Genomic DNA, 57,671 nt, shown 5'->3' with positions numbered 1-57,671 from the left:
CCGCGCACCGATCAGCGGCACCATCGGCCAGCGCAATGCGCGCAATGGGCAGGTGGTGCAGGCCGGCGCCTACCTGCTGTCGATCGTGCCAGACGAAGACATCTGGGTGCAGGCCAACTTCAAGGAAACGCAGATTGGCCACATGCAGCCCGGCCAGCGCGCTGAACTGCTGTTCGACAGCTACCCCGACACGCCCATCGAAGGCCGGGTCGACAGCGTGTTCGCCGCGTCGGGCGCGCAATTCAGCCTGCTGCCGCCCGACAACGCCACCGGCAACTTCACCAAGGTGGTGCAGCGCATCCCGGTAAAACTCACCTTCCGCGCCGACAACCCACTGCACGGGCGCATCCGCCCCGGCATGTCGGTAACCGCCACCGTCGACCTGCGCAGCGAAAACGAAGGCCACGATGGCCGGTGATCAACTGCTCAGGCCTACAGCCGAGCCCACCCGACGCGACTGGATCGCAGTGATGAGCGTGATGCTCGGCGCCTTCATGGCGGTGCTCGACATCCAGATCACCAACTCGTCGCTCAAAGACATCCAGGGGGCACTGTCGGCCACGCTGGAAGAAGGGTCATGGATTTCCACCTCCTACCTGGTGGCGGAAATCATCATGATCCCGCTGACCGCCTGGCTGGTGCAGCTATTGTCCGCCCGTCGCCTGGCGGTGTGGGTATCCGCAGGCTTCCTGCTGTCGTCACTGCTGTGCTCGATGGCCTGGAACCTGGAGAGCATGATCCTGTTCCGGGCCCTGCAAGGCTTTACTGGCGGCGCGCTGATCCCACTGGCCTTCACCCTGACCCTGATCAAACTGCCTGAGCACCACCGCGCCAAAGGCATGGCCATGTTTGCCATGACGGCCACCTTCGCCCCCTCCATCGGCCCCACGCTGGGTGGTTGGCTGACTGAAAACTGGGGCTGGGAGTACATCTTCTACATCAACATCCCACCGGGGCTGGTGATGATCGCCGGCCTGCTGTACGGGCTGGAAAAGAAGGAAGCGCACTGGGAACTGCTGAAAAGCACCGATTACGCCGGCATCGTCACCCTGGGCCTGGGGCTGGGTTGCCTACAGGTGTTTCTGGAGGAAGGCCACCGCAAGGACTGGCTGGAATCGCACCTTATCGTGGGCCTGGGCAGCATCGCCCTGGTCAGCCTGATCACCTTCGTCATCCTGCAGTTTTCCAAGCCACACCCGCTGATCAACCTGCGCATCCTGGGCAACCGCAATTTCGGCCTGTCGAGCATTGCCAGCCTGGGCATGGGCGTGGGGCTGTACGGGTCGATCTACCTGTTGCCGCTGTACCTGGCGCAGGTGCAGGGCTACAACGCCTTGCAGATTGGTGAAGTGATCATGTGGATGGGCGTACCGCAGCTGTTCCTGATTCCGCTAGTGCCGCAATTGATGAAGGTGGTGTCACCCAAGGTGCTGTGCGCGCTGGGGTTCTGCCTGTTCGGTGCGGCCAGTTTCGGCTCGGGGGTGCTCAACCCGGATTTTGCCGGGCCGCAGTTCAACCATATCCAGATCATCCGCGCCTTGGGCCAACCGATGATCATGGTGACCATTTCGCTGATTGCCACGGCCTACATCCAGCCGCAGGATGCCGGGTCGGCTTCGAGCCTGTTCAATATCCTACGCAATCTGGGCGGAGCGATTGGTATCGCCTTGCTGGCCACCCTGCTGGATGCGCGGACCAAGGTGTACTTCGATTACCTGCGGGAGGCGGTAGTGCCGAGCAACCCGCAGGTGGCAGAGCGGCTGGCGCAACTGGCCGAAAGGCTGGGGAATGACAATGCGGCGCTGGGGAAGCTGAGCGAGATTACCCACCAGCAGGCGTTGATCATGGCATACAACGATGCGTTCCACTTTGTCGGGATCGGGTTGGCGGTGAGCATGGTGGCGGTGTTGCTGACCCGGAAGTTGCCGGCGGGGTTGAAGGCTGGGGAGGCCCATTGATTTAGTTGTTGCCTGTACTGGCCTCTTCGCGGGTAAACCCGCGAAGAGGCCAGTACAGTTGATAGAAAATCAGCTGGTAATCAACCGCTCGCGCAGCTGAGCAATTTCATCGCGCAACTGCGCCGCCGCCTCGAACTCCAGATCGCGGGCAAACTGCATCATCTTCTCTTCCAGTTGCTTGATACGCTTGGTGATCTCGCCCGGTGTGCGCAGTTCGGCTTCATAACGGGCGCTCTCCTCAGCCGCCTTGGCCATGCCCTTGCGTTTCTTGCTGCGTGCGCCCGGGACGGTGGCACCTTCCATGATGTCGGTAATGTCTTTGACCACGCCCTTGGGCACAATGCCGTTGGCTTCGTTGAACGCGATTTGCTTCTCGCGGCGGCGCTCGGTTTCGTCTATCGCTCGCTGCATCGAGCCCGTGACGTTATCAGCGTAAAGGATTGCCCGGCCATTCAGGTTTCGCGCAGCACGCCCAATGGTCTGGATCAGTGAGCGCTCGGAACGCAGGAACCCTTCCTTGTCGGCATCGAGGATCGCCACCAGCGACACCTCCGGCATGTCCAGGCCCTCACGCAGCAGGTTGATACCGACCAGCACATCGAAAGTACCCAGCCGCAGGTCGCGGATGATTTCCACCCGCTCCACGGTGTCGATGTCCGAGTGCAGGTAGCGCACCCGCACGTCATGGTCGGCCAGGTAGTCGGTCAGGTCTTCGGCCATGCGCTTGGTCAGCGTGGTGGCCAGCACCCGCTCGCTCAGGGCCACACGCTTGCGGATTTCCGACAACAGGTCATCCACCTGGGTCAGTGCCGGGCGCACCTCGACCTGCGGGTCGACGAGGCCGGTCGGGCGCACCACCTGCTCCACCACGCGTCCGGCGTGCTCAGCCTCGTAGGGGCCAGGGGTAGCGGACACAAAGATGGTTTGCGGGCTGACGTCCTCCCATTCATCGAAACGCATGGGGCGGTTGTCCAGCGCCGAGGGCATACGGAAGCCATATTCGACCAGGGTTTCCTTGCGCGAGCGGTCGCCTTTGTACATGGCGCCGACCTGCGGCACACTCACGTGGGATTCGTCGATCACCAGCAGCGCATCCGGCGGCAGATAGTCGTACAAGGTGGGCGGCGGCGCGCCGGCCGGGCGGCCAGACAGGTAGCGCGAGTAGTTCTCGATGCCGTTGCAGTAGCCCAGCTCCAGGATCATCTCCAGGTCGAAGCGGGTGCGCTGCTCCAGACGCTGCGCCTCCACCAGCTTGTTGGCCTTGTGCAGGTACTCCAGGCGTTCTTTCAACTCTTCCTTGATACCCTCCACCGCCTCCAGCAGGGTTTCCCGCGGCGTGACGTAGTGGCTCTTGGGGTAGAAGGTAAAACGCGGCAGCTTGCGGAAGACCTCGCCGGTGAGCGGGTCAAAGGCGGCGATATTTTCTACCTCGTCATCGAACAGCTCGATACGGATGGCTTCAAGGTCCGATTCCGCCGGGAAAATGTCGATCACATCACCGCGCACGCGGAACGTGGCGCGGGCAAAGTCCATTTCGTTGCGGGTGTATTGCAGGTCCGCCAGACGGCGCAGCAATGCGCGCTGGTCGAGCTTGTCACCACGGTCTACGTGCAGGACCATTTTCAGGTAGGACTCGGGGCTACCCAAACCATAAATGCACGAAACAGTGGTCACGATGATCGCATCGCGCCGCTCCAGCAGCGCCTTGGTCGCCGACAGGCGCATCTGCTCGATATGGTCGTTGATCGAGGCGTCCTTCTCGATGAAGGTGTCCGAAGACGGCACATAGGCTTCCGGCTGGTAGTAGTCGTAGTAGGAAACGAAATACTCCACCGCATTGTTGGGGAAAAACGCCTTGAATTCGCCGTACAGCTGCGCGGCCAGGGTCTTGTTCGGCGCCAGCACCAAGGTCGGGCGCTGCACCTGCTGGATGACATTGGCAATGCTGAAGGTCTTGCCCGACCCGGTCACCCCGAGCAACGTCTGGTGCGACAGCCCCGCCTCGATGCCTTCGACCATCTGGCGAATGGCCTCGGGCTGGTCGCCGGCCGGCTGGAAACGGGTGACGAGCTGGAACTCGGACATGACGGACCTCGCGGTGCTGCAGCAACTGTAAATTTAGCCAGTAGTCTATACCCAAATGCGCCCGCCCGGGGGCGCTTTCAAGGCGTAGCTGTGAGCGCGTGTAACGGTGGACCCGGTAATTCGACCAATGGTCGAAAAATATTTGCGCAAATAGCCGGAAAAGCTGTGCCAGAGTGTCGCAGTGACCGGTCGGTATCACTATACTGACTCCCCGTTTGTGCACCGCTTCAGTGCATTCGGCTGGAGGGTGTACGTCCTATCACTCTCCAATCAGAGCCAAGGTAACAATGAGCCTGTTTTCCGCTGTCGAGCTGGCACCCCGCGACCCTATTCTGGGCCTCAACGAAGCATTCAACGCCGACCCACGTACCGACAAGGTCAACCTGGGCGTAGGCGTGTACTGCAATGAGGAAGGCCGCATTCCGCTGCTGCGCGCCGTGATCGAAGCCGAGACCCAGCGTGCCGCCCAGCACGCCTCGCGCGGCTACCTGCCGATCGACGGTATCGCCACCTACGACCAGGCTGTGCAAAAACTGATCTTCGGCGCCGAGTCGCCACTGCTGGCCGCTGGCCGCGTGGTTACCGTGCAGGCCGTCGGCGGTACCGGCGCACTGAAGATTGGCGCCGATTTCCTCAAGCGTATCTCGCCGAACGCCGTGGTTGCCATCAGCGACCCAAGCTGGGAAAACCACCGCGCCCTGTTCGAATCGGCCGGCTTCCCGGTGCAGAACTACCGCTATTACGACGCGCCGACCCACGACGTCAACCGCGCCGGCATGCTCGAAGACCTGAACAACCTGCCATCCGGCTCGATCGTGGTGCTGCACGCCTGCTGCCACAACCCGACCGGCGTCGACCTGAGCCTGGATGACTGGAAAAACGTCCTGGAAGTGGTCAAGGCCAAAGGCCACGTACCGTTCCTCGACATGGCCTACCAGGGCTTTGGTGACGGCATCGCCGAAGACGCCTTTGCCGTGCGCCTGTTCGCCGAGTCGGGCCTGGAGTTCTTCGTTTCCAGCTCGTTCTCCAAATCGTTCTCGCTTTACGGCGAGCGCGTGGGTGCACTGTCGATCGTCACCGCGTCCAAGGACGAGAGCACCCGCGTGCTGTCGCAGGTCAAGCGCGTGATCCGCACCACCTACTCCAACCCGCCAACCCACGGCGCCACCATCGTGGCCACCGTGCTGAACAGCGCCGAACTGCGCCAGATGTGGGAAACCGAACTGGCCGAAATGCGCGAGCGTATCCACGGCATGCGCAAGCAGATGGTTTCGCTGCTGGCCGAGTATGGCGCCAACCGCGATTTCAGCTTCGTTGGCCGTCAGGTTGGCATGTTCTCCTACTCGGGCCTGACCGTTGAACAGGTTGCCCGCCTGAAGAACGACTTTGGCATCTACGCCTTGGACACCGGCCGCATCGCAGTGGCCGCGCTGAACCAGAGCAACATCCACGTGGTCACCAAGGCTATCGTGGAAGTGCTGTAACTCATTGTTTTGCCAAGGGGTAGCTTGACATCCTGTTGGCAATCAGTAAGATACGCGCAGATTCCGCGATAGCTCAGTCGGTAGAGCAAATGACTGTTAATCATTGGGTCCCTGGTTCGAGTCCAGGTCGCGGAGCCAAACACTGAAAAGCCCCCGGTTGCGCAAGCAACCGGGGGCTTTTTTGTTGTTCGGCGGAAGTATGTCTCCGCCTGGTGGATCGAGCGCCGCCCGTGCGGCGCTCGATCTGCTGGGCGGCACAAAGCTCAAGACATGCGCCTTCCAGCCCCAGAGATCTCAGCTACTACGGCCAATCGGGTAGAACTCGCACTGGCTCCAGACACCCAACCACTCCTCGCCCTCGATCACACGCGGCACCGCCAGCTCCACCAGCTGGTAGAACACGTTGCGATGAATCAACGCTTCAAGGTTGCTGCGCATCAGCACATAGGGCGACGGTTCCTGCGTCACCGGGTCGATCACCACACGCAGCGGGCTGTCCGGCCCAGCATCCACCTGGTCCTCGACATTGCTGGTAAAGCGCAGCACCTGCTGTTCGCCCTCCCCCAGCACCTCCAGCGCCACCGCCACGAACGGCGCGTCATCCACGCGGATGCCAACCTTCTCTACCGGGGTAACCAAGAAGTAGTCATCGCCATCGCGGCGGATGATGGTGGAGAACAGCCGCACCATCGGTTTGCGCCCGATCGGCGTACCCAGGTAGTACCAGGTGCCATCGCGAGCGATCCGCATGTCGATGTCGCCGCAGAAGTCCGGGTTCCACAGATGCACCGGCGGCAATCCCTTGGCCTTGGGGATCTGCGCCAGAAGATCATTGGCCTTGCCGGAATCGCTCATCACGCCTGCCTCATTCGCTCATGCCCAGAAGGCTACGAGCGTACTCGCGCATCGGGGCGCCAAGCAAATCCTCGGGAGTATTGTCGTGGAACGTCAACAAACCGCCACGGCTCTTGATGCGTGCGGTATCGATCAGGTAGCGGGTATTGGTTTCGATCAGCATCATCTGCACCACGCCACTGTCCCAACCCAAGCGGTCGACCGCCTGTTCGTCATACCATTCGTCGCCATTGCCGATACGGTCGTCGGTACGGGCGAAGCGGGTGTACAACACGTAGTCCGCACCTACCGAACGCGCCTGGGCAACGGCTTCTTCCAGGCCCAGCGGGCCTTGGGCGCGGCGCACCAGCGGGAAATATTCGACGAAGCTCTTGAAGGCCTGCTCGGCCACCACGTTCTGCCGTGGCACCGGCCCCTTGCCTGGTGGCACGAACGCGCCTTGACCGATAAAGATGAACGAATCGGGCTGCAGACGGATCGACAGGGTGCGACGGGTATCACTGTGGTCCAGCAGGCCGGCATCGCTCATGTGATAACGAACGCCCTCGCCCATATCGCTGACATTCATGCAACCGCCCAGCGCCATCAGCGCCAGCAGCAAGACCAGGCTACGCATCTTTCCTCCAGTGGCCGGTGACGAAAAACCGGCGAATAGCCGGCGGATGCAGCTTTTGCGCCAGCTTCAGCCGCCGATCACTTTCATCACCATCACATCCCCGGAAAACGCTTGCTCTTGCTTGTCAGCCAAGGCCTTGACCAGCAAGCGCTGCAGGGCCGGCAATGCCTGATGGCGTGGCTTATCCAGCAGATCGCCGACGAAGTGGCGATTGCTGGACGAAAGGCAGCCATGCAACCAGCCTGTCGAGGACAAGCGCAAACGCGAGCAGGTGCGGCAGAACGGCAGGCTTTCGTTGGCAATGACGCCGAAGTGCCCACGTCCTGGTATTTCATAACGCAAAGCCGTGGCATCCAATGGCGCATCGACCTGGGTATAGGTGTGCCTGCTGCCAATCAGCGAGAGCAGTAGGTCAAGGCCGACGAACTGTTGCAGGAAGGTATTACGGTCACGCGCCAGGTGGCCCATGCGCATGAGCTCTATGAAGCGAAGCTCAAAGCCGCGTTCAAGGCAGTAATCCAGTAGCGGCACTACCTGGTCGAGGTTCTGCCCGTGCATCGGCACCATGTTCACCTTGATGCGCATCCCCATCGCACTGGCCTGTTCCATGCCTGCCAGCACATTGGCCAGGTCACCACCCCGCGCAATGCGGCGGAAGGCTTGAGGGTCAAGGGTGTCGAGTGAAACATTCAGGCGGCGGATGCCAGCTGCCTGCAACTGAGGCAACTTGCGCGCCAACAGCTGGCCATTGGTGGTCAACGAAATATCATCGAGGCTTAGTTTGGCCACAGCGGCCAGAAAGGCATCCAGGCGTGGGCTGACCAGCGGCTCACCGCCCGTGATGCGCAGCCGCTCGATACCGGCCGCTTCGATCAAGTAGGCCACGCCACGGGCCAGGGCATCCGCCGACAATTCGTCCTGCGCCGCCACCAGACGCTTGCCGTCTGGTACGCAGTAGGTGCAGGCGTAATTGCAGGCAGCCGTCAGGCTGACGCGCAGGTTGCGGAAACGCCTGCCTTGACGATCGACAATCATGAATGACTCCGGCATGGATGATGAGGGCTGGCAAAACCTGACTCATAAATCAGGTTTTTGCAAGCCCCCGCTTCATACCGGGTACCAGCAGCGAACGAAGCTGCGCTTCAGTTCGAGGGTTCCGGGTCGCGCTTGCGCTTGTTACCCATGCGCACGCCAATGTCCATCAGGAACTGGAAGAAGCCTTCCTGATCCTCAAGCACATTGCTCCAGAACGGCGAGTGGTACAGCGCCACGGCGCCATGCACCAGTGCCCAGGCGGCGCAGTAGTGGAAATAGGGCGGTACGTCTTCAAGCTTGCCTTCGCTGATGCGGCCTTTGATCAACTGGGTCAGGCGGTCGAAGTTGGAGGCCCGAATGCTGTGCAGTTGCTCGACCATTTCCGGCACCTGATTGCCCTTGACCACCTTTTCTTCCAGGCGGTCGAACAGCCGGTAACGTTGCGGGTCGCGCATGCGGAACTCGAAGTAGGCACGCGACAGGGCTTCCTTGTCGCGGTCGACGTCGGCCGAGTGCAACAGCGCGTTCAGGTCACGCTCATAGTCGAGCATCAGGCGCAGGTAGATCTCCGCCTTGGACTTGAAGTGCTTGTAGATCGTGCCTTTGCCGATGCCCACGGCGTCGGCGATCATCTCGACGGTGACGCTGTCTTCACCCTGTTCGAGAAACAGCTTGAGCGCGGTGTCGAGGATTTCCTGTTCGCGACGGCGAAACTCACGGACCTTACGAGGTTCTTTCTGCATGGGAAGGACTGGATGACAATCGAAGCGGTTTATTATGCCTAACTTGCGGGAAATTGCACGGATCATCCAAGCATGTCTGTGTTTCACGATGCATATGGCCATGCGCTGCGGGAGGAATGGAACCTCGGCGTATTCCAAATCTGTTTAAAAAACGACCAATATGCACTGGCACTGCGCCAAACCTGACCAATACTTGAAGTGTTGGCGCGGCGCATCCCCCCCAAGTGGCGCGCCGATAAAGGTGCTCAGGGACCGCGTACCTTTGTTTTACTCCTAATGGTCTTAACCCGGATTCCCCCCCCAGAACCCGGGTTTTTTTTGCGCACCCCGCAGGGTGGACTGGCCAGGGGATAAAGTTCGAGCGATCAGCGCACTCGCGCCAACGGGAACAACCGCTTGAAGTTCGCCGTGGTTTGCTCCGCCAGTTGCTCATAACTGGCCCCCCGCAACGAGGCCACATACTCCGCCACCTCGCGCACATACTGCGGCAAATTCGGCTTGCCCCGGTGCGGAATCGGCGCCAGGTACGGCGAATCGGTTTCCACCAGCAGCCGATCGACCGGCACCTGCCGCGCCACTTCGCGCAGGGCGTCGGCATTGCGGAACGTCACGATGCCAGACAGGGAAATGTAATACCCCAAATCCAGCGCCGCCCTGGCCATGTCCCAGTCTTCGGTAAAGCAATGCAGCACGCCGGCCTGTGGCAGGTTGGCCTCGCGTAACAACGCCAGGGTATCGGCGCGTGCCGCCCGGGTGTGTACGATCACCGGCTTGCCAGTCTGCCGCGAGGCTTCCAGGTGCAGGCGGAACGAGGCCTGCTGCAGTTCGGCAGCTTCGGGCTCATAGTGATAATCCAGCCCGGTTTCGCCAATCGCCACCACATGCGGGTGAGCCAGTTCGCGCAGCAGCCACTCCAGCGCAGGGGTTTCACCCGGCGCCAGGTCCAGCGGGTGCACACCTACCGAGCAATCAACATCGGCATATTGCTCGCTCAGGGCTTTCACCGCGCCGGCGTTCTCGGCACTGACACCGATACAGAGGAAGTGCCCCACCCCACGTTCACGTGCCGCCTGCAAGGCAGCATCGAGGGAGCCCTGATGGGCGCTCAGGTCAAGACGGTCGAGGTGGCAATGGGAATCTACGAGCATGGGATAACAGCACACATGAAAAATGGGAAGTCAGCGGGCGCCCGGCAATTGCAGCCAGTGAGCCAGCAGCGACTCTAGCAACAGGGCACGGTTGAGGTTGGCCTTGCCCAGCACCTTCTGGCGCTGCTCCAGGATCCACGCCTGCACCTCCAGCACCTTGGCCTGGCGGCTCTTCTGCGCCAGGTATTGCACCACCTTGCGCATATCGGCCAAGCCTAAACCTTCCTCGTCCTGGGTCAACTGGTAGCGCAGGATCAGGTGCGACCAATCGCAAAACCAGTCGAACAGCAACAACAATGGTACACCGTTCCAGGCATCGGCCAACTGACTGGGCGATTGCTGCTGTTTGAGCAGCTTCTTCACCCCGTCGGTAACCAGCGCACGCTGCTCTCGCACGCCTTGGGCCTGCAGGCTGACTGCCATCAATGGCGAACCGGCCGCCAACGTCAGCAGCTCGTCACGTTCGGCCTGGTCACTGTCGGGCAACGCTTCGGCCAGCCACGCCTGGCTCTGGGCCACGCCGGGCTGCGGGCAGGCGACCTGCTGACAGCGGCTCTTGATGGTGGGCAGCAGGCGGCTAGGCTGGTGCGTGACCAACAGCAACACGGTATCGCCAGAGGGCTCTTCAAGGCTTTTGAGCAGTGCGTTGGAGGCATTTACGTTCATCGCCTCCACCGGTTCGATCAAGACGACCTTGCGCCCGCCCAGCTGGGCCGTCTGCACCACGAAGGCTACCAGCTCGCGCACCTGGTCGACCTTGATCGGCTTATCGGCCTCTTCAGGTTCAAGGACGAAGTTGTCCGGGTGGCTACCCGCTTTGAGCAGCAGGCAAGACTTGCACCCACCGCAGGCGTTCAGCCCTTGAGGCTGCTGACACAGCAGACGGGCCATCAGCCGCTCTGCCAAAGCCCGTTTGCCGATACCCTGTGGCCCATGCAACAGATAGGCATGGGCGTGTTGGCTTCGGCCGGCCAGTTGCTGCCAGAGGGCCTGCTGCCAAGGGTAGGCCTCAGCCACGGCAACGCTCCACGATGCGGGGCAGCAGCACGTCAATGGCCCGCTGCACAGCCTCAAGGGATTGCGCGGCGTCCAGCAGGCTGTAACGCTGCGGCTCGCGCTGGGCGCGCTGCAGATACGCCTGGCGCACGGCTTCGAAGAAGGCCTGGCCTTCCTGCTCGAAACGGTCCAGGCGACCGCGGGCGGCGGCGCGGGCAAGGCCTACTTCGACCGGCAGGTCGAACACCAGGGTAAGGTCCGGGCGCAGGTCGCCCTGAACAAATTGCTCCAGGGCAGCGATACGCTCGACAGACAAGCCACGGCCACCCCCTTGATAGGCATAGGTGGCGTCCGTGAAGCGGTCACACAACACGACGGCCCCGCGGGCCAATGCCGGACGAATGACCTGTGCCAGGTGCTGGGCGCGCGCAGCAAATACCAGCAGCAGCTCGGTGTCAGCTGCCATGGTTTCATCGCTGGGAGCCAGCAACAGTTCGCGCACTTTTTCGGCCAGGGGCGTACCGCCAGGCTCCCGGGTCAATACCACATCCAGGCCCTGCTCGCGCAGGCGCGCGGCCAGGTAGTCACGATTGGTGCTCTTGCCCGCGCCTTCGGGGCCTTCCAGCGTAATAAACAAGCCGCTCACAGGCAGTCCTTAATGTTGTTCGTCAGGCGTCGGCCGTTCGGCCGCTTGCGCGCCACCGGCAGGGGCGTCCTGCACAGGGGGCTCATCGGGTGCCGGCTGCGCTGCCGGCTCATCCGGCGCAGGCACCTCGGGCTGGGCGTCTTCAGCAGCCGGTTGTGCCTCTTGCTGCGGGGCAGGGCTGGAGCGGTAGTCTGCACGGCGCTTGAGCTGGAACTCGCGCACCGCCGAGTTGTGGTCATCGAGGTCGTCGGAGAACACGTGGCTACCGTCGCCACGGGCGACGAAGTACAGGCTGGTACCGTTCGACGGGTTGAGCGCCGCATGAATCGCTTCGCGACCGACCATGGCAATCGGGGTCGGCGGCAACCCGGTGATGGTATAGGTGTTGTAGGGCGTCGGTTCGCGCAGGTCGGCGCGGGTAATCTTGCCGTTGTAGCGCTCACCCATGCCGTAGATCACCGTCGGGTCGGTCTGCAGCATCATGCCCAGGCGCAGGCGCCGCACGAACACGCCGGCTATCTGCCCACGTTCCTGGGGGATACCGGTTTCCTTTTCCACCAGCGAAGCCATGATCAGCGCCTGGTACGGGTCGCGGTATGGCAGGTCGGTGGTGCGCTCGGCCCATTCCTTGGCCAGCACTTCGTCCAGACGCATGTAGGCCTGCTGCAGCAACTCGACATCGCTCATGCCGCGCACAAAGCGGTAGGTGTCCGGGAAGAAGCGCCCTTCCGGGAACACGCCGGTATGGCCGAGCTTCTCCATTACCTCGGAGTCCGACAGGCCGTCCAGGGTGTGCTTGATCTTTTCATGCTTGGCCACGGCCGAGCGCACCTGGCGGAAGGTCCAGCCTTCGACCAGCGTGAGGTTGTACTGCACCACATCAGCCCGTCGCCAGGCATCGAACAGCTGCTCGACGGTCATGCCCGGGGTAAGGCGGTACTCGCCAGTGTGCAGGGGGGTGCCAGCCATGTTGAAGCGCCAGTACAAGCGCAGCCACACGGCGTCGTCGAGCAACCCTTCGCTCTCCATGCGATAGAACATGCGGTTGGGGGTGGTGCCATTGGGCACATCGAGCAGGCGCTCCTGCGTGACGTGCAGGGGCTGCTCCAGGACGGCGTTGACCTTCCAGGCCGACCAGCCAAGCGCCAGGCCGGCGAGGATCAAGCCCATTTCCAGCAGCAGCAGGAATTTACGTCTCACGAATTCAGGTTTCCAGTAACGTACGGGCAACGGCCTGCAGTTTACGGGTGAGCGGGCCAGGCGACCAGTTTAGCGCGGCTACGCCACGCACGGGCCAAATGCCGTAAACGCTATTGCAAACAAATACTTCATCTGCGTGCTCCAGCGCCTCGAACGGCAAGTCACAGACCTGCGCCGGGATGCCCAGCAGTACGGCCTGCTCCAGCAACGCCGCACGCATCACACCGGCCACACCACAACGGCTGAGGTCGGCGGTAAGCAGCACGCCGTCGCGCACCAGGAACAGATTGCTGTATACCCCTTCGATTACCCTGCCCTCCCCGTCACGCATCAGGCCTTCGGCGTGTTCGCTGTCCTGCCATTCAGCACGGGCCAGCACCTGCTCCAGGCGGTTGAGGTGTTTGAGCCCGGCCAGCAGCGGTTGTTCCCCAAGCCGGGTCTGGCAAGCGAACAACCGCACGCCTTGCTCGGCATGCTCAAGGGGATAGCCCGGCAACGGACTGCCCTGCAGGATGCGCCGTGGCGCGGCACCGGCTACCGGGGCATAGCCACGCTGGCTGTCGCCACGGGTGAGGATAAGTTTGGCTACGCCTTCACCGAGCTGGCTGGCATAGCGCAGCAGTTCGTCGCGCACCAGCGCCAGGTCGGCGTTGATCGCCAAGCGCTGGCAACCCAGCGCCAGGCGTGCGAGGTGGCCGTCCAGCAAGCTGGGGCGACCGCCGCGCACAGCAATGGTCTCGAACAGGCCATCGCCGTAGGCCAGGCCACGGTTCTGCAAGTTGAGTGCAGCCGCCGGCTGGCCATCGATCCAGCTGTGCATCAACCGGCGAACCGGCGGAACACCAGCGAGCCGTTGGTGCCGCCAAAGCCGAACGAGTTGGACAACACCACGTCGATCGGCATGCTGCGCGCCAGGTGCGGCACAAAGTCAAGGTCGCAACCTTCGTCTGGCTCGTCCAGGTTGATGGTGGGCGGCGCCATCTGGCTGTTGATGGCCAGCACGCTGAAGATCGCCTCCACCGCGCCGGCAGCACCCAGCAGGTGACCGGTCATCGACTTGGTCGAGCTGACCGCCAGTTTGTAGGCATGCTCACCGAACACGCGCTTGATCGCAGCCACTTCGGCCACGTCGCCCGCAGGGGTCGAAGTGCCGTGGGCGTTGATGTAGCTGACTTCTTCCGGCTTGATGCCGGCATCGCGCAGGGCGTTGGCCATGCAACGGGCAGCGCCTTCGCCCGTGTCGGGCGGCGAGGTCATGTGGTAGGCGTCGCCACTCATGCCAAAGCCAACCAGCTCGGCATAGATGGTCGCACCACGCGCCTGGGCGTGCTCCAGCTCTTCGAGCACCAAGGCACCGGCACCGTCGGACAACACGAAGCCGTCACGGCCCTTGTCCCACGGGCGGCTGGCCCGGCTTGGCTCGTCGTTGCGGGTGGACAGCGCGCGCGAAGCACCGAAACCGCCCATGCCCAGGCCGCAAGCGGCCATTTCGGCGCCACCGGCGATCATCACGTCGGCCTCACCGTAGGCGATATTGCGTGCGGCCATGCCGATGCAATGGGTGCCGGTGGTGCAGGCGGTGGCAATGGCGTAGTTCGGCCCTTGCAGACCCAGGTGGATCGACAGGAACCCGGAGATCATGTTGATGATCGAGCCCGGCACGAAGAACGGCGAAATGCGGCGCGGCCCCGAGTCGTGCAGGGTGCGGCTGGTTTCTTCGATGTTGGTCAGGCCACCGATACCCGAGCCCATGGCCACGCCAATACGCTCGCGATTGGCGTCGGTGACCTCCAGGCCGGCATTACGCACCGCCTGGAAACCGGCCGCCAGGCCGTACTGGATGAACAGGTCGAGCTTGCGGGCCTCTTTGGCCGACAGGTATTGCTCGACTTCGAAGCCTTTCACCGAGCCGCCAAAACGGGTGGAGTAGGCAGACAGGTCCGTGTGTTCGATCGGACCAATGCCACTGCGGCCAGCCAGAATGCCCTGCCAGGTGCTCGGTACATCGGTACCCAGTGGCGACAGCATACCCATACCGGTGACCACGACGCGTCTACGCGACACAGTACTCTCCTTTTCTAATAACAGAGTCTCTTGCCATTGCATTCAAGCGCAGGAATGGAATGGCAACAGGCTCTTGGTGCGCGGTGAACGAAGCAGCCTTGAAAATGCGGGGCGCTCGCAAAGAAAAAACCGCACGCCAGCGAAGGCAGTGCGGTTTTCCCCGACAAGAAGCGTCGACTAAAGCGTCTTAGGCCTGGTGGGCTTTGACGTAGTCTACAGCAGCTTGAACGGTAGTGATCTTCTCGGCTTCTTCGTCAGGGATTTCGGTCTCGAATTCCTCTTCCAGAGCCATCACCAGCTCAACGGTGTCAAGCGAATCGGCACCCAGGTCATCAACGAAGGACTTCTCGAGAGTCACTTCTTCTTCCTTGACGCCCAGTTGCTCGGCGACGATTTTCTTGACGCGTTCTTCGATGTTGCTCATACCTAGGTTTACTCCTAATGGATATATGTCAGGCAGCTGGCCGGTGGCTAATTTTATAGAAAGACGTTCGCTTTTCAAGCGAAACGCACCTTCAAGCTAGCCACCCCACCCGCTGCCTGGAATCTGGTTGCAGCTTTATAACGGATTTTAGGCTCGCAGTATGACTCTTTTTTTACGAAATCCGTCACATTGAGTTGCAGTGTTACATGTACATCCCGCCGTTGACCGGCACGGTAGCGCCGGTCACGTAGCCAGCGCCGTCGGATGCCAGGAACGAAACCACCTTGGCGATTTCGTCGGCCTGGCCCAGGCGGCCCAGCGGAATCTGGGTCTGCAGGGCTTCGCGCTGCGCTTCTGGCAGCTCGCGGGTCATGTCGGTGTCGATGAAGCCCGGGGTCACCGAGTTGACGGTGATGCCACGCGAGCCCACTTCACGCGCCAGGGCGCGGCTGAAGCCTTCCAGGCCAGCCTTGGCGGCCGCATAGTTGGCCTGACCGGCGTTACCCATGGCACCCACAACCGAGCCGATGCTGATGATACGGCCCCAACGTGCCTTGGTCATGCCACGCAGCACGCCCTTGGACAGACGGTAGAGGCTGTTCAGGTTGGTGTCGATCACGTCGAACCACTCGTCGTCTTTCATGCGCAGCATCAGGTTGTCGCGGGTGATGCCGGCGTTGTTGACCAAAATGGCCGGTGCGCCGAACTGCTCACCGATGGCGGCCAGTACCGCTTCAACGGACTCGGCGCTGGTCACGTTCAGCTCCATGCCGGTACCGGTGATGCCGTGCTCTTTCAGGGTGGCAGCGATGCGCTCGGCGCCGGACGCCGAAGTGGCGGTGCCGATCACGGTCGCGCCCTGGCGGCCCAGCTCGAGGGCGATGGCCTGGCCAATGCCACGGCTGGCGCCGGTGACCAGTGCAACTTTACCTTGCAGGCTCATGCAAGCTTCTCCAAATCAGGCCAGTGCCGCGCGGGTGGCGGCAACGGCATCAGGGGTGTTGAGGTTGTAAGTGGTCACGCCATCGGCGCAACGCTTGTTCAGGCCAGCCAGGACCTTGCCCGGGCCACACTCGACCAGGTTGACCGCACCGTTGGCGGCCAGGGTCTGCACACACTCCACCCAACGCACAGGCTGGTAAAGCTGCGCCAGCAGGTCGTGCTTGAGTGCATCGAGGTCGGCAGCAACAGCAGCCGTGACGTTCTGCACCACTGGAATTTGCGGGGCCTTCCACTCGATGGCGTTGACCGCCTCGGCAAAGCGCTCGGCCGCCGGCTTCATCAGGGCACAGTGCGACGGCACGCTGACCGCCAACGGCAGGGCACGCTTGGCGCCCTTGGCCTTGCACAGCTCCATGGCGCGATCCACGGCAGCTTTATTGCCAGCGATGACCACCTGGCCCGGCGAGTTGAAGTTGACGGCGCTGACCACTTGGTCTTCAGCGGCTTCGCCGCAGATTTCAACGACTACAGCGTCGTCCAGGCCGAGGATGGCAGCCATGGCACCATGCCCCGCCGGTACGGCCTCCTGCATCAGCTGACCGCGGCGCTCGACCAGGCGAACAGCGTCTTTCAGGGTGATACTGCCCGCAGCGACCAGGGCGCTGTATTCGCCCAGGCTGTGGCCGGAAACGAAGGCTGGCTGCGCGCCGCCCTCTTCCAGCCACAGGCGCCACAGCGCGATGGACGCGGTGAGGATGGCCGGCTGGGTCTTGTCGGTCTGGTTGAGTTGCTCTTCAGGGCCTTCCTGGACCAGCTTCCACAGGTCGTAACCCAGTGCTTCGGACGCTTCTTTGAAGGTTTCGATGATCACTGGCTTCTCGGCGCCGAGCTCGGCGAGCATGCCCAGCGACTGGGAACCTTGACCGGGAAAGACGAATGCGAGAGATGCAGACATTGAACAAGCCCTTATGATCTTGTCGTCGGATAGGGTGCGCCAGGCCCTGGGCCAGGCGCGGAATCTGAAAACTTGGATGGATACACAGACCAAGCGGTCACATTTAAGCACTTCATGGGCAAAATGCCTAAGGCAACAGGTCTTCGAGGCGCCCATGCAAGCGCTGCGGCAGGTTTTCCTGTATCTCGATCAACGCCCGCTGGATGGCACTCTGGAAGCCCTGCACGCCCGCCGAGCCATGGCTCTTGATGACAATGCCCTGCAACCCCAGAAAACTGGCACCATTGTGCCGCGCCGGCGCCAGGTCGGCCTGCAGACGCTTGAGCAGCGGCATGGCCACCGCCCCGGCCGCCCGCGACAACACGCCGCCCTTGAACAACTGCTCGATGCGCGCTGCAATCATCGTCGCCAACCCCTCGCTGGACTTGAGCAGGATATTGCCGACAAACCCATCGCACACCACCACATCGGCCTCACCACGATACAGCCCGTCACCTTCGACAAAGCCCACGTAGTTAAGCCCACGGGCATTCTGCAACAGGCTGGCAGCCAGCTTGACCTGCTGATTGCCCTTGATGTCCTCGGTGCCGATGTTCAGCAGCGCCACCCGTGGGCGATGCACACCCAGGGCCTGAGCAGCCACCGAGCCCATCACGGCAAACTGGTAGAGGTTTTCGGCACTGCAATCGACATTGGCACCCAGGTCGAGCAACTGGCAGTAACCCGCCTGAGTCGGAATCGCCGCCACCATGGCGGGCCGGTCGATACCTGGCAAGGTCTTGAGCACGAAACGGGACAGCGCCATCAGCGCGCCGGTATTGCCGGCACTGACGCAGGCCTGGGCCTTGCCGTCACGCACCAGTTCGAGGGCGATACGCATCGACGAATCCGGCTTGCCCCGCAATGCCTGGGAGGGCCGCTCATCCATGCCGACCACCTCACTGGCGGCGACAATCTGCAGGCGCGCGCGATCCGCAGCCGCAAGGCCGCTGACAAGATCTTCCAGAAGGGAGGGTTGACCGACGAGGGTCAGGTGCAGCGAGGGGGTAGCAGAAAGGCAGGCAATGCTAGCCTGGACAATGCTGCGGGGACCGAAGTCCCCGCCCATTGCGTCGATCGCGATGATCTGAGCGGACAAGGATTACTCGTCAGCGCCCTTGTCGACCACTTTGCGACCACGGTATACGCCTTCTGGCGAAACGTGGTGGCGCAGGTGAACTTCACCGGTGGTTTTCTCTACCGACAGCGCGTTTTCCGACAGGGCGTCGTGCGAACGGCGCATGTCACGGGCAGAGCGGGATTTTTTGTTCTGCTGAACAGCCATAATTGATTAACTCCTAAACGTTTGGGTCACGCTTTAACTGCGCCAAAACACTGAACGGGTTGGACCGCGATACCTCGTCCTTGCTCGATTCGGGCTCGTCTGCGCCCGCCGGCTGCTGGCATTCTTCCGGATGATGAGCAGGCACGATTGGCAAGGCGAGCAGAAGCTCCTCCTCGATCAATGCCTGCAGATCCAAAGGATCTTCGCCCAGTTCCAGCACGTCATAGCCTTTCGGCAACGACTGGGTATTCGCACCCTCCTTCACCACGGCGTAAGTACATTCGCTGTGGATCGGCAGGGTGACCAGCTCAAGACAACGCTGGCAAACCATCTTGACCTCGACGTCCAGCTCGCTGTGGATAACCACCACGTGCTGTTCATCTCGTTCAAAATCGAACTTCGCCTGCACCGTACCGACATTGTCGGAAAGCGGGTCGCAGAGTCTTTCCAAATCAGCGAGTTGCAGCGAACCGTTAAGGGTTACGCCACGATCGGCTAATTTGCGCGGGTCAACGTGAGGTGGAATCGGGTCATTCAACATAGGCGCAGCATAATAGGGATGCCCCCCGCCCCTGTCAAAGGAAATTAGGCGGCATCGTGCGTGATAGAATTTGTTCAACTGATTCAGGAGTCTACCATGCTTCCTTTGCTACTGGCTTCCAGCTCTGCCTATCGCCGCGAACTGCTCGCACGCCTGCGCCTGCCCTTCACCTGGGCAAGCCCCGATATAGACGAGCAGCGCCTGACTGATGAGCCGGCGGTAGAACTGGTTCGCCGCCTGGCCAGGCAAAAGGCCGAGGCCCTGGCGGGCAGCCACCCGGGGCACCTGATTATCGGCTCGGACCAGGTGGCCGTGCTGGGCGAACAAGTGCTGGGCAAGCCACACACCTTCGAGCGGGCCTGCGAGCAATTGCTGGAATGCAGCGGGCAGCAGGTGAGCTTTTTGACCGGACTGGCACTACTGAACAGCGCCACCGGGCAATGCCAGGTGGATTGCGTGCCGTTTACCGTAACGATGCGCGAATTGAGCCGTGAGCGCGTGGAGCGCTATGTTGCGGCGGAACAGCCGCTGGATTGCGCAGGGAGCTTCAAAGCAGAAGGATTGGGGGTGAGCCTGTTCCAGAGCACCCACGGGTGCGATGCAACGAGCCTGATCGGGCTGCCACTGATTCGGCTGGTGGATATGCTGACCAAAGAAGGGGTAGTTATCCCTTGAGATTTTAGGGCCGCTCTGCGGCCCATCGCAGCCAAGCCAGCTCCCACAGGTACCGCACAACCCCTGAAAGCAACACGATCGAGGTGGGAGCTGGCTTGCCGCGATGGCGATAGGGCCGGAACAGGCACTCAGCGCAACTGCGGCCCCTGGAACCCCATCCACATCGCCAGGTGCTCAGCCACGCTAGCCCCTACGCGCTTGGAGAAGCGGTCGAACGGCGACTCCTGAACAGTGAAGTCCACCAACTCTTTCTCACCAACGACCTCACGCGCCACATAGCTGGCACTGCCCAGCCCGTCCACCAACCCCAGCGCCTTGGCCTGCTCACCCGACCAGATCAGGCCGCTGAACAGCTCCGGATGCTCTTTGTCCTTCAGACGCTCGCCACGGCCCTGCCTGACCATAGCAATGAACTGGTTGTGCGTGGTGTCCAGCACGCCCTGCCAGAACCGGGTTTCATCAGGCTTTTCCGGTGAGAACGGGTCAAGAAACGCCTTATGCTCACCCGACGTGTAAGAACGCCGCTCCACGCCCAGCTTCTCCATGGTACCGACAAACCCATAGCCGGCCGCCGTCACACCAATGGAACCGACTAGGCTGGCTTTATCGGCATAGATTTCATCCGCCGCACTGGCGATGTAATAGGCACCGGAAGCACCAAGATCCGCAATGACCGCATACAGCTTGATAGCCGGGTATTCAGCACGCAAGCGGCGGATTTCGTCATACACGTAACCAGCCTGCACCGGGCTGCCACCCGGGCTGTTGATGCGCATTACCACAGCCTTGGTCTTGCTGTCCTTGAACGCCTCGCGCAGGCTCTTGACGATATTATCGGCACTGGCGGCTTCCTGGTCGGCAATCACCCCGCGCACCTCGACCAGCGCGGTATGACTGACACTGCGAGACGCGGCCTTGTCCATGTCCATAAGCGGTGTGAACAACGCCAGGATGCCGAACAGGTAGACGAAGGTCAGCAGCTTGAAGAAGATACCCCAGCGCCGCGACCGACGCTGCTCCTGCACGCTGGCCAGCAGGGTCTTCTCCAGCAGCTTCCAGCTTTTGCGCTCTTCACGCGCCTCGGGCTCGGCCTCGGGGGCTTTCCATTCGTCTGCCATGTTTACCTACCTTGGAAGTGGAATTACGGAACCAGCCAGCCACTCGCGCAGCTGGGAAAAGTGGTCGATGCACACCTGCGGGCCGAATTCGGCCAGCGCCTGCAGCGACATGGCACCATAGCCCACAGCCACCGAATGCATACCGGCATTGCTGGCCATCTGCAGGTCGAACGCCGAATCTCCGACCATCAGCGCACGCTCGGGTTCGACGCCGCAATGACCGAGGATTTCCTCAAGCATCAAAGGATGCGGCTTGCCACGGGTTTCGTCGGCGGCGCGAGTGATATCGAAGAACGCCTCCCAACCGTTGGCCTTGAGCACCCGGTCCAGGCCGCGACGCGCCTTGCCGGTAGCCACCGCCAGGCGGTAACCCTCGGCACGGAAGGCGTCCAGCGACTCGACAACGCCGTCGAACAACGGCGAAGGCTGCTGGTCCAGCGCCATGTAGATATCGGCATAGTGCTGACGGAAGGTTTCGACCTGCTCAGGTGCCAGGTGCGGGTACAGGGTATGAATCGCCTCGCCCAAGGCCAGGCCGATGATCCCCTTGACCGCCTCGTCACTGCTTTGCGCCTCGCCGGCACGATCGGCAGCGGCGTTCATGGCCTCAACGATGCGCCCGATGGAATCGGCCAACGTGCCGTCCCAGTCGAAGATCAGTAGCTCATAGCCTTTTTTCATAGATCAGGACGCACTCAGACGCTCAACGGTTTTCGCCCACACTTCATCCACGGGCGCTTCAAGCTTGAGCTCACCACCGTCCGGCAGGGGCACGGTCAGCGCGTAGGCGTGCAGGAACAGGCGCTTGCCACCCAGCTCGCGGATTTCGCGACTGAAGTCTTCGTCACCGTACTTGCTGTCGCCGGCAATCATGTGCCCGGCATGCAAGGTGTGCACGCGGATCTGGTGGGTGCGGCCGGTGATCGGGCGCGCCTCGACAATGGTGGCGAACTCGCCAAAGCGGCGCAGCACGCGGAACAGGGTCAGCGCCTCCTTGCCCTCTTCGTTCACTTCGACCATGCGCTCGCCGGAGCGCAGGTTGCTCTTGAGCAAGGGCGCATTGACCTGTTTCTTCGAGGTGGGCCAGTGGCCGCGCACCAGCGCCATGTAGCGTTTGTCGACACCGTCACCGCGCAGTGCGGCATGCAGGTGGCGCAGCATGCTGCGTTTTTTGGCGATCATCAGCAGGCCGGAGGTGTCGCGGTCCAGGCGATGCACCAGCTCCAGCTCCTTGGCGTCCGGGCGCAGTTGGCGCAGCGCCTCGATCACGCCAAAGCTCAGGCCGCTGCCGCCGTGCACGGCAATGCCAGCCGGTTTGTTCATCACGATCAGCGCCTTGTCTTCGTAGACAATGGCGGCCTCCAGGCGCTGCAGCAGGCCCTGGGCCACCGGCGCCGGCTCGTCGCGCTCCGGCAGGCGGACGGGCGGCACCCGCACGATGTCGCCAGCCTGGATCTTGTACTCCGGCTTGACACGCCCCTTGTTCACCCGCACTTCACCCTTGCGCAGGATGCGGTAGACCAAGGTTTTGGGCACGCCCTTAAGGGCCGTGATGAGGAAGTTGTCGATGCGTTGGCCGGCAAGCTCCGGCGCGACTTCGATCAGCTGAACGCCGGAAGTCGGAGGGGTATTGGTCGTCATGGCGGGATCATAACAATTTTTTATGGAATTGAAGCACTTAATCATTGCTGCTATAGTCGCGAACGCCGCCAAAAGCGGCAGGCCAGCGGCACCAGGCTCTTTGCCGGCCCTGACCAACGCAATTCTCCAGGACGCGAGGCCGTCCTACGGGGTTTTCGCCAGTTTACCGAATTGCCTGGAATCGCCACCAGCGCTGTGTAGAGAAGACCGAAAAAAAACGACAAGTGCGGTGTTTCACCTGCTTACCCGATTCTTTTCGCTGCACCTCTGCCCGCCCCGTCGCTTCCACGCAACGCACGGCGAATGCTTCGGAAATACCTGCCTTGGACATGAATGGCGCCAGTGCAGTACCTGCAGTGGCGAAAAATGCAACCCGTTGCGGATTCAGCGCGCGGCAGCACCCGAATTATCAGGGATACGTGCAGGGTGGAGATGCACAGCCCTCGGACCGTGTAGCACCGCGTCCGGCCACCAGCCCACTGACGGCTGGCGAGCGGATAAGGTCCTGAACAGATGCCCCCGGGCGTCCACGGCTGACGGTTGATTCCTCCTCCTGACTGAGTGCACAAGGCCCGCTTGGTTGATTCGGATTCCTATTCGAAGCCACCGGGGCCTTGTTGGCACCGCAGCAAACAGGACGCGTCGTCGCGACAACGGCAGGCTGGGTAACCGGCTGGTGCCGAACGTCGCTCGACACGGGGGTGGCCCGGCCACCCTTTGCGCACCTTGGCACCGACCATGAGACGTCGTGTGTGCCGAACGCCGTTTCCGGCAGCCCGGAAACCGACGGTACAACATGAAAAGAATGCTGATTAACGCGACTCAACCCGAAGAGTTGCGTGTAGCCCTGGTGGACGGCCAACGTCTCTACGACCTGGACATCGAGTCCGGTGCGCGCGAGCAGAAAAAGGCCAACATCTACAAAGGCAAGATCACCCGCATCGAACCCAGCCTCGAAGCCGCCTTCGTCGACTTCGGCTCCGAACGTCACGGCTTCCTGCCGCTGAAAGAAATCTCCCGCGAATACTTCAAGAAGGCCCCCGAAGGCCGCGTCAACATCAAGGAAGTGCTCAGCGAAGGCCAGGAAGTCATCGTCCAGGTCGAGAAGGAAGAGCGCGGCAACAAAGGCGCCGCCCTCACCACCTTCATCAGCCTGGCCGGCCGCTATCTGGTACTGATGCCCAACAACCCGCGTGCCGGAGGCATCTCCCGCCGCATCGAAGGCGAAGAGCGCAACGAACTGCGCGAAGCCCTGAACGGCCTGACCGTGCCGGGCGACATGGGCCTGATCGTGCGCACTGCCGGCCTCGGCCGCAGCAGCGAAGAGATGCAGTGGGACCTCGACTACCTGCTGCAACTGTGGACCGCCATCAAGGAAGCGTCCCTGGACCGCGCCGCGCCGTTCCTGATCTACCAGGAAAGCAACGTCATCATCCGCGCCATCCGCGACTACCTGCGCCAGGACATCGGTGAAGTGCTGATCGACAGCATCGACGCCCAGGAAGAAGCCCTGACCTTCATCCGCCAGGTGATGCCGCAGTACGCCAGCAAAGTGAAGCTGTACGAAGACAGCGTGCCGCTGTTCAACCGCTTCCAGATCGAAAGCCAGATCGAAACCGCGTTCCAGCGCGTGGTTGACCTGCCGTCCGGTGGTTCGATCGTGATCGACCCGACCGAAGCCCTAGTGTCCATCGACATCAACTCGGCGCGCGCCACCAAAGGCAGCGACATCGAAGAAACCGCCCTGCAGACCAACCTGGAAGCGGCCGAAGAAATCGCCCGCCAGCTGCGCCTGCGTGACATCGGCGGCCTGATCGTCATCGACTTCATCGACATGACCCCGGCGAAGAACCAGCGCGCCGTGGAAGAGCGCGTTCGCGAATGCCTGGAAGCCGACCGCGCCCGCGTGCAGGTTGGCCGCATTTCGCGCTTCGGCCTGCTGGAAATGTCCCGTCAGCGCCTGCGCCCGTCGCTGGGCGAAAGCAGCGGCATCGTCTGCCCGCGCTGCTCCGGCACCGGCATCATCCGTGACGTCGAGTCACTGTCGCTGGCGATCCTGCGCCTGATCGAAGAAGAAGCCCTGAAGGACCGCACCGCCGAAGTCCGCGCCCAGGTCCCGATCCCGGTAGCCGCGTTCCTGCTCAACGAGAAGCGCAACTCGATCACCAAGATCGAACTGCGCACCCGTGCACGCATCATCATCCTGCCGAACGACCACCTGGAAACCCCGCACTTCGAAGTCCAGCGCCTGCGCGACGACAACCCGGAAGTGCTGAACAACCAGTCCAGCTACGAAATCGCCGCCTCCGAAGCCGAAGAAGCGCCGCAGCCGACCGCCACCCGCACCCTGGTACGCCAGGAAGCTGCAGTGAAGACCGCCCCGGCCCGCGCCAATGCGCCAGTACCCGCCGCCGCTGAAGAGCAGCAGCCTGCCGCACCGGTCGCCCCTGCCCCGAGCGCTCCGGAGCCAAGCCTGTTCAAGGGCCTGGTGAAGTCGCTGGTCAGCCTGTTCGCCGGCAAAGACGAGCCTGCTGCCGCACCGGTCGTGACTACCGCCGCCGAAAAACCGGCTGCCGAACGCAGCCCGCGCAACGAAGAGCGCCGCAACGGCCGCCAGCAAAGCCGCAACCGCAACGGCCGTCGCGACGAAGAGCGCAAGCCGCGCGAAGAGCGTGCAGAGCGCGCGCCACGCGAAGAACGCCAGCCACGCGAGGAACGCGCTCCGCGCGAAGAGCGTGCGCCACGTGAAGAACGCACCCCACGCGAAGAGCGTGCACCGCGTGAAGAACGCGCCCCACGCCAGCCGCGCGAAGACCGCCGCAGCAACCGTGGCGAAGAGCGCGTGCGCGAACTGCGCGAGCCGCTGGATGCCACTCCGCCAGCCGAACGTGAAGAGCGTCAGCCACGCGAAGAACGTGTAGCCCGTGAAGAGCGCGCGCCACGTGAAGAACGTGCACCGCGTGAAGAACGTGCGCCGCGTGATGAGCGCGCCCCACGCGAAGAACGTGCACCGCGTGAAGAACGTGCGCCGCGTGATGAGCGCGCCCCACGCGAAGAACGTGCACCGCGTGAAGAGCGTGCCCCACGCGAAGAACGTGCACCGCGTGAAGAGCGTGCCCCACGCGAGGAGCGTGCTCCACGCCCACCACGCGAAGAGCGTCAGCCACGGGCAGCCGAAGAAGCAGCTGAGCAGGCTGCCGAACTGGCCGAAGAGCAACTGCCAAACGAAGAACTGCTGCAAGACGAGCAGGAAGGCACCGATGGCGAGCGCCCGCGCCGCCGCTCCCGTGGCCAGCGTCGTCGCAGCAACCGTCGCGAGCGTCAGCGCAACGCCAATGGCGAGCTGATCGACGGCGAAGAAGAAGGCAGCGAAGAGCAGCCACAACAGCACCAAGCCACCGAGCTGGGTGCCGAACTGGCCGCTGGCCTGGCGGTAACTGCCGCTGTCGCCAGCAGCAACATCAGCGCCGACGCCGAGGCCCAGGCCAACCAGCAGGCCGAGCGTGCTACCGCTGAAGTTGCCGTCGCTGCAGAGACCGACAACAGCGAAGCCGCCCAGCCGGCTGAACAGGCTGAACAAGTGGAACAGGCCGAAGCGGTCGCCAAGGCCGAGGAAGTTGCCGTGGCCCCAGTGGTCGAGCAGCCTGTCAGCGAGCCGGTGGTCGTGGCCGAAGTCACTGCCGCGCCAGTGGTCGAAGTCGCCCCGCAGCCAGCCGTTGAGGCAGCCCCTGTCGCCGAGCCGGTCGTGGTTGCCGAGGCGCCAGTGGAGGCCCCGGCCGTGGTCGAAGCCGTTCCGGTTGTCGAGCAGCCCGCAGCGGTTGTTGAGGCCCAGCCGGAAGTTGTGGTCGAGCCGGCACCGGTCGAAGCCCCGGTAGTGGTAGAGCCTGCCACTGTCATGCTGGCCAACGGCCGTGCGCCGAACGACCCGCGTGAAGTGCGCCGCCGCAAGCGTGAGGCCGAGGCTGCCGCCAAAGCTGCACAGGAAGCGGCTGCCGCAAGCGAAGAGCCAGCCCTGGAAGCCGCCGATGAGCACAAGCCTCATCACGGTTGATAGCCAAGGCTGAATAAGAAGCCCCGCCAGTGCGAACTGGCGGGGCTTTTTCTTGGCCTTGTGTTTTGCCTGTACCGGCCTTTCGCGGCTTTAGCCGCGAAAGGCCCAGCACTGGCAATGCGTCAATACAGGTTAGGCTCCATCTCCAGCTTAACCCCGAACCGCTCCAGGATGTCGGCCTGGATGCGTTGAGCCAGCGCATGCATCTGCGCCCCGCTCGCCTGGCCGTAGTTGACCAACACCAGCGACTGCAAGCGATGAACACCGGCATCACCCTCGCGATGCCCCTTCCAGCCCGCCTGCTCGATCAACCAGCCCGCCGCCAGCTTCACCTGGCCTTCGGCCTGAGGATAAGCCACCACGCCAGGGTAATGCGCACGAATACGCTCGACCTGCGCGGCCGACACCACCGGGTTCTTGAAGAAGCTCCCGGCATTACCCAACTCCGCAGGGTCTGGCAGCTTCTCGCGGCGAATGCTGCAAATGGCATCACTGATCGCCTGGGCAGTCGGCTCGGTCGCGCCCTGCTCCGTCAGCCGCTGGCGCACCGGGCCGTAATCGAGATGGGCCTGCAGGCGATGGCTCAAGGCGAAGCGCACACGCAAGATCAACCAGCGGCCAGGGTTGCGCTTGAATACGCTGTCGCGATAACCGAAAGCACAGTCCGCCAAACCAAACTCACGCAGCTCACCTGTCTCGCGGTCCAGCGCCGTCAGGCCGGCAAACACGTCCTTGATCTCTACCCCATAGGCGCCCACGTTCTGCATCGGCGCGGCGCCCACGGTGCCAGGGATCAGGCTGAGGTTTTCAAGCCCGCAATAGCCCTGCGCCAGCGTCCACTGCACGAACGGGTGCCAAGGCTCACCCGCCTCGGCCTCGACCACGATACGTTCGCCATCGTCGCTGAGCACACGACGGCCACGGCTGGCCATGTGCAGCACCAGTGCATCGATGTCACGGGTCAGCAGCAGGTTGCTGCCGCCGCCGATCACCAGCACCGGCAGGCCCTGCTGATGCGCCTGGCTCAGCGCCTGACGTACCTGCTGGTCATCCTGCGCCTGGCTGAAATAGCGGGCCTTCACATCGATGCCGAAGGTGTTGTACGGCTTGAGCGATACCTGCTCCTGCCACAGCACTGTCATAGCCGCCCCTTGATTTCCAGCACCAGCGCCTGGCACGCCGCCTCGACCAGGTCCAGCACCTGTTCGAAGCCGTCTGCGCCGCCGTAATACGGGTCTGGCACTTCATCCAGCGCAGCACCATAGCGGCGCAGGAACAAGTCAAGCTCGCCCACTGCGTTGTGCGGGCGCAGGGCGCGCAGGTCGCGCAGGTTGCTCTCATCCATCGCCAAGACCAGGTCATATTCGGCAAAGTGCGCCGCCTTGACCTGCTGGGCACGCTGCTGCGAAAGGTCGTAACCACGCGCCAGCGCCGCCTTGCAGGTACGGCTGTCAGGCGCCTTGCCCACATGCCAGTCCCCCGTGCCGGCTGACGCCACCCGCACCTTGTCGGCCAGCCCGGCGGCCTGCAATTGATGGCGCAGCACGCCTTCGGCAGTGGGCGAACGGCAGATGTTGCCCAGGCACACGAACAGAACGCGCATCAGGCCTCCAGCAAGCGCCGTACGCGCTCCAGGTCTTCAGGGGTATCCACACCCACGGCGGGCGCCTCGATGGCGTCCTCGACATGAATGCGCACGCCATGCCACAGGGCACGCAGCTGCTCCAGCGCTTCGGTCTGTTCGAGCCAGCATGGCCCCCAGCCGACGAAGTCCTGCAGGAAGCCAACGCGGTAGGCGTACATGCCGATGTGGCGGCGATACGGCACGCTCTCCGGCAGCACAGTGCGGTCCTTGGAAAAGGCATCGCGAGCCCAGGGCAGCGGTGCACGACTGAAGGTCAGAGCCAGGCCGTTCTTGTCACTGACCACCTTGACCGCGTTGGGGTTGAACACGGTTTCCGGCTCATGGATCGGCTCGGCCAGTGTGGCGATGCCAGCCTCTGGATGCGCCGCCAGGTTGGCGGCCACCTGGTCGATGATGACCGGCGGAATCAGCGGCTCGTCGCCCTGCACGTTGACCACGATGGCGTCAGCCGCCAGGCCCAGCTGTGCGGCCACTTCGGCCAGGCGGTCAGTGCCCGACTCGTGGTCGGCGCGGGTCATCAGCACTTCAGCACCAAAGCCTTGGCACGCTTCGAGGATGCTGGCGTCGTCGGTGGCGATGACCACACGGCTGGCGGCGCTTTTACGCGCCTGCTCCCACACATGCTGCACCATCGGCTTGCCGGCGATCGCCAGCAGCGGCTTGCCCGGCAGGCGCGTGGAGCGCAGCCGGGCGGGAATCACTACCGTGAAGTCCAGGCTCATTTGTCCAGACGCTCGTCGTCGGTCAGGGTGCGCGCCTCGCTTTCCAGCATGACCGGGATGCCGTCGCGGATCGGGTAGGCCAGACCGGCGCCCTTGCTGATCAGCTCGGTCTTGTCGGCGCTGAGCTTGAGCGGGCCCTTGGTGATCGGGCAGGCCAGGATATCGAGCAGTTTGGTGTCCATTGGAGGCTTCCTTTAGGCCAGTCGGCCGGAAATTGAAAACGGGCTCAGGGCTTGCGCAGCAGGCGCTGCAGCTGGCTGTCGAACCAGGCGCTGAACGCCGAGGTGGGCTGCGCTTCGACGGCCAGGTACCACCAGTCGTCAGCGGCGAAGGCCCGGCATTTCACCGCATCCTTCTCGGTCATGACCAACGGCAGCGGCGGGCTGAACGCCAGGCTCTGGGCGCTGAACTGCGCATGGTCGGCGAAGGGGTGCGGCACCGGCTGCCAGTTTAGCCCCAGCAGGGTATTGAAGAAACGTTGCGGGTTACCGATACCGGCTACAGCGTGCAGACGCTGGCCGGCGGGGAAGTGATCAAGCGCCCGGCGTTCGCCACTGCGCAGGTTGACCAGCGCGGACGGTTGCAGGCAAAAGCCAAAACCTTCGGCGCGGTCTGTGCTGGCACCATTGAACAGCACTGCGTCGGCGTCGTTCAGGCGTTCTGCGGGCTCGCGCAAGGGGCCGGCCGGCAGGCAACGGCGATTGCCCAGGCCCCGTGCGGCATCGATCAGTACCAGTTCCAGATCACGGGCAAGGCGGTAGTGCTGCATGCCATCGTCGCACAGGATCAGGTCGAGCGGTTCGCTGGCCAACAACGCCTGCACGGCGCGGGAACGGTCGGGGTCGATCATCAGTGGCACGCCAGTGCGCTGCACGATCAGCAGCGGCTCATCACCGGCCTGCTCGGCAGCTTGATCGGCCTGCACGCGCCAAGGCAACTGCGGCGGCTTGGCGCCATAGCCACGGCTGACCACACCCACCTTCAGCCCCTGCTGGCGGCAGTGTTCGATCAGCCAGAGAATCATCGGCGTCTTGCCGGTGCCACCGACGGTGATGTTGCCCACCACGATAACCGGCACCGGCGCCCGGTAGCTGGCACTTTCACCGCTGAGAAAACGCGCCCGTTTACGTGTGACCACGCGGCGATACAGCGCCTCTAGCGGGCGCAGCAACGCCAGGGCCGGATGCCCTGCGTACCAGGCAGTAAGCAAACGGTCGGCGAAAGCCATCAGGGCGTACCCTGGGCCGCCTCGACAGTGGTCATGCGCAACTGGCTGAAACCGAGCTTGCCGGCGGCATCCATTGCAGTGACCACAGCCTGGTGCGGGGTCCTGCCGTCGGCGCTGATGGCCAGCGGCAGCTTGTTGTCACCGCCCGATTCACGCTCGATGGCTTCGCTCAAGGTGGCCAGGTCGCTCTTAGGCAGCAGATGATTGTTCACTGAATACACGCCCTCGGCGCTGATGGTGATTTCCACCAACTTGCCCTGATCGGCCGGCGCCTGCTCGGCGCTGGCAGCCTCGGGCAGCTCGACACGCAGCTGGGTCTCGCGGGTAAAGGTGGTAGTAACCACGAAGAACAGCAGCAGGACGAACACCACGTCGATCAGCGACGCCAGGTTGATGTCGACGTTCTCCCGCTGGCGATTGCGCCGGAACTTCACGCCTTGCCTCCGGCCACTTCCACTTCACGGTCGCCCTGGATCACTTCCACCAGTTTGATCGCTTCCTGCTCCATGCCGACCACCAGTTCATCGATGCGGCGCAGCAGGAAACGGTGGAAGAACACGGCCGGGATACCGACCATCAGGCCTGCAGCGGTGGTCACCAGGGCCTTGGAGATCCCCCCGGCCAGTACGGCCGCGTTGGCGGTCATCTGCGAGCCCATGAAGGCACTGAAGATGTCGATCATGCCCAGCACGGTGCCCAGCAGGCCCAACAGCGGGGCCATGGCGGCAATGGTGCCGAGGGTGCTGATGTAGCGCTCCAGTTCGTGGATGACGCGCGAGGCGGCTTCCTCGATGCACTCTTTCATGATTTCGCGGCCATGGCGCGAGTTGGCCAGGCCAGCGGCGAGGATTTCGCCCAGCGGCGAATCGGCGCGCAGGGCCTTGAGCTTGTCACTGGTCAGTTGCTTGTCCTTGATCCACATCCACACCTGGCCCAGCAGGTGCGGCGGGGTGACGCGACTGGCCCGCAGGGTCCACAGGCGCTCGACGACGATAGCCATGGCAGCGATGGAACTCAGAATGATCGGCAGCATCATCCAACCACCGGACTTGACCAATTCCCACACAGTAAACGCCCCTTCGGAAAAAGGCCGCCACTCTACCATAGGCGCGGCGAGGGCTCATCTGCCGGAGGTCAGGGAATTGGGGTTGGGGCTGACAGGTGCTTGCCATTGCATGTTCAGCGCCTATGAGATCGAGCGCCGCCCGCGCGGCGCATCGCGAGCTGCGCTCGCTCCTACGCTTGTTTAGGGCCAATTATTCCTGTGCCATTTGCGCGCGAACCCTTTGCGCATGGCGCGATTTCATGTCGTACAAACAAGGCCGTCGCGCGCGGCTGCCACAGGCATTACTGGCCCGAGACAAACGTAGGAGCGAGCGCAGCTCGCGATGCGCCGCGCGGGCGGCGCTCGATCTCGTGGACGCTAAACATGTATCGGCGTAGACCTGCCCCCCCCTAGTCCAGTTGAGCCCGCCAAAACCGCCGCTGCCCCCGAACACCTTCAACCTCCCCCTGCCGCCCCAGCACCAACCGCAACGCCCCCTCCACCGCCGTATCATGTATCGTCACCCCATACCGCCGATAGCGCTCGACCACCTGTACATGCGGGTGCCCGAAGCTATTGTTGCGCCCCCGCGAAATCAGCACCCCGCGCGGCGCCGTGGCACGGATGAAGGCCTCGCTGGACGAGCTGCGGCTGCCATGGTGTGGCGACTGCAACCAGTCGACCCTCGGCGTCTCGGCTGCCGCCAGCCAGGCCCGTTCGGCACCGGCCTCCATATCCCCTGCCAGCAGCAAGCGCTCGCCCTGCGCCTCGACCATCAGCACGCACGAGCGGTCATTGCTGCTCTGTCCGTCGGCCCAACGCCATAGCGAAAATCGCACGCCATCCCAGTCCCATCGCTCGCCGCTGACACAAGGTTGCAACGGAACATCGTTCAGCGCTTCCCCACCGATTGTCCGCCGCACCGGCAGACCTCGCTGGATGGCGGCAGCGCCGCCCGCATGATCAGCATGGGCGTGGCTGACCAGCATCACGTCAAGGCCCGCCACCCCCAGCTTGCGCAGGGTCGGCAGCACCACCCGCTCGCCCAGGTCACTGTCACCCTTGGCCGGACCGGCATCGTAAAGCAGGTTGTGGTGGCGCGTGCGCAACAGCACTGCCAGCCCTTGACCGACGTCCAGTTGCCAGACTTCGACCTGCCCAAGCGGCACCGGCTCCCTCGGCACCCACAGGGCCAACAGCATCACGCCCCCCAACCCACGCAACGGCACGCCCCGAGGCAGCAGCACCAACAGCGCCCCCACGCAAACCAGTAACCAGGCCCACACTGGCAATACCGCCGGCATCCACGCCGGGCGCTGTTGCGCCACCAACGCCAACCCTCGGAACAACAGGTCCAGCAGCCCGCCCGCCAGCCATAACAACGCCTCCCCTACCACGGGCAATGGCAGCAGCACCGTGCCCAGCAGCGCCAACGGCAACACCACCAGGCTGATCCACGGCACCGCTACCAGATTGGCCAACGGCGCACTCAAGCTCACCGGCAGGCCAGTGGCCAACAACACTGGCAGCAAACCGATAGCGATTACCCATTGCGCCCGCGTCCAGGCTTGCCAGGGCCGCCAGCCCCCTAGCCGGGCACTGAAGCAATAGAGAAGCGTGGCGACTGCGGTAAACGACAGCCAGAACCCCGGCAACAATGCCGCCAGCGGTTCGACTAGCAACACCACGACCAGCGCCAACAACAGCGGCAACAATGCACCGAGGTGACGAAAACGCAGACGCCAGAGCAGCACCACGGCCAGCATCAGGCAGGCACGCTGCACCGGCACGCCCCCACCGGCCAGCCAAGCGTAGGCCAGTGCTGCGGTCATGGCCAAGCCACACGCCCAGGGCAACCAGGGCAGCCGTGCAGGCCACCAACCCCAACGTGCCAGCCCGGCAACCAGGCCATACAGCAAACCGGCGACCAAGCCGATGTGCTGGCCAGAAATCACCAGCAGGTGCACCGTGCCGGTGGCCTGCAACGTCTGCCAGTCCTCCCGGGCCAGGCCCGCCCCATCACCTAGCACCAGCGCCACCAACGCCGCCGTTCGGCCATTGGCCTCGACTGCGAGCAAGCGCTGACGCAGCGCATCGCGCCAACCACCGGTTACTGGCGCCAGCAGCTGCCCCGCCTTGACTGTGCCCGTGGCACCCACCCGCCGTGCCAGCAGTTGCGCCTCGCGGTCTGGCCCATGCGGGTTCGACAGCCCGGCCGGGCGCTGCAGGGTCACGGCCAGCCGCCACTGCTCGCCCGCCCGCAGGGGCGGCCCACCGAACCAGCTCAGTTGCAGGCGCTGCGGCAGTTCGGCCCGCCGCGAGCGTGCCGCGTCCAGCTCGAAACGCACGCCTTGTGCCGTTCGGACCGGCAAGCCAACCACCCGCCCTTCCAGCCACACGGTGCGGCCATCCAGGCCGGCAGCCAGGCGATCATCAAGGGCCAGCTGAGCAGACCCGCAAGCCCAGCACAGGCCCAGCAGAAAGCAGCCCAACGGCCACACGCGGGTGAACAGACTGGCGACAGCGCAGGCCGCCAGCGCGATCAACCATCCGACCGATGGCAATGCGGGGAGAAAGCCCAGGCACAACAGCCCGAGCGCGAGCGCAAACATCCCTGTGCGCATGAGGTAGAGCTCCAGAAGGCAAATCACCCTCTGAGGCATAGCCCAATTGCCGGCAACCCTTGCTCAACAATTGTCACAAACTCTAAACGAGGCTGAATCAGAATCAGGGCATACTGCCTGGATAAACGCTCCGGGAGCCTACATGCCGCGCCGACTTTTCAAACGCTACATGCCGGACCCGACCAGCATTCGGGAACACAAGTCCTTACGTTTTTTCGGCAAGCTGCTGCACGACCCGAACCTTTGGCACCTGAACCGCCATTCGGTGGCACGGGCCATGGGTGTGGGCCTGTTTGCGGCGTTGATCCCGATGCCGGCGCAAATGCTGCTGGCCGCCGCGCTGGCCATTCCGGTGCGCGGTAACCTGCCGATTGCTGTCAGCCTGGTGTGGCTGACCAACCCACTGACCATGCCGCCGGTGTTCTTCGTCACCTACATGACCGGCGCCTGGCTGATGCAGGTGCCGCCGCGCACCCTGCCCGACGAGCTGACCTTCCAATGGATCACCGACCAGCTGTCGACGCTGTGGCAACCCTTCCTGCTCGGCTCGGTGGTGTGCGGCGTGGTGCTGGGCATCGCCGGCTACTTCGCCACCATGCTGTACTGGCGCTGGTGGGTGGGCCGGCAGTGGCGCCGTCGCCAATGCCGGTGCAAGGCCTCAGGCCCGCATCCCGCGGCCGCTGACCAGCAAGCGAACGCACACCCCATAGAGCACTGCAGTGGCGACCAGCATGAAGGTGATCGCCGTGCCAATGCTGATATCCGACACCCCTAGAATGCCGTAGCGGAACGAGTTGACCATGTGCAGCACCGGGTTGGCCAGTGACACGGTCTGCCAGAATGGCGGCAGCAGGTTGATCGAGTAGAACACCCCGCCCAGGTAGGTCAGCGGCGTCAGCACGAAGGTGGGGATGATCGAAATATCGTCGAAGTTGCGCGCAAACACCGCGTTGACGAAGCCCAGCAGCGAGAAGATGGTCGCCGTCAGCAGCACCACAACCATGGTCACGCCCAGGTGATGCACTTGCAGGTCGGTGAAGAACATCGACAGGAGGGTCACGATCACCCCCACCGCCAGCCCGCGCAGCACGCCACCCAGCACGTAGCCCACGAGGATGGTGTGCGGCGATACCGGCGACACCATCAGTTCCTCGATCGAGCGCTGGAACTTGCTGCCGAAGAAGCTCGACACCACGTTGCCGTAGGAGTTGGTGATCACCGACATCATGATCAGCCCCGGCACGATGTACTGCATGTAGGTAAAGCCGCCCATGTCGCCGATCTGCCGGCCGATCAGGTTACCGAAGATGACGAAGTACAGCACCATGGTGATGGCTGGCGGCAGCAAGGTTTGCGGCCAGATGCGCAGGAACCGCCGCACTTCGCGGTAGACGATGGTGTTCAGGGCGACCCAGTTGGTGCGCAGTTCCACACTCATACGGCCACCTTCGACAGGTTTTTCTCTACCAGGGACACAAACAGCTCCTCGAGTCGGTTGGTCTTGTTGCGCAGGCTCTGCACCTCGATGTTCTGCAAAGCCAACTGGCCGAACAGCGCGGTAATGCCGATGTCCTTTTCCACTTGCACCTCAAGGGTGTGCGGGGTCAGCAGCCGGCACGGGTAGCCTTGCAGCACCGGCGCGCTGGCCAGGTCCTGCTTGAGGTCGAGCACGAAGGTTTCGACATGCAGCTTGCCCAGCAACTGGCGCATGCTGGTGTTCTCGACGATGGTGCCGTGGTCGATGATGCCGATGTTACGGCACAGCTGCTCAGCCTCTTCCAGATAGTGGGTGGTGAGGATGATAGTGATGCCTTTCTGGTTAAGCTCGGTGAGGAAGCTCCACATCGAGCGGCGCAGTTCGATGTCCACACCTGCAGTCGGCTCGTCGAGGATCAGCAGGCGCGGCTCGTGGATCAGCGCGCGGGCAATCATCAAGCGGCGCTTCATGCCACCCGACAGCGAACGCGACTGCACATCCCGCTTGTCCCACAGCCCCAGCTGGGTCAGATACTGTTCGGCGCGTTCTTTGGCCACCTTGGGCGGGATGCCGTAGTAACCGGCCTGGGTCACGACGATGTCGAAGGTTTTCTCGAACTGGTTGAAGTTGAATTCCTGCGGCACCACGCCCAGGCAGCGCTTGAGCGCCGAAGGCTCGCGGTCCAGGTCATGGCCGAACACATTGACCGTGCCGCTGGTTTTGTTCACCAAAGTGGACAGGATGCCGATGGTGGTGGATTTACCGGCGCCGTTAGGGCCGAGCAAGGCGAAGAAGTCGCCTTCGGCAACATCAAGGTCGATGCCTTTGAGGGCCTGGAAGCCGTTACCGTAGGTCTTGGTGAGCTGTCGGATGGACAGGGCGGAACTCATAGCGGGTCACTTACCGAGGAAAAAGGTGCAGGACACGCCAGGTAAAGTCACTGGCGCAGTGAGTGCGGCCATGGTGCAAGGCCAGGCCGCACAAGTACAGTCACATCTATTGATAATGACTATCGAAGCAGGGTCAGGTGAGCGCGGTCATCACCGCAGCCTGGTAAGCCGGGCGCTGCTTGAGGCGTTCATACCAGGCTTCCAGGTGATACATGGCCGGGCGCTCGATGGGCATTTCGAACCAGGCGTAGATGAAGCTACCCAGTGGGATGTCGCCCATGCCGATCTGGTCACCGGACAGGTAAGGCTGATTGGCCAGGGTTTCGTCGGCGATGGCCAGCAACTGAGCGCACTGCTTGTGCGCGGCGTTGATCGCCACCCAGTCGCGCTGGTCTTCCGGGGTGCGCAGCAGGCCCCAGAACAGCGGGCGGAACGGTGCGGCGAACGACGAGGTGGTCCAGTCCATCCACTTGTCAGCCAGGGCGCGCTGGCGTGGATCTTCCAGATACCAGCCCTGCTCGGCGCCATACTCGGCGCACAGGTAGCGGACGATGGTGTTGGACTCCCACAGGGTCAGGTCGCCGTCCTCAAGCATGGGCACCAGGCCATTGGGGTTGCGGGCGCGGTAATGCGGCTCGTTGACCACGCCGAAGGCGCCGCCGGCGTCGATGGATTCGAAGTCCAGACCCAGCTCCTGGGCAACCCACAGCGCCTTGCGCACATTGCTCGAATTCTTGCGGCCCCAGATTTTCAGCATGGCAACGTCCTTATGAAATGCGGAGGCTGCACAGTCTAACCCAGAGTTTTGTCGTCCGTACGGCCCTTTCGCGGGCACGCCCGCTCCCACAGGAATTGCGCATTTTTCGGGCTTGGCGCACTACCTGTGGGGGCAAAAAGAAGAAAGCGGCTCAGGCGGCCGGGGGGGCCTTGGAAAGCTGGACATGGCAATCGATACCGGCGCGCGAGGCTTTACCCTCTTTTTCCACAAGCGTGAGGCCCAGCCCTTCGCTGATGAAGTCGCCAACGGTGTAGGAATCCATCAGGTACTGAAATTCGGTACGGTCAAGCGAGGCGGGTTGATGGGTGGCTTTCAGTTTGATGTAGACCTTGCCCAAGCCCGTTCCCTGGCTCAACGTGATGGTGGTTGCAGAGGGAATATCGCTCATGGCGATTTTGCTAAATTCGCCGCTGACACTTTTGTCGACTGCCTCGCCGCTTCCCCAGTCTGGCAACGTCAGGCTTTGGCTTTCTCCAGTGCCGTTGACTTCCTTCCAGAAAATGACAGCGCCGTTCTGATACGGGGTGTTGTTGTTTTGCATGATGCGCACCTTAGATTGAAGCGTTATGTGGGTTTGAATTTAAAACAGCGAAAGCGCCTGCGCACCTAGCAGAATTGCCAGGTCGGGCCACGCGCAAACCTGCGGTGAAACTCCCGGCGCCACACCCTGTCACTGTTCTGAGCCGGTCGCTTACAGCGCAGCGTCTAAACTCTGTGACACGGCTCAAGCCCCTGATTCCAAGGAGGACCGATTATGTTGCTGTTGTGGTTGGTGGTACTGGTGATCGGCGCGGCATACCTCACGCACCGGCGCCTGGCGCCCTTGCAGATTCTGGGCATCACGGCAGCCTATGTGCTGCTGATGGGCATTTTCAGCCACGCCCCCGGCTGGCTGCTGACGCTGATAGGGCTCGTGCTGGCGCTTAAATTTGTCCTGGTGGCACTGCCTGAGTGGCGGCGCAAGGTGCTCACGGGCCCGGTGTTCAAGTGGTTCCAGCGCACCCTGCCGCCCATGTCACAAACCGAGCGCGAAGCCATTGATGCGGGCACCGTGTGGTGGGACGGCGAACTGTTCAGCGGCCGCCCCGACTGGCGCACCCTGCTTTCCTACCCGGCACCGAAGCTGACCGAAGAAGAGCAGGCCTTCATCGATGGCCCGACGGAAGAACTGTGCGCCATGGTCAGCGACTGGCAAATTGGCCAGGACATGGACCTCCCGCCTGAAGCGTGGGCGCACATCAAGCAGAATGGCTTCTTCGCGTTGATCATTCCCAAGCAATATGGCGGCAAAGGCTTCTCCGCCTACGCCCATTCACAGGTGGCCATGAAACTGGCCACCCGCAGCGGCGACCTGGCCTCCACGGTGATGGTGCCCAACTCGCTCGGCCCGGCCGAACTGCTGCTGCACTATGGCACCGATGAACAACGCGACCACTACCTGCCACGTTTGGCCCGTGGCGAAGACATCCCCTGCTTCGCCCTCACAGGCCCGTTGGCTGGCTCCGACGCAGGGGCCATGCCGGACACCGGGGTAATCTGCAAAGGGCAATGGAACGGCGAAGAGGTCATCGGTTTACGCCTTGACTGGGAAAAGCGCTACATCACCCTGGGGCCGGTCGCTACCTTGCTGGGTCTGGCCTTCAAGGCCTATGACCCCGACCACCTGCTGGGCGAGAAAGAAGAACTGGGCATCAGCCTGGCACTGATCCCCACCGATACCCCGGGGGTAGACATCGGCAAACGCCACCTGCCGCTGGGCGCCGCCTTCATGAATGGCCCCAACAGCGGCAAGGACGTGTTCGTGCCGCTGGACTTCCTGATCGGCGGGCAGGCCATGCTCGGCAAGGGCTGGATGATGCTGATGAACTGCCTGTCGGTCGGCCGTTCCATCTCCCTGCCAGCGGTAGGCACCGGTGCTGCCAAGTACACCAGCCTGGTTACCGGGCAGTACGCCAACATTCGTGAGCAGTTCAACGTCCCGCTGGCAGCCTTCGAAGGCATCCAGGAATCGCTGGGACGTATTGGCGGCAATGCCTGGCTGATGGACAGCGCACGCCTGCTGACGGCCAAGGCTGTCGACCTGGGCGAGAAACCTTCGGTGCTGTCGGCGATCCTCAAGTACCACCTTACCGAGCGCGGTCGCGAATGCATCCAGCACGCCATGGACGTACACGGCGGCAAGGGCATCATCATGGGCCCGAACAACTACCTGGGGCGTAACTGGCAAGGGGCGCCGATTTTCATCACCGTCGAGGGTGCGAACATACTCTCGCGCAACCTGATGATCTTCGGCCAGGGCGCCATTCGCTGCCACCCGTTCGTGCTCAAGGAAATGGCCCTGGCCGGCCGCGAGGACCGCGACCAGGCGCTGCGGGAGTTCGATGAGCTGTTGATGAAACACATCATGTTCACCGCCAGCAATGCGGCCAGCACGCTGGTGCTCAACCTGGGGCTGGGTCGCCTGGAAAACATGCCCGGCGATGCCCTGAGCCAAAGCTACTTCCGCGCCCTGAACCGCCAGGCTGCTGCCTTTGCCTTGCTGGCAGACCTGTCAATGATGCTGCTGGGCGGTGCCCTCAAGCGCCGTGAACGCCTGAGTGCCCGGCTAGGCGACGTGCTGAGCCACTTGTACTTGTCCAGCGCAGCGCTCAAGCGTTATCACGACCTGGGTTCAGCCGAGCATATGCAGCCACTGCTGCGCTGGGCCATGGAAGAAAGCCTGGCCCAGGCGGAAAAAGCCCTGGACCAGTTGCTCGACAACTTCCCGAACCGTTTCGTTGGCGGCGCGCTGCGGCTGCTGGTGTTCCCGTTCGGCCGCCGCCATACCGGGCCGAGCGATGAGCTGGATGCAGAAGTGGCGGCATTGATTGGCCGCAGCAAGGGTGACCCCGCGCTTGAAGAGCTGCTCGCCGGCTGCTTCAGGCCACAGGCCGATGGCGACCCGGTGGCAGCACTGCAACGGGCCTGCGACCTGCTGGAAGCAGCAGCACCTTTGCACAAGGTACTGCACCAGGCGATCAAAGAAGGCAAAGTGCACCCGGCACCTGGGCAGTCGGCAATCGAAGCGGCTGTGCAAAACGGCGTTTTACAGCCTGGCGAAGGGCAACGGCTGCAGGCGGCGGAGCAGGCACGCCGGGCAGTGATCGATGTAGATGCCTTCAACAAAGCGCAGTTGCTGCCAGTACAAGGCAAGGTACGCTGACCGTTGGTGGGGAGTGTGGCGCCATCGCCACCTTCCCCACCCGCTCGCCAACCGGCGTATACTCCGCCCCCGTTTCAATCACCCTGAGGACCGCCCCATGGCCAACCCCCACCTGGAATACCACCTGCAACTGCTGAACCACCTGCGCACCATCCTGGTGGCCCTGGGTGAAGCCGAGCAGGTACCGGAGGAAAGCCACACCCTGTTTCTCGAACGCTTCGACGAACTACTGGCCCTGCTTTCACAAAGCCCGCTGGAAAGCCAGTACCTGGGCCAGGACCTGATCTGCCAACTGATCCAGCGCTACCCGCAAATTGCTCACCTGGTACCCCGTGACCTGTTGTGGTTCTTCGCTGGAGACTGCCTGCATTTCATGCCCGACGAAGAGCTGGAGCTGTACCAGCAGCTGGAAGAGCGCCGTTACGAGGCTGAGCAGAAAGGCGAAGCGTTTGACTGGCATGCGCACAAAGCACAACTCGGTGCACCAAAGACCGAGCAGCGGCACTGACCTCATCGATGCCTGCGCGGCGCCCCTCTCTTTGAACAGTGTCGCAAAGCACACCTAAATCTCCGGTTTTTCCTACATCGCGATAGTTTCCAAGAAATTAGTATGCCCGACGCTCCCTCCCGTCCCCAAGGTGCCAGGCCAAGGGGGAGCGCTGCTCTGAACGCCTCGACGTTCGCAACTAAACCAAGGATATAGCGATGAAAAAAACATTCATGCTGCTTGCACTGGGCATTGCCAGTAACACCGCTTTCGCTGCCCCTGAAACCGGGCAAATCAGCTTTTACGGCACTGTCTATGCCGGTGGCACTTGCCCTATCGAAGTCGTCAACCCAGGTGGCTCGGTCATTCCACGCGTAACGCTGGGCAACTACACCACCAAATACTTTGCCGCTGCCGGTACTGCCACACCAGAGGTTGCGTTTGCCCTGCGCGTAACACCTGACGCCACCTGCACCATTCCTCCAAACAGCACTGCAAACGTTACCTTCAGCCCACTACACGGGCCGATCGGTTCCGATCTGTACGGGATCCAACGCGGCAGCGCAGACGGCCTGGGCCTGGCGATCAAAGACCGCACTCACGCCAAAATCGCGCCAGGCACCGCTTCGCTTGATTACGACCTGTACGAAACCGCCCCAACCGACATGATCTTCTACGCCAACTATGAATCTCACCTCCCTACCGTAAAGGAAGGTGTCGCAGAAGCTGAAGTCAGCTTTGTGGTAGCCCTGCCGTAATTGATGTACCAGGTGCGTTTGCGCATCTGGTGCAGCCTTAGATCTGCATGCCTTCGGTGTAACATCATGCCACTCTTTACCCGCTCCCTCATCACGCTGTACAGCTGTGCAATAGTGTTCGCTTGTAGCACCTCCCTCGCACAGGCAGCGCTGACCATCAGCCAAACCCGAATCATTCACGAAAGTGCCAAGCGCAGCTCATCGGTCGTCGCCGCCAACCCATCCAAGGCCACCTATGCCGCACAGGCGTGGGTGAACACCGAAGCCGACGACACCACAACGGCCGTACCGCTGATTGCCTCACCTAACCTGTTCCGGCTCGAACCCGCTAACGAACAGACGATACAGATCAACGCCATACCCAACGATCTGCCACAGGACCGCGAGTCCTTGTTCTACTTCAACCTGCAAGAAATTCCACAAGTCCAGGAAGGCGCCGCACAAAATGCGCTGACCTTTGCCCTGCGCACTCGCATCAAGGTCTTCTACCGTCCTTCCCAGCTCAAGGGGCGCCCGCACGACCACCTGCAAAACCTGGCCTGGTCGGTGCAAACACTGGAAGGCAAACCGCACCTGGTGGTAGACAACCCCTCCCCTTACTACTTCACCTTCAACCAGCTGACCCTGCGCAGCGCCAAGGGCAGCGAGAGAATCGATGCCAGAAAGATGGCCATCCCCATGGGCAGGCAAACCTACCCCCTCAAAACCTCAACCGTGCAGGAAGGTCTCAGGGTCGAGTTCACAACCATCAATGATCATGGCGGCCTGACGCCAGAGTTGTCCCGCCCGGTAAAACGCCTGTGACTGCACTCAAGCCCTGAGGGTCGGGCTATACCGGGGGAAATCGACCCATGTGCCACCACCGTCGAAGCTCACCTGTACCAGGAAGGTGAACGGCTCGTTACGCTTGAGGGTCGCAAGGTACGCCTTCGGCACGGTGACCTCTTTATTTGCGCCAATCCCCCGACTCACTTGCGCTGGGGTCAGCGGATGCGCGGTCAGCACAGCCTGAGGGGGAGCCTCCAGCCCACTCTGCAGCACCCCACCCACGCTGATATTGACCTGCTGCTCCACAGCAATGCCCCGCCATGTACCCAAGCTGACAGGCACACGTTCGGGTGCCGAACCCAGGCTGAAGCCGTTCGAATCGGCCCCCTCGAGCGCAAGCATGGGCAACCCGCTTTTACTGAACTCGGTCACTTTCAGATGGCTGACCGCGGAAGGAAACACATCGGCATCGTCTCTGACTTCATAGCGCACCACCAACGTCTTTTTCGCGTATGCCAACACATGCTTCTCGGGAATCGCATAAGCGCGCTCGGTCCCCGGATGGACCTCGGAGGTTGTGTAATAGCCATAATCTTCAGGCTCACCCCAAATGACTGTAACCGTTTCATCTGGAAACCACTGCGCCGACATCGGCACCGCGACCAACAACGGTTCAATGTAGTCATCCAGCTTCAGCGCAAGGTCACCGCTTGCTCCGGTTGCCTGGGCAATTTCCACCCAGTCGAACTGGCGCGGTGCCGGTTGCGCCCTGACGTCCAGCTCCAGCGACCTCGCCAGATTGCTCAGGTTGCCGGCCCGATCCTCGATTTCGTAATACGCGTAGCGCACCCCGTCACCTGACTGGCGAATCATTTCACCCTGGAAGTCGATATGAATCGGCAGCAACACGTCGTTCTGGGTCAATGTCAGGCTGCCCACCTGCTCGGAATCATCAGGTTTGTCCCCCCAATACACTGTAATGACATCGCCCACGGCAGGGCTGTCGTAAGTCGGTACCCGGGTGCGTAGCCGGTCAGCGTGCCGCTCCAGGTATCGGGCCGTAAGGCCATCGCGCTCAACTTCATCGGGGTCTTCGACAAGCTCAAGCCTGCCACGCCCCCCGCCCGGCACAGGCGCTGTCTTGTCGATAAGCACTGAAAGCTCATCAGAAACAGTGCTTTCCTCGTTACCCAGGGTCACCTGATACATCAGGGTGTGGCGCCCCTCCCCCAGCAGCGCCACGGGCACCTCCAGCTCAAGGTCCGCGGGTTGCACTGGCGTGGTCCACGTCTTGTCAACGAACGGCTGCCCATCCCACTTCACGACCAGTCGCTCAGGCCCCTCATCACTGGGGTCCGAAACCAGCCACATGGGGATGCTGATGGGCAAAGGCCTGCGTGTAGCCCTCACGGGCAGCAGGTTGTGCTCACCGCCGTCGATATCGGGCAGCAGATCGGTCACCGTCACTGGCTTAAGCGCCTGCGGCGCTTCGCGCATTGCCCCCTCCTTCAATGGCCTGCTGAAAAAACCCAGGAAGCCGCGCAGAAATTTACCAGGCACCTGCATCTTCATTTCTCCAATAAAAAAGGAAGACCGAGGTCTTCCTTATTGGCATGCTCACCAGCTGTAACGCAGCCCCAGGTTTACCCCCCAAGGTTGGTCGATGTGTTCGCCAGCGCTGTAGTCGACATCGGCATGCACCTGCAGCCGCTCGGCCACCGAAACTGCCACCCCAACCCCCAGCTCGGCACGTGACCCGGACAAATCGTTATCGAATCGATGGCCATTGACCTTGACCTGGTTGTTGTTGATGAACTCATGGGCATAGGCTGCACGTACGTAGGGCTGAACCACCCGGGCATCACCCAGGTCAATGGTGCGCCCCAAGGTACTGCCGAGCTTGCCCAGCACGGAATGCACAGCGTCGCCCTCGGCTTGCAGGCCGTTGTCGAGCGTGTAGGCCTTGCCTTCGAACCGCGCCACCGACCATTGGGTATACGGCTCGATGAAATAGCCGTCATCCAGGGCGATATGCCGCCCCAACTCGGCCGACACACCCACGCCAACATTGCTGTAGTCGCCTTTGGTGTGACCATCATCACTCAGGGCTACCTTGGCATCGTTTTCAAAGCGGTTCAGCTTGACCACACCATCGAAGTAATACCCGCTCTGCGGGTCAAGCCAGGTGGTGTACAGGCCCAGGTAGTAGCTGTCCACGTCACCGGAGGTGCCCTGCGACAGGTCCAGGTCGGACCGGCTGTAACCCGCCAGCGCACCCACCAGCCATTGCCCATCACCGATCGGCAACGGGGCATCGGCGCCGAACGACACACCCTGCTGCACCTGCTTGTAGGCCACGCCGGAACTGGCCGCCACATCGAACTTGTTGCCGTAAGCGCGCACCCAGGCACCGGGCTGGCCGTCTTGCAAACGCAACTCACCCATCCGGCTGCGCAACGAAGCAAGCTCGCCATACCAGACAGTCGGCGCCGCGTTGAACAACGCCAGGGCCGACTGCGTACCTGGGCTGATCACTCTACGCGACCCATCGAGGTACCAGTCTTCACCGCGCTGAACCAGGCCATAGGAAAATGCCCCCAGGTCGACCCGGTCATTGACCAGCGAGAAGGTGGCATCACCACTCGCGGCATGCACCACATGGAGCTGGTTCTCTACCTGCGGGTCCTGGCCTGAGCTGCCGATCAGCAAGCTGTGGTTGCCGGTAGCCTGGCCGGTAACATCCAGGAAGTCCTTATCGCCGGTCGAGAAGTCTGCATGCATCACGAAGCTGCCGCTGCCCGACAGGTTTTCCACGGTCAGCCGGTGGTAGGCATCCGGCTGGCCGAACTGGACGTTGCCATCATCGAGGGCCAGGCTGCCGACACTGGCATCCTGGGTCATCACCCAGGTTGACTGGCCGTTGATGCCAAGGCTCGAAACACCGTCCAGATGGCCAGTAAGGCTCGACCGGTTGTCCAGTGCCAACGCGGCACTGGAGCCGTCCTCCACTTTGACGTCGCCGACCAGGTGCGAATTATCGACCGACAGGGTGGCCGACGATGTGTTACGCACCTCAAGCAACGTGCCATCGCTGCCCACCAGGCGCGACCCGTTGCCGACCTTGATACTTGCAGCCGCTGGCCCCGCAGCACTGCCGGCCACGACGATTGCCGCGCCCGCCTGCCCTTCGACCAGGGTATTTTGCAGGTCAATGTTTGCCTGCCCTGCCACCGCAGCGTCAGCATTGACCAAGATACCTTCCTGGGCACCGATGATCCGGCTATTCGCCACGTCCAGACGGCCGTTGAACATGCGCACACCCGAGCTGCCCTCCCCGGTCCCCTGCACCAGGCTATCGCGGATACTCAGCCGTGAATTGCTGGCAAGCGCTGCCCCGCCCACTTGGCCCGTTACCGTGCTGCCTACCAACTCGACCGTGGACCCCACCGTACCGGTACGTGCCAGCACAATCCCGCGCCCCTGGCTGACAATGGTACTGTCCGTGACCCTGGCCACGGCAGCGCTGCCCACCAGCAACGCATCGCCGGTGGCATTGAGGGTGCTGGCGCTGAACACCAGTGCCGAGCTGGGTCGCAACTGGATTTGCTGGGTGGTGGCACCGTTGGCGGTCAGCGTGGCGCCCGCCAGTACCTGGTAACTGTCCAGCGGTACCGCGGCATCAATGGTTTGGTCCCGCGAGACCGTCGTCAATGCCAATGCGCCTTCGCTCACCAGCCAGAGCGGTGTCAACGCCAGTGCAAGGGCACGCTTGCCTGCTTTTCCGAGGGGGGTGGAGTGTTTTTTCATGTGCGATCCTCGCCCAAGTCGAAATTGGAGTGGCTCTGATGTCTCAGATATTTCCGACAAGACTACACAGCACCTTCCTGTTGTGTTGTAGGAAAACCCCTACAACACAATAGGAAAATTCATCACCCGGCTATTGCCAGCTTTCATGAAAAATCACAGGCACCGCTAGGCTGATACATGGCCAGCACAATATCACCTCGCTTGGAAACAATGGTTTCGCTGCCGGCAGTGAAGCGATAAGTCACCCGCGCACGCGCTCGATAGAACAGCGGGTTATCAGGGTCGTAGGTGGGTGCAACGTGTTTATCGTAGGGGACTCGCCATATGAAACCCTCCAACGGCGCGTCCGGCCCAATACTTACCTTGAAGACTTCCCTCACGCCAGGCACTTCATCTTCACCTTGGCTTTCTTGCCCCCCCTTGACGGCCCACCAGGTAATTTCGACCTCGGTGATTGGCCCATATTTTTCATACTCACTCAGGTCAGGCACCACCAATTGCACTGCCCCGTTGTCAGCATGTGGCAGGCTGTTTTTGATCGACGTACAGTTCAGTTGGCCGTTGGCATTTTTCTCCAGAAAGTCCACCGGGTCCGCTGTAATTACAACGGCGCTTACCGCCACCGACGTGACGCCTGACTTGATAGGGTTATGCACGCCAGGTCGGCTAACCCAATAATGGATGGTCACCACCTTGTTGCCCTCGGCTTCTATAACGGACCAAGGCACAGGGAACTCACTTTCACCGTCGGTTTTGTTTTGTGCAGTAACGACATACGCCACTGCTTGCGCCTGGCTTCCCCAGTCGAGTGTCAAGATGTCGTCTTCTTCGATAAGGTCGCTCAAGACAATCTTGATGTCAGCGTCCAGGCCAGTATCGCCGCTGTCGAGTTCATCTTCATTACTGCTACTGCCGCGCCCATTGACATGGGCAAGTTCCAGGCCGGGGTGCACCTGCTCTGGCCAATCCGGGCCTGGCCAGCCGGGGTCGATGGAATCGAAGTTCACATAGACCTGTGTCTGCGCACCGCCAAGCTTGTGCGTACCTCGATACACGTCATAACGCACCGTGGTTTCTTCCGGCAGTGCCGTTCCGTCATACTCCTGCAGCAGTGTCGCACTGTCGACCTTAACCCTCACGTATTCAGCCGGTGCACTGCCCACCGGCTCCGCCAGCAGTTCGGCGGTTTTCCAGGTTACCCGTACCGTATCAGTGGCCTTCCAGTCTGCAAACAGCGGCACCCAGACCTCGACCCCCTCCAGGGCATCGCCCTGGTCAATCAGATAACTGTCCGCCGCTGTCGCCAACGGTACCACCGGGTCCCCGAAGACGGCAGGCAACTTGCCCAGCGCCACATCGATAGCCACATAGTCGGATATCTGGCTGATGTTGCCCGCCTTGTCCACCAGCACATAGACGGCAAACAGCCCACCATCGCCGGCTTGGCGAACAATGTCTTCCGGCACCTGCAAATGCTGCAGTTGCCCAGTGGTGAGCGCGGTCGCGACTTCTTGAATACCGCCAATTTCTTTTGGGACTTCTTTCAACCAGTACCATACGACCCGGTCACCTATCTGCCAATCCGGGTAGGCTGGCAACTCAAGGATGACATTGCCGTCCTGTGCAGCAAGGCTGTCGTCTGTCACCACCGGTACGGGAAGGAACTTGGCAGGCAATGTTCGGGCGTACGGGGGAACACGGTCAAAGCGCAGCGTCAGTGCGTCTGACCATTCTTCTTCCAGGCTATCGGACAGCACATAACTCCTGAGATAATGCACCCCTTCGGTACTCAGTGCGTCCAGTGAAATATCCAGCTTTACCGGATACGGGTTCTCAAGATCGTCATCAAAGTACCTGATGGTCTCCTCGTGGATGGTTTCGAACCCCACATTGTCACGCGAATGTTCAATCCTGAGAGTGTCCTCTTCCGTAAAAACCCAGGCAGGCACCTTAACAATGAAGTCAGGCCCGCCCGGCAAAATATAAACGTTCTTTACTGTCCCGTCGGCCTTGTCTGCAAATAGCTCGTCGTCAACGACGAGGTCTTTCAACTGACTGGGTTCCGTGTACGCACCCAATAGTTTTGCGCGATCAAGCCTGAATGCACCGCGTGCATCCCGCGAACACTTGCTCAGATCCTTCGAATGAGTCACACCCACCTCCAGGCATTAATGAAAGAACCGCGCCTTGGTCGCGCTACCGTTCATTCGACACCGCCCGAACGCAGCCGACAACTGGCATTTTTATCAGGTCACGCGTAATAAATACTGTTTCACATAGCCAGCCAGATCAGCGACCGTCATGCCATCTGCACCCGGTGCTCCCTTATTGCTGACCACACGCTGATACGCACGCTTGCCTCTGGCTAACACTCCCCCCTTGCCGGGTGTGTAGAGGACTTTCACCTCCAAGTCACTCGCTCGGCCACTACAGCCAAACGGGTTGCGCTACGCGCAACGCGCCATGCCTGGCGCACCCAAAAAAAGAGCCTGCACAAAGGCAGGCTCCAACACAGCTTCAATGTTCTAAATCAATCAGATAGCGCACTCAAACGGTCAAGCATCCTGCGACGCCAATCGGTCAAGGGGATCGTACCCATAGCTTGCCGTAATGCCTTGCGACGGCACATGCACCGTCTGCAGACGCCCCATCGGGTCGTAGGTCAATTCACGTTGCTGCTCATCCAGTATCAGGTTGCCATCAGGGTCGTATTTCAACTCGATCTCTTCCTGTCTGAGCACAACCTCTTGCTCTTCGCCGTCTGCTTCCGCCACCGCTACCCACTGCAGCGTAATGCCCATCAGTTGCACCGGATCGTGTTCGTTGGTGAATTGATACGTGGCATTCAGCCGGCCACCTTCGAAGTCAGTCCTGACCCGGGTAATGTTGTCTCGGCCATCGAAACGGAACAGCTGGCTGTCTATCTTGTTACCGTAGGGGTCAACGGGTACATACTCACTGACGCCCTCGCAGGTATACTTCGACAACCGCGCCCGGTCATCGTACTCGAAGGTTTCATGGCGTAATTTGTCGCCTTCCTGTTCTCCGGCCGTCAACGTCTTACTGTCAATGCCATCCACTTCGTTGTACGTCTGGGCCAACGTTTGTACTGCGTCACCAAAATCGAAACGCCGACGCACTTCGCGCTCGAAATCATCGTAGAACAGCTGCGTTTCCAGACAGCGCTGGCTGCCGTCCTCATCCACGGTTTCAGTGAGTATGCTGGCGGTCCTGCCCAGCTCGTCATAACGGAATGTACTGGTCACATTTTCCAGGCTGGTCTGATACAGCTGCCCAAGCGGGTTGTACTCATACGACTGGGTTTTGCCCAGTACATCGGTATACCCCAGCAAGCGGCCCTTCAAACTGTGTACATAGAACATCTCATGCGGTTGCGCCTCATCGTTGTGCTGGCGCCTTTCAACTTTCAGCTCGCCGGTACTGTAGTACTCACGCTCGAGCATTTCTTCATTCTCGGTACACTGCAACAGACGAGCATTGTGTTCGTCATAGGTATACGCCGCATTTTTGCCCAGGGTCTTGCGGCTTAATGGCTCCTCGCCCAACTGCGGCAGGTACTCATAGTCGATACGGTGGTCTGACGGTGTGATCACCGCTTCGGGCTGACGTTGCCCAATGCCGAACAGCATGGTGCGTTTACGCCCCCCAGTGACCGACTCGACCATGCGGTCCAGGCCATCGAAGGTTTGTGTACCCAGCACGTAATCGCCGCCATCGGTGCTATCGAGCACCTTGATCAAGGTTGGCAAATCAGCGGCGCTGTGCAGCGCATAATCACGGTGTACCACCGAACCATCAGCCAATGTCTGGTCCACCTGCCTGTCGAATTCGTCATAGGTGGTAGCCGTTTCAAAACCCCGCGCATCCACTTCCCGCACCGTGCGCCCCAAGCCATCGTAGAAGTAGCGGTGCAAACTCGCCCGGGCGCCTTTGCTGTCGAGGCGCTCGACATCGACAGGCGCATCGAACAGGTTCAGCCGAGTAATGGTGACGCCGGTAACTTGCCGACGGTCGATGGACTCTCGCCACTCCTTGTGTACCGGCCCCAGGCGATCCGGTAACCCCACCGGGTCGATCTCCGTGCACATGCGCACCTTGTCCGGGCCTATTTCCACGCGGCGCTGGCGCCAGTCGTCATACTCGTACAGGGTACGCAATGGCAAGTTCTTCAGCTCGAGCCAATCGTAATCGGTCTCCTCCACCAGGTTGCCCAGTTCGTCGTAGCGCGCGGTGTAACTGAGCCGTTCTTCTTCCCTGGCTTGTCGAGTACGGCCGAAGTCCGGATCCTGGCGCGTCACTCGTACCGCACGGTTCAGGCCGTCTACATAGCTCCAGCTTTTGACCCCCTTCACATCCGTCTGCATCTGCCAGGCCTGCTGGCCGTCGGACGACAAGTAGTAACTGTAGCTGCGCGATGCGCTGTATTTGCCTTTGGGGTCGACTGTTTCACGCGTGACGCGACGGAGTTCGTCATACGCGTAGGCAATCTGCACCTGGTTGTCGTCATAGTTGAGCAGTGGCTCGCCAATCAGTATCGAATGCTGCACGGTAATGACCTTTTGCGCATGTCGCTCGGCGTTGCCCTTGGCATTGATCAACTCACGCGCCGGCAGAGGCTCACCATGATCGAACCCCGTCACCGTTTCCTGAGTTTGTACGGCAGCGTGGCCGTCTACCGAAACTTCACTGTAGGCATATTCGGTAAGCGTTGCCTTGCCATTGAGCGTCAGGGTTTGCTCACGCGCACGGCCATGTTCAAGAGGGTTGAGTGGTTTGTCGTGGTAATGCGTCTCCAACGTCGACAGCACCGCACCGTCACGCACGCGAAGCTGCTCATGGCTACGCATTGACGCGCCGCGTGCATACCCGTCGTCATCCCGCGATGCAACCGTCTGATAGCGGTATTCACGCAGCAAGGTTTTGGCCCCGGCTTCGCCAGGCCCCGGGATGACCTCCTCGGTTTTGAGCAGGCGCACGAACGTGTCCGGGTCGTCCGCCGCCGGGTAGTACGACATCAGGGTCCGCTTGCCGTTGGCTTCGGTCTTCTCCACCAGGTTGCCATGCTGGTCGTAGCGGGTCATTTCCGACTGTTCCCGCGCCGTGCCGCCTGCCCCCTTGCGCCAGGAGGTCGTGGTCCTTTCGGCCAACTGGAAATTGTTGTCCAGGTCCTTGAATGGCCTGTTGCCCGTTGCCGGGTACTGCAAGGTCAGGGTTTCGATGCAGTCGTTCTGCGTGGTGACCTTATCGACCATCAAGTGGAAGCGGTTGAATGACGTCTTGACCGTGTAGACCGGGGTATCGCCTTTATAATGTGTGGCGGTACTGTCATAGAAATAGTCTGCGCCTGTGACTTTGTAGAGGTTGTCTTCACCGCTATCGTCAAAGGAAATACCCGTATTGTTGCCCAAGAAGTTATTCGAGCTGAATACGTAGTCGGTACGCATTTGTGGCTGGTTGGCCCCCGGGCTAACCAGGTGCCGCTCTACATGAGGCAGTGTCCTGCGCCCGGCGCCCGGCAGCGCGTGCCCCTCATCTTTGTAGAAAATTTCTTCGATGCCATTGACCGGTGTACGCATGCGTTCAATGCAGCGTACTTGGCCGATCTTTTTGTATTCGAATGCCCAACGACCTTTGTCGGCCGTCGGCAATACCACCTTGACCAGCTCACTGTTCTCGCGTTCCAGCGTATAGGTCACCTGCGCCGCCGAGCCAGGGTTGAGCGTAATCAGTACCCGGCTGAGGTTGGCGTAATTGATTTCCAGCAGTTTTCGCTTGCTGTCATCTTCGACTGATGCCAGGCACGGCACACGCTTGGCTGGAATACCCGGCATCGGAGAGGGCACATCCACCTGCTGATAAGTCAGGGTAATGCCATCCCCGGTCGGCGTCAGCACCCTGACAGGCAGTGCCACCTTCTTGCTGTTGGGTTGCCCCTGCTCGGTAACATCGTGCAAACCAAGAACTTCGATCATCAAAGACTTGTGCGCCACGCGATACAGCGTGGTGGCACCAGCAGAAATGTTCTCGAAGTGGAAACTGTCGATCTTGCGCTCCGGTATGACCGGCTGCGTACCTGGGCCATTGTCGAATACCTTGAAACGCTCACCGCTGTGCAAGCTTAGCATCTGGCTTTGCGGGTCATACTCGCTCAGGTTCAAGCGCCATCCAGCACCAAAGCCTGAGTCCTCAGGGTTCATCGGGTTGAAGCCGATGTGCAAAGGCAAGTTGGGGCCGCTTAACCGGTTGGCCACCAGTTCGGGCAGCGCGAGCGATACATTGTATTGCCCCGTTCGGGGGTCGACCCCCCCTTGAACGAAGCTCATGAAATTAAATGCATTGGAATGGACTAACGAATTTGTCGTCATTAGACTGCACCTGTCAGGAGAAGAGGGCTGCCCTTTGAAGGGCAGCCACCATTATTGGAACTTCCAGTGCAGGAAGTTTCGGGCATCTACCGGGCTGATCGAGTTATCGTCCAGTCTTCTACCCCAGTGGATGGACAGCGCCGCTTGCGTTCCGTAGTTATCGATCAAGGTAAACTTCAATGGCTGGCTCAGCTGTTCACGCCACTTGATGCCCTGCTGGTCGTACCAGAACTTCATGTCCGGGACCCGTTCAAGCGCCACGAGCAACGTGCCGGCGCTAAAGTGCCCCTGTACAAGGTCCCGCTTCAACGGTGTACCCGCGTGCTGCGACGCCAACAGTTCCATTTCGGCCTGATACTCGATACGCCGCTCAGCGGTTCGCCCCGGCAGCTCGCGCGGCACATAGGCAACACCCACATAACTGGTGAACGTTTCGTCGAGCAACTCGCTTTCATATTCCAAAACAGAAACATGATCGAAGCGCACATCGACGAAGCGTCGCTGCCCCCTGGCACGCAATGTCCAGTAGTGCGTGGTGAACTGCCAGTAATTGTGGCCATCGATAACGCGCCCCCCCGAATCGAGCACATCGAACCCGTTTTTCTGGGCCACGCGCACGCCAGTGAACGGTTCCAGGTCGGCGATATCCAGTTGCTTGGGTGGCAGCCCACCCAGTTCTACCTCACCGTCGGCATTAGGGCTTTCTACGAAAGAGTCGTGCCAGGCGTTACGGTGGCTTTGAAACTTGGCCCGAATCCAACGTACTTCCGCCTCGGTGGTTTGAAGGTAAACCGTGACAATGCGCAACGCCTCTTCCTTACCTTTTACTCCCGCCCCCTTCGACTGCTCTTTGCGCGCTTGCACGTCTTGCGCCTCTTGCGCAGGCACCCGTGCTTCGCCCGCCGGCAAGTAGTCGAAGCGGTTGCGAAACTTGCTGGCGGCCCATTTTTTTCCGCCCGGTACGATCGCCTCGGTGTCAGCGGGCAGCCATTCGATCAAGGTGCCATCCCGATGGGTAAGCTGCAGGGTGGCCAACTCTGCATCGCTTACCGGTTCATACGTGTCGCCATCCTCGCCGGTAAAAGGCTTGGTCTCGATATGAATATCGATAGCCACTTGTTGCCGGCCATTCGCCCAGGCCTTTTTCCTCGTCGTGTCGTTAAGAAAGAGCTTGAATTGACTCAAGGCCAACCAGCGCTGCGAACCGACAAAGTTGTTACGGTAGGCAACGGCATTGTGTTCGACCACTGCAAGCCCCGCCCGGCCGCTAAACACACCCACCACCACACTGACCTGCCCGGTACTCGCCTCCGGCGCCGTGTAATGCCCGTCTACCAGTTCGCCTTCCCCGTACAACTCCCACACGGTGCTCTGCACCGCAGGTCGGTCGCCCCAAGACACATCCGGCGCCTGCCCGGCGAGTGATTCGGTCAGGGTAAACTGCTGGCCATCTGAAGCAGCCATGTTCGGCACATGGAAGGGTGCGAGCTGCAACGGTGCGGGCATGGACAGAATGATCACCGTCGCATATCCACTGTTGCCCTCCCAGTTGGTCACCTTGATCCGTTGCAGGCGAATAGGCGGGTTATTCGTAGGCTCAGTCGGTGTAAAGATAGCGTGCGGTGTTTCGGAATCACCTTCAGGGTCTCCCACGACGCTGCCGAACTCACCGCCATCGAGCGCCCACTCCAGCGGGCCACCTTGCGACGCGGTCAGCCGAACGGGCCCATCGCCTTTGCCCCAGATGATCACCCGTGGTGAAATCATCAGGTCTTCGCTGCTTGCGACCACCAACGACGACTTGCTCGCCCCTTCCTGGGCATTGGCAAAATGCGCCTTGACGTTGACCAGGCGCTGCCGACGCCGGAACGTTTTCGCTGCAGGGGCATGGTATTGGCCGGCTTCGATGCTGCCAGAGTCGAGCGGGGTGTTCACATCGAGTGCGGTCCACGCTTTTACGGAGGGCGTCACGACCGTAAAGGCGGCGCTTTTGTCCGCAGCCACTTTGCCCAGGGGCGGTTGCGGCTGGCGAGAAGCGGCAGAAGCGGCGACGTCGCCGAAAACGATCATGTCATGCGGGTTGTGTTCCTCTTGCTCCAGCACCACCCGATAAGCATCGGGCAGCACCAGTTGCTCCAGTGCGACATTGGTGCGACCCTTTGCAATCGGTGCACGCTCTCGGCTGATCAGCAGCGCGCTGGCGTAGTTATCGTTGCCATTCTTGCGGGGCAGCAGGTAGGGCAAGGGGCTGCCAGGCTGGCCAACCTCCCGGCCACCAACCAGTTGCATCAGCACCAGCAGCGCCCCGTCGTCTTCTGGCGATGAGCCGCCACCGGCCCCCTCAGGGGCTTGCTGTGCCACTACCTGGATGCGCCGGGTAGCCAAGGCGTTATGGCCGGAAATGTCGAACTCCAGCACCGCCAAGGGGTTGCTCATTACCCACTCGGGCTTGAGCTGTTCGAGCAGGAATTCTCCCATCCTGACGGCGGCAGTGCTGTTGCCACCCAGCGTGCAACGGGGCTCACTGGCTTCGGTAAGGTCGAGCAAGACCTGGTACTTGTCGAGGTAGGCGTGCGGCTGCACTTTCAAACGACCATACACCTCGAAGCGATAGCCCATGCCCATTTCCAGCACGTGGCTCCTTCGAAATTGCTCGGTGTTACCTGGCAGCACCGTGGACGACACGCACTCCCCGGTGAGCAGTTCCATGCTGACCCTGACCTGCCCCGAAACGCCCAGAGCACCTTTGAAAGACAGCTGAGGCGGGCCTAGCGTCAGTTGCGTGAACGCCACCTTTTCGGTCCTTACGGCCGGCTCGATGAAATATTCACCGTCGATGGCAAGTAACCCGCCACGCTGGTCGAACTGTTCGACGAAAGTTCTCTGCAACCCCTCATTGAGAACATCACGGCCCAATGCCAGCACCGCGCCGCTACCGCGCGTGCTGTCGCCTTTTTTCAGTTCATCGAGGAGTGCCTGCTTGGTGTTAGTAGACATGATCAAGCCCCTGTCACGTTGAGGCTGCTGAAGGCTTTTTTCACGGCTTCCATCGACTCGATCTGCTCGGCGGTGTACTCGACCCGCTCGGCCTGGGTGGGCTGCAAGGCTTTGCTCATCTCTTCGAAGGCCAACGCATCTTCGAAGGTGTATGGCATAGGCACAACAACGTAATTCCACGCAAAGCTATCAAGGCCTACACCGGCAATGATGACCGAATTACCCTCGTCCGCCGCTGGATGGTAGGTACCCTTTGCTTCATCGAGCGTGCCTTTACCCTTGGCCACGAACCATTTGGTCTTTTCAGGTGGCAGATCCGTCGGGTCGCCGCCCCAGCCCTGCACAGCCAGCACCAGCTTCAGTGCCGTACCGTCCTTGGTCATTTTCAAGGTTGCTGCAGTCGGGGACCAAACTACGGTGATATCGATGGTCTCCGTGCGACCAGCAGCGGAAACATGGACCTGGTCCAGTTGCATGAGCGATCCCAACACCGGCCCTTGTTCAGGATTCTTTTTCGGGGCTACATACACTTTTACAATCTTGTCATCCGGAATATTCAGCTCCTTACGGTCGTCAGCCGTGGGGTCACGCAGTTCGCCTTTGAAGCCGTCACCCTTGGTCCAAGTCAAGCTCGCGCCAACGCTGCCGCCCTCCAGAACGTAACGCTCTGAAGTTTCAGTGGAATAAAGCGCATTGAGCAACTGCGGCCTTACCGCTACAGGCTTGGGCACCACGGTGAACAATGCGCTGCTGCTGTTTTCGCCCACGGTTGCAGTAATGATGACCTGGCGGAACGTACCGGCGATTTTCTCTGCTTTGGGAGCCTTGTATACGCTGTTGACGACTTCGCCCAGGTTTTCAGGCCCCACAGGTTTTTCGGGATCATCCGGGCGCGCGCTCACCGCCCATGTTACCTCCTGCCCTGCCGGGGGGGCGGGCGTGAGCGTGAGCTCTTGTGTATTCTCCGCAGAGAGTGTTAATTCAATTGGGTCGATCGCGAAGGCGGTAAGGGCGGGAGCCAAATCACCCAGTAGCATGACCTCGCCGGGACACGAAAAAGTGTCGGGCATAGAGCGGTGACCGTTGCGGAAGAGCAGACTATTCAGGCGCCAGTAATCAATAGTTTCCACTTTCCCTGTAATGCTCCTCACAACATCCCCGACGTAATTTTTAAAGCTTTCTATAAAAGGCTCAAGACCTTCGTCCAAATATTGATCTTTCTCACCGGTTTGGACGTAAAAATTGGCATCGACTTTCACCTCCCCCTCAACGGCCAGCTCCAATACACTACCTTCAATCATTTTTGCCGACAGGGCGAATTCTGCACCCCCTCTCATATTAAAATTATATGAACCCCTGGACCAGTGCTCACCGGCTCTGACACCAAAACTCGCTGCACCCGCCACACCATCATACTCCCATTTACCCATTACCCCACGTTCACCAGCCGTAAACGAGAGCACCCCACCAGCAAAAAGAACGTCTATGTGATAGTAAAATCTAGGTTCACTTATAATACTGTACCCACCCTCAACCCTAAACCCTCCCCCCTTAGCACCAATCACAAACCCATCACTATCTTCAACATACGTGACAGGAGCTGGAACGTAGTAACCACTACGAATCTTGTAGAACAATTCTGTCAAAGCGCTTGCCGCATACGCGTAACTGCTCATTACAATCCCTGCCGAATATACCCCCCCCGACTCACGCGAGGGCAACAAATACGGCATTAGCTTATCTTCATCCGGAAAGTCTCCATTTTCAGCACCATTGAACGCTACCCCAACAATAATGGCACCCTCTTCCAACTCTGCCTGATTAGTACTGGGCACCGCTTTACCCGCTCTGGCCAAGGAGTGCGTGCGCAGCCTGAACGTTGTCGGACTCAGGTTTCCCTCCATCGGTTCCAACCTGCTCAACTCCCAAGTCTGCTCACCCCGCCCTGGGTCCTTAAACCTATCCTGTATAAGCTGCCCCAGTTTTGTATTCAGCTCTTTCCACTGGCTCACCTCAAAGTAATAGCTGTTACTTTGCGACAGGTCCAGATACACGCGACCATCTTCATCAACTACCCCGCCTGCACCATCGTTGAGCTTTATATTCATCTTGACGCGTGGCGCGGTCAGCGGGTCCAGATGCGATATACCGACCAGCGTCGGCAACTCCGCCCCGGGTACGCGGCTCCACTCGGTCAACTTGCCGCCGATCACAGGAATACTCAAGGCGGCCATGGAGCCCCCTATGTTCGAGTTCTCAAACGACAGCACCGGTGTACCAAAAGCAAAGTTTTCCAACCGTGAATACTTGCCGGTCTCGGTTTCCAACTCATCTGAAATGGGTTCGATCCAGGCTC

47 protein-coding genes, 1 tRNA gene and 1 pseudogene (2 of these 49 cut by a window edge) are annotated in these 57,671 nt (G+C 61.4%); 11 read left to right on the top strand and 38 right to left on the bottom strand.

The window, feature by feature from the left end; genetic code table 11:
• Nucleotides 1-418, top strand: partial view of an HlyD family secretion protein gene (locus ACF8R4_RS19720; RefSeq protein ID WP_392493271.1) — the 3' end only. 638 nt of this gene lie to the left of the window's left edge; 418 of the gene's 1,056 nt are visible here — the last part of the coding sequence; the start codon falls outside the window, past its left edge; the stop codon is at nt 416-418.
• Between the two features lie 49 nt (nt 419-467).
• Nucleotides 468-1,958, top strand: coding sequence for an MDR family MFS transporter (locus tag ACF8R4_RS19715; RefSeq protein ID WP_177337100.1), 1,491 nt, complete (start codon nt 468-470; stop codon nt 1,956-1,958).
• Between the two features lie 69 nt (nt 1,959-2,027).
• Here the strand turns inward: ACF8R4_RS19715 and uvrB are convergent, their stop codons facing one another.
• A complete protein-coding gene (uvrB, locus tag ACF8R4_RS19710) occupies nt 2,028-4,043 on the bottom strand; it encodes an excinuclease ABC subunit UvrB (RefSeq protein ID WP_060498764.1) in 2,016 nt (671 codons plus the stop codon).
• A 287-nt stretch (nt 4,044-4,330) separates the two neighbouring features.
• Between uvrB and ACF8R4_RS19705 the strand changes: the two genes are divergently transcribed.
• Entirely contained in the window at nt 4,331-5,527 is a 1,197-nt protein-coding gene (locus ACF8R4_RS19705; protein ID WP_016715151.1) for an amino acid aminotransferase, read from the top strand.
• A gap of 62 nt (nt 5,528-5,589) precedes the next feature.
• A tRNA-Asn gene (locus ACF8R4_RS19700) sits at nt 5,590-5,665 on the top strand.
• A 156-nt stretch (nt 5,666-5,821) separates the two neighbouring features.
• On the opposite strand, the gene ACF8R4_RS19695 is transcribed toward ACF8R4_RS19700, so the two are convergent.
• The 16 genes from ACF8R4_RS19695 to ACF8R4_RS19620 form a co-directional block, all read right to left on the bottom strand.
• A complete protein-coding gene (locus tag ACF8R4_RS19695; RefSeq protein ID WP_060498762.1) occupies nt 5,822-6,382 on the bottom strand; it encodes a DUF1285 domain-containing protein in 561 nt (186 codons plus the stop codon).
• Nucleotides 6,383-6,392: 10 nt separating this feature from the next.
• The gene (locus ACF8R4_RS19690) at nt 6,393-6,998 is read right to left on the bottom strand and encodes a DUF4823 domain-containing protein (RefSeq protein ID WP_019098587.1); all 606 of its coding nucleotides are present in this window, start codon (nt 6,996-6,998) and stop codon (nt 6,393-6,395) included.
• A 66-nt stretch (nt 6,999-7,064) separates the two neighbouring features.
• Nucleotides 7,065-8,033: a GTP 3',8-cyclase MoaA gene (locus tag ACF8R4_RS19685; RefSeq protein ID WP_392493267.1), complete on the bottom strand. Its 969-nt coding sequence runs from the start codon at nt 8,031-8,033 to the stop codon at nt 7,065-7,067.
• A gap of 107 nt (nt 8,034-8,140) precedes the next feature.
• On the bottom strand, nt 8,141-8,776 hold the full coding sequence (locus tag ACF8R4_RS19680; protein ID WP_003260720.1) for a TetR/AcrR family transcriptional regulator: 636 nt from the start codon (nt 8,774-8,776) through the stop codon (nt 8,141-8,143).
• A 365-nt stretch (nt 8,777-9,141) separates the two neighbouring features.
• Entirely contained in the window at nt 9,142-9,924 is a 783-nt protein-coding gene (locus ACF8R4_RS19675; protein WP_104835296.1) for a TatD family hydrolase, read from the bottom strand.
• A 30-nt stretch (nt 9,925-9,954) separates the two neighbouring features.
• On the bottom strand, nt 9,955-10,941 hold the full coding sequence (locus ACF8R4_RS19670) for a DNA polymerase III subunit delta' (protein WP_104835297.1): 987 nt from the start codon (nt 10,939-10,941) through the stop codon (nt 9,955-9,957).
• The gene (gene tmk / locus ACF8R4_RS19665) at nt 10,934-11,566 is read right to left on the bottom strand and encodes a dTMP kinase (RefSeq protein WP_060498759.1); all 633 of its coding nucleotides are present in this window, start codon (nt 11,564-11,566) and stop codon (nt 10,934-10,936) included. The genes ACF8R4_RS19670 and tmk overlap by 8 nt, the downstream gene beginning before the upstream one ends.
• 9 nt (nt 11,567-11,575) lie before the next feature.
• On the bottom strand, nt 11,576-12,766 hold the full coding sequence (mltG, locus tag ACF8R4_RS19660) for an endolytic transglycosylase MltG (protein WP_223624203.1): 1,191 nt from the start codon (nt 12,764-12,766) through the stop codon (nt 11,576-11,578).
• Between the two features lie 4 nt (nt 12,767-12,770).
• Nucleotides 12,771-13,586 carry an aminodeoxychorismate lyase gene (pabC, locus tag ACF8R4_RS19655; protein ID WP_060498757.1) on the bottom strand — a complete coding sequence of 272 codons (816 nt, stop codon included), beginning with the start codon at nt 13,584-13,586 and terminating at the stop codon, nt 12,771-12,773.
• Entirely contained in the window at nt 13,586-14,830 is a 1,245-nt protein-coding gene (gene fabF / locus ACF8R4_RS19650; protein WP_060498756.1) for a beta-ketoacyl-ACP synthase II, read from the bottom strand. The genes pabC and fabF overlap by 1 nt, the downstream gene beginning before the upstream one ends.
• Nucleotides 14,831-15,017: 187 nt before the next feature.
• A complete protein-coding gene (gene acpP, locus ACF8R4_RS19645) occupies nt 15,018-15,254 on the bottom strand; it encodes an acyl carrier protein (RefSeq protein WP_016715141.1) in 237 nt (78 codons plus the stop codon).
• 202 nt (nt 15,255-15,456) lie between these two features.
• Nucleotides 15,457-16,197: a 3-oxoacyl-ACP reductase FabG gene (gene fabG / locus ACF8R4_RS19640; RefSeq protein WP_016715140.1), complete on the bottom strand. Its 741-nt coding sequence runs from the start codon at nt 16,195-16,197 to the stop codon at nt 15,457-15,459.
• 15 nt (nt 16,198-16,212) lie between these two features.
• Nucleotides 16,213-17,151, bottom strand: coding sequence for an ACP S-malonyltransferase (gene fabD, locus ACF8R4_RS19635; protein WP_082426376.1), 939 nt, complete (start codon nt 17,149-17,151; stop codon nt 16,213-16,215).
• A 127-nt stretch (nt 17,152-17,278) separates the two neighbouring features.
• On the bottom strand, nt 17,279-18,289 hold the full coding sequence (plsX, locus tag ACF8R4_RS19630; protein WP_016715138.1) for a phosphate acyltransferase PlsX: 1,011 nt from the start codon (nt 18,287-18,289) through the stop codon (nt 17,279-17,281).
• 3 nt (nt 18,290-18,292) lie between these two features.
• A complete protein-coding gene (rpmF, locus tag ACF8R4_RS19625; RefSeq protein ID WP_003247154.1) occupies nt 18,293-18,475 on the bottom strand; it encodes a 50S ribosomal protein L32 in 183 nt (60 codons plus the stop codon).
• Between the two features lie 13 nt (nt 18,476-18,488).
• Nucleotides 18,489-19,016, bottom strand: coding sequence for a YceD family protein (locus ACF8R4_RS19620; RefSeq protein ID WP_012313431.1), 528 nt, complete (start codon nt 19,014-19,016; stop codon nt 18,489-18,491).
• A gap of 96 nt (nt 19,017-19,112) precedes the next feature.
• Here ACF8R4_RS19620 and ACF8R4_RS19615 point away from each other — a divergent pair, with 96 nt between their 5' ends.
• Complete coding sequence (locus ACF8R4_RS19615) at nt 19,113-19,691, top strand: nucleoside triphosphate pyrophosphatase (protein ID WP_060498753.1); 579 nt, start codon at nt 19,113-19,115, stop codon at nt 19,689-19,691.
• 128 nt (nt 19,692-19,819) lie between these two features.
• Here ACF8R4_RS19615 and ACF8R4_RS19610 read toward each other — a convergent pair whose 3' ends face one another.
• The 3 genes from ACF8R4_RS19610 to rluC are packed head-to-tail and all read right to left on the bottom strand — an operon-like array spanning nt 19,820 to nt 22,450.
• Complete coding sequence (locus tag ACF8R4_RS19610; protein ID WP_104835336.1) at nt 19,820-20,809, bottom strand: S49 family peptidase; 990 nt, start codon at nt 20,807-20,809, stop codon at nt 19,820-19,822.
• A 6-nt stretch (nt 20,810-20,815) separates the two neighbouring features.
• Nucleotides 20,816-21,490 carry an HAD family hydrolase gene (locus tag ACF8R4_RS19605; RefSeq protein WP_392493260.1) on the bottom strand — a complete coding sequence of 225 codons (675 nt, stop codon included), beginning with the start codon at nt 21,488-21,490 and terminating at the stop codon, nt 20,816-20,818.
• A gap of 3 nt (nt 21,491-21,493) precedes the next feature.
• Nucleotides 21,494-22,450: a 23S rRNA pseudouridine(955/2504/2580) synthase RluC gene (gene rluC / locus ACF8R4_RS19600; protein ID WP_025754829.1), complete on the bottom strand. Its 957-nt coding sequence runs from the start codon at nt 22,448-22,450 to the stop codon at nt 21,494-21,496.
• A gap of 796 nt (nt 22,451-23,246) precedes the next feature.
• Here rluC and rne point away from each other — a divergent pair.
• Nucleotides 23,247-26,501: a ribonuclease E gene (rne, locus tag ACF8R4_RS19595; RefSeq protein ID WP_392493257.1), complete on the top strand. Its 3,255-nt coding sequence runs from the start codon at nt 23,247-23,249 to the stop codon at nt 26,499-26,501.
• Nucleotides 26,502-26,623: 122 nt separating this feature from the next.
• Here the strand turns inward: rne and murB are convergent, their stop codons facing one another.
• The 8 genes from murB to ACF8R4_RS19555 form a co-directional block, all read right to left on the bottom strand.
• The gene (murB, locus tag ACF8R4_RS19590) at nt 26,624-27,643 is read right to left on the bottom strand and encodes a UDP-N-acetylmuramate dehydrogenase (protein WP_060498749.1); all 1,020 of its coding nucleotides are present in this window, start codon (nt 27,641-27,643) and stop codon (nt 26,624-26,626) included.
• On the bottom strand, nt 27,640-28,104 hold the full coding sequence (locus ACF8R4_RS19585) for a low molecular weight protein-tyrosine-phosphatase (RefSeq protein ID WP_104835338.1): 465 nt from the start codon (nt 28,102-28,104) through the stop codon (nt 27,640-27,642). Before ACF8R4_RS19585 ends, murB begins: the two co-directional genes overlap by 4 nt.
• Nucleotides 28,104-28,868 carry a 3-deoxy-manno-octulosonate cytidylyltransferase gene (gene kdsB / locus ACF8R4_RS19580; protein WP_060498747.1) on the bottom strand — a complete coding sequence of 255 codons (765 nt, stop codon included), beginning with the start codon at nt 28,866-28,868 and terminating at the stop codon, nt 28,104-28,106. The genes ACF8R4_RS19585 and kdsB overlap by 1 nt, the downstream gene beginning before the upstream one ends.
• Nucleotides 28,865-29,050 carry a Trm112 family protein gene (locus tag ACF8R4_RS19575; protein ID WP_003247142.1) on the bottom strand — a complete coding sequence of 62 codons (186 nt, stop codon included), beginning with the start codon at nt 29,048-29,050 and terminating at the stop codon, nt 28,865-28,867. Before ACF8R4_RS19575 ends, kdsB begins: the two co-directional genes overlap by 4 nt.
• A 44-nt stretch (nt 29,051-29,094) precedes the next feature.
• A complete protein-coding gene (gene lpxK / locus ACF8R4_RS19570) occupies nt 29,095-30,096 on the bottom strand; it encodes a tetraacyldisaccharide 4'-kinase (RefSeq protein WP_060498746.1) in 1,002 nt (333 codons plus the stop codon).
• Nucleotides 30,096-30,530 carry a biopolymer transporter ExbD gene (locus ACF8R4_RS19565; RefSeq protein WP_104835340.1) on the bottom strand — a complete coding sequence of 145 codons (435 nt, stop codon included), beginning with the start codon at nt 30,528-30,530 and terminating at the stop codon, nt 30,096-30,098. Before ACF8R4_RS19565 ends, lpxK begins: the two co-directional genes overlap by 1 nt.
• Complete coding sequence (locus ACF8R4_RS19560; RefSeq protein WP_016391244.1) at nt 30,527-31,162, bottom strand: MotA/TolQ/ExbB proton channel family protein; 636 nt, start codon at nt 31,160-31,162, stop codon at nt 30,527-30,529. The genes ACF8R4_RS19565 and ACF8R4_RS19560 overlap by 4 nt, the downstream gene beginning before the upstream one ends.
• 389 nt (nt 31,163-31,551) lie before the next feature.
• Nucleotides 31,552-33,765: a DNA internalization-related competence protein ComEC/Rec2 gene (locus tag ACF8R4_RS19555; protein ID WP_060498743.1), complete on the bottom strand. Its 2,214-nt coding sequence runs from the start codon at nt 33,763-33,765 to the stop codon at nt 31,552-31,554.
• Between the two features lie 142 nt (nt 33,766-33,907).
• On the opposite strand from ACF8R4_RS19555, the pseudogene ACF8R4_RS19550 reads away from it, so the two are divergent.
• Nucleotides 33,908-34,414 (top strand): annotated as a pseudogene (locus ACF8R4_RS19550) (DUF2062 domain-containing protein); the annotation flags it as partial.
• Nucleotides 34,415-34,423: 9 nt separating this feature from the next.
• On the opposite strand, the gene ACF8R4_RS19545 reads toward ACF8R4_RS19550, so the two are convergent.
• The 4 genes from ACF8R4_RS19545 to ACF8R4_RS19530 form a co-directional block, all read right to left on the bottom strand.
• A complete protein-coding gene (locus ACF8R4_RS19545) occupies nt 34,424-35,203 on the bottom strand; it encodes an ABC transporter permease (protein WP_060498742.1) in 780 nt (259 codons plus the stop codon).
• A complete protein-coding gene (locus ACF8R4_RS19540; RefSeq protein WP_016715124.1) occupies nt 35,200-36,132 on the bottom strand; it encodes an ABC transporter ATP-binding protein in 933 nt (310 codons plus the stop codon). Before ACF8R4_RS19540 ends, ACF8R4_RS19545 begins: the two co-directional genes overlap by 4 nt.
• Nucleotides 36,133-36,265: 133 nt before the next feature.
• Entirely contained in the window at nt 36,266-36,889 is a 624-nt protein-coding gene (locus tag ACF8R4_RS19535) for a glutathione S-transferase (RefSeq protein WP_104835342.1), read from the bottom strand.
• 151 nt (nt 36,890-37,040) lie between these two features.
• Complete coding sequence (locus ACF8R4_RS19530) at nt 37,041-37,451, bottom strand: hypothetical protein (protein WP_164524236.1); 411 nt, start codon at nt 37,449-37,451, stop codon at nt 37,041-37,043.
• 213 nt (nt 37,452-37,664) lie between these two features.
• On the opposite strand from ACF8R4_RS19530, the gene ACF8R4_RS19525 reads away from it, so the two are divergent.
• From ACF8R4_RS19525 to ACF8R4_RS19510, 4 genes are all read left to right on the top strand, one after another.
• Complete coding sequence (locus ACF8R4_RS19525; RefSeq protein WP_060498739.1) at nt 37,665-40,112, top strand: acyl-CoA dehydrogenase; 2,448 nt, start codon at nt 37,665-37,667, stop codon at nt 40,110-40,112.
• A gap of 97 nt (nt 40,113-40,209) precedes the next feature.
• Nucleotides 40,210-40,620 (top strand): PA2817 family protein, encoded by a 411-nt coding sequence (locus ACF8R4_RS19520; protein ID WP_060498738.1) that lies wholly within the window; start codon nt 40,210-40,212, stop codon nt 40,618-40,620.
• Between the two features lie 197 nt (nt 40,621-40,817).
• The gene (locus tag ACF8R4_RS19515) at nt 40,818-41,357 is read left to right on the top strand and encodes a fimbrial protein (RefSeq protein WP_060498737.1); all 540 of its coding nucleotides are present in this window, start codon (nt 40,818-40,820) and stop codon (nt 41,355-41,357) included.
• Nucleotides 41,358-41,423: 66 nt separating this feature from the next.
• Nucleotides 41,424-42,161 carry a molecular chaperone gene (locus ACF8R4_RS19510; RefSeq protein WP_082426373.1) on the top strand — a complete coding sequence of 246 codons (738 nt, stop codon included), beginning with the start codon at nt 41,424-41,426 and terminating at the stop codon, nt 42,159-42,161.
• Nucleotides 42,162-42,167: 6 nt separating this feature from the next.
• Here the strand turns inward: ACF8R4_RS19510 and ACF8R4_RS19505 are convergent, their stop codons facing one another.
• The 6 genes from ACF8R4_RS19505 to ACF8R4_RS19480 form a co-directional block, all read right to left on the bottom strand.
• The gene (locus ACF8R4_RS19505; RefSeq protein ID WP_104835343.1) at nt 42,168-43,697 is read right to left on the bottom strand and encodes a hypothetical protein; all 1,530 of its coding nucleotides are present in this window, start codon (nt 43,695-43,697) and stop codon (nt 42,168-42,170) included.
• Nucleotides 43,698-43,742: 45 nt separating this feature from the next.
• Complete coding sequence (locus tag ACF8R4_RS19500; RefSeq protein WP_392493250.1) at nt 43,743-45,932, bottom strand: autotransporter outer membrane beta-barrel domain-containing protein; 2,190 nt, start codon at nt 45,930-45,932, stop codon at nt 43,743-43,745.
• A gap of 143 nt (nt 45,933-46,075) precedes the next feature.
• Nucleotides 46,076-48,085, bottom strand: a complete 2,010-nt coding sequence (locus tag ACF8R4_RS19495) for a hypothetical protein (RefSeq protein WP_392493248.1) — start codon at nt 48,083-48,085, stop codon at nt 46,076-46,078.
• A 402-nt stretch (nt 48,086-48,487) separates the two neighbouring features.
• The gene (locus tag ACF8R4_RS19490; protein ID WP_392493246.1) at nt 48,488-52,276 is read right to left on the bottom strand and encodes a sugar-binding protein; all 3,789 of its coding nucleotides are present in this window, start codon (nt 52,274-52,276) and stop codon (nt 48,488-48,490) included.
• A 93-nt stretch (nt 52,277-52,369) separates the two neighbouring features.
• Nucleotides 52,370-55,315 (bottom strand): hypothetical protein, encoded by a 2,946-nt coding sequence (locus ACF8R4_RS19485; protein WP_392493245.1) that lies wholly within the window; start codon nt 55,313-55,315, stop codon nt 52,370-52,372.
• A gap of 2 nt (nt 55,316-55,317) precedes the next feature.
• Nucleotides 55,318-57,671: the 3' portion of a hypothetical protein gene (locus tag ACF8R4_RS19480; protein WP_392493243.1), read on the bottom strand. 142 nt of this gene lie beyond the right edge of the window; 2,354 of the gene's 2,496 nt are visible here — the last part of the coding sequence; its start codon lies beyond the right edge, outside the window; the stop codon is at nt 55,318-55,320.

The sequence above is a fragment of the Pseudomonas sp. FYR_2 genome (assembly GCF_043106425.1).
Classification (GTDB): Bacteria; Pseudomonadota; Gammaproteobacteria; order Pseudomonadales; family Pseudomonadaceae; genus Aquipseudomonas; species Aquipseudomonas monteilii.
Note: the sequence above shows the minus strand (reverse complement) of the source record. Positions and strands in the feature narration are given on the sequence as shown.

What these genes read in the sequence shown, in the direction of transcription:
- uvrB (WP_060498764.1), bottom strand. Translation starts at nt 4,043, where the DNA reads ATGTCCGAGTTCCAGCTCGTCACCCGTTTCCAGCCGGCCGGCGACCAG.
- ACF8R4_RS19705 (WP_016715151.1), top strand. Translation starts at nt 4,331, where the DNA reads ATGAGCCTGTTTTCCGCTGTCGAGCTGGCACCCCGCGACCCTATTCTG.
- ACF8R4_RS19695 (WP_060498762.1), bottom strand. Translation starts at nt 6,382, where the DNA reads ATGAGCGATTCCGGCAAGGCCAATGATCTTCTGGCGCAGATCCCCAAG.
- ACF8R4_RS19690 (WP_019098587.1), bottom strand. Translation starts at nt 6,998, where the DNA reads ATGCGTAGCCTGGTCTTGCTGCTGGCGCTGATGGCGCTGGGCGGTTGC.
- ACF8R4_RS19685 (WP_392493267.1), bottom strand. Translation starts at nt 8,033, where the DNA reads ATGATTGTCGATCGTCAAGGCAGGCGTTTCCGCAACCTGCGCGTCAGC.
- ACF8R4_RS19680 (WP_003260720.1), bottom strand. Translation starts at nt 8,776, where the DNA reads ATGCAGAAAGAACCTCGTAAGGTCCGTGAGTTTCGCCGTCGCGAACAG.
- ACF8R4_RS19675 (WP_104835296.1), bottom strand. Translation starts at nt 9,924, where the DNA reads ATGCTCGTAGATTCCCATTGCCACCTCGACCGTCTTGACCTGAGCGCC.
- pabC (WP_060498757.1), bottom strand. Translation starts at nt 13,586, where the DNA reads ATGCACAGCTGGATCGATGGCCAGCCGGCGGCTGCACTCAACTTGCAG.
- acpP (WP_016715141.1), bottom strand. Translation starts at nt 15,254, where the DNA reads ATGAGCAACATCGAAGAACGCGTCAAGAAAATCGTCGCCGAGCAACTG.
- fabG (WP_016715140.1), bottom strand. Translation starts at nt 16,197, where the DNA reads ATGAGCCTGCAAGGTAAAGTTGCACTGGTCACCGGCGCCAGCCGTGGC.
- fabD (WP_082426376.1), bottom strand. Translation starts at nt 17,151, where the DNA reads ATGTCTGCATCTCTCGCATTCGTCTTTCCCGGTCAAGGTTCCCAGTCG.
- rpmF (WP_003247154.1), bottom strand. Translation starts at nt 18,475, where the DNA reads ATGGCTGTTCAGCAGAACAAAAAATCCCGCTCTGCCCGTGACATGCGC.
- ACF8R4_RS19620 (WP_012313431.1), bottom strand. Translation starts at nt 19,016, where the DNA reads ATGTTGAATGACCCGATTCCACCTCACGTTGACCCGCGCAAATTAGCC.
- ACF8R4_RS19615 (WP_060498753.1), top strand. Translation starts at nt 19,113, where the DNA reads ATGCTTCCTTTGCTACTGGCTTCCAGCTCTGCCTATCGCCGCGAACTG.
- ACF8R4_RS19610 (WP_104835336.1), bottom strand. Translation starts at nt 20,809, where the DNA reads ATGGCAGACGAATGGAAAGCCCCCGAGGCCGAGCCCGAGGCGCGTGAA.
- ACF8R4_RS19605 (WP_392493260.1), bottom strand. Translation starts at nt 21,490, where the DNA reads ATGAAAAAAGGCTATGAGCTACTGATCTTCGACTGGGACGGCACGTTG.
- rluC (WP_025754829.1), bottom strand. Translation starts at nt 22,450, where the DNA reads ATGACGACCAATACCCCTCCGACTTCCGGCGTTCAGCTGATCGAAGTC.
- rne (WP_392493257.1), top strand. Translation starts at nt 23,247, where the DNA reads ATGAAAAGAATGCTGATTAACGCGACTCAACCCGAAGAGTTGCGTGTA.
- murB (WP_060498749.1), bottom strand. Translation starts at nt 27,643, where the DNA reads ATGACAGTGCTGTGGCAGGAGCAGGTATCGCTCAAGCCGTACAACACC.
- ACF8R4_RS19585 (WP_104835338.1), bottom strand. Translation starts at nt 28,104, where the DNA reads ATGCGCGTTCTGTTCGTGTGCCTGGGCAACATCTGCCGTTCGCCCACT.
- kdsB (WP_060498747.1), bottom strand. Translation starts at nt 28,868, where the DNA reads ATGAGCCTGGACTTCACGGTAGTGATTCCCGCCCGGCTGCGCTCCACG.
- ACF8R4_RS19575 (WP_003247142.1), bottom strand. Translation starts at nt 29,050, where the DNA reads ATGGACACCAAACTGCTCGATATCCTGGCCTGCCCGATCACCAAGGGC.
- lpxK (WP_060498746.1), bottom strand. Translation starts at nt 30,096, where the DNA reads ATGGCTTTCGCCGACCGTTTGCTTACTGCCTGGTACGCAGGGCATCCG.
- ACF8R4_RS19555 (WP_060498743.1), bottom strand. Translation starts at nt 33,765, where the DNA reads ATGCGCACAGGGATGTTTGCGCTCGCGCTCGGGCTGTTGTGCCTGGGC.
- ACF8R4_RS19545 (WP_060498742.1), bottom strand. Translation starts at nt 35,203, where the DNA reads ATGAGTGTGGAACTGCGCACCAACTGGGTCGCCCTGAACACCATCGTC.
- ACF8R4_RS19540 (WP_016715124.1), bottom strand. Translation starts at nt 36,132, where the DNA reads ATGAGTTCCGCCCTGTCCATCCGACAGCTCACCAAGACCTACGGTAAC.
- ACF8R4_RS19535 (WP_104835342.1), bottom strand. Translation starts at nt 36,889, where the DNA reads ATGCTGAAAATCTGGGGCCGCAAGAATTCGAGCAATGTGCGCAAGGCG.
- ACF8R4_RS19530 (WP_164524236.1), bottom strand. Translation starts at nt 37,451, where the DNA reads ATGCAAAACAACAACACCCCGTATCAGAACGGCGCTGTCATTTTCTGG.
- ACF8R4_RS19525 (WP_060498739.1), top strand. Translation starts at nt 37,665, where the DNA reads ATGTTGCTGTTGTGGTTGGTGGTACTGGTGATCGGCGCGGCATACCTC.
- ACF8R4_RS19520 (WP_060498738.1), top strand. Translation starts at nt 40,210, where the DNA reads ATGGCCAACCCCCACCTGGAATACCACCTGCAACTGCTGAACCACCTG.
- ACF8R4_RS19515 (WP_060498737.1), top strand. Translation starts at nt 40,818, where the DNA reads ATGAAAAAAACATTCATGCTGCTTGCACTGGGCATTGCCAGTAACACC.
- ACF8R4_RS19510 (WP_082426373.1), top strand. Translation starts at nt 41,424, where the DNA reads ATGCCACTCTTTACCCGCTCCCTCATCACGCTGTACAGCTGTGCAATA.
- ACF8R4_RS19505 (WP_104835343.1), bottom strand. Translation starts at nt 43,697, where the DNA reads ATGAAGATGCAGGTGCCTGGTAAATTTCTGCGCGGCTTCCTGGGTTTT.
- ACF8R4_RS19500 (WP_392493250.1), bottom strand. Translation starts at nt 45,932, where the DNA reads ATGAAAAAACACTCCACCCCCCTCGGAAAAGCAGGCAAGCGTGCCCTT.
- ACF8R4_RS19490 (WP_392493246.1), bottom strand. Translation starts at nt 52,276, where the DNA reads ATGAGCTTCGTTCAAGGGGGGGTCGACCCCCGAACGGGGCAATACAAT.
- ACF8R4_RS19485 (WP_392493245.1), bottom strand. Translation starts at nt 55,315, where the DNA reads ATGTCTACTAACACCAAGCAGGCACTCCTCGATGAACTGAAAAAAGGC.